The organism is Streptomyces mauvecolor (assembly GCF_039532965.1).
Classification (GTDB): domain Bacteria; phylum Actinomycetota; class Actinomycetes; order Streptomycetales; family Streptomycetaceae; genus Streptomyces; species Streptomyces violascens.
Window position 1 is genome coordinate 55,786 of record NZ_BAAASQ010000056.1, and the last position, 52,800, is coordinate 108,585.

48 protein-coding genes (1 of these 48 only partly in view) are annotated in these 52,800 nt (G+C 70.5%); 20 read left to right on the top strand and 28 right to left on the bottom strand.

The features are described 5' to 3' along the window. The 6 genes from ABD346_RS37705 to ABD346_RS37730 all read right to left on the bottom strand — a co-directional run. On the bottom strand, positions 1-1,979 hold the 5' portion of the coding sequence (locus ABD346_RS37705; protein ID WP_344380828.1) for a transglycosylase domain-containing protein. The gene continues 91 nt to the left of window position 1, outside the view; only the first 1,979 of its 2,070 coding nucleotides appear in the window; the start codon lies at positions 1,977-1,979; its stop codon lies off the left edge, out of view. Between the two features lie 118 nt (positions 1,980-2,097). Beyond that, entirely contained in the window at positions 2,098-2,685 is a 588-nt protein-coding gene (locus tag ABD346_RS37710) for a nitroreductase family protein (protein ID WP_344380829.1), read from the bottom strand. A 119-nt stretch (positions 2,686-2,804) separates the two neighbouring features. Next, positions 2,805-3,881: a Leu/Phe/Val dehydrogenase gene (locus ABD346_RS37715; RefSeq protein WP_344380830.1), complete on the bottom strand. Its 1,077-nt coding sequence runs from the start codon at positions 3,879-3,881 to the stop codon at positions 2,805-2,807. A gap of 83 nt (positions 3,882-3,964) precedes the next feature. Continuing rightward, positions 3,965-4,759 carry a hypothetical protein gene (locus tag ABD346_RS37720; protein ID WP_344380831.1) on the bottom strand — a complete coding sequence of 265 codons (795 nt, stop codon included), beginning with the start codon at positions 4,757-4,759 and terminating at the stop codon, positions 3,965-3,967. Positions 4,760-4,834: 75 nt separating this feature from the next. Next, positions 4,835-5,572 carry a Phenylacetic acid catabolic protein gene (locus ABD346_RS37725; RefSeq protein WP_189966712.1) on the bottom strand — a complete coding sequence of 246 codons (738 nt, stop codon included), beginning with the start codon at positions 5,570-5,572 and terminating at the stop codon, positions 4,835-4,837. A 346-nt stretch (positions 5,573-5,918) separates the two neighbouring features. Next, positions 5,919-6,332 (bottom strand): PaaI family thioesterase, encoded by a 414-nt coding sequence (locus ABD346_RS37730; RefSeq protein ID WP_344380832.1) that lies wholly within the window; start codon positions 6,330-6,332, stop codon positions 5,919-5,921. A gap of 24 nt (positions 6,333-6,356) precedes the next feature. On the opposite strand from ABD346_RS37730, the gene ABD346_RS37735 reads away from it, so the two are divergent. Next, positions 6,357-6,974: a TetR family transcriptional regulator gene (locus tag ABD346_RS37735; RefSeq protein ID WP_344380833.1), complete on the top strand. Its 618-nt coding sequence runs from the start codon at positions 6,357-6,359 to the stop codon at positions 6,972-6,974. Between the two features lie 25 nt (positions 6,975-6,999). Here the strand turns inward: ABD346_RS37735 and ABD346_RS37740 are convergent, their stop codons facing one another. After that, a complete protein-coding gene (locus ABD346_RS37740) occupies positions 7,000-7,638 on the bottom strand; it encodes a LuxR C-terminal-related transcriptional regulator (protein WP_189966714.1) in 639 nt (212 codons plus the stop codon). Positions 7,639-8,197: 559 nt separating this feature from the next. On the opposite strand from ABD346_RS37740, the gene ABD346_RS37745 reads away from it, so the two are divergent. After that, positions 8,198-9,238 carry an alpha/beta hydrolase gene (locus ABD346_RS37745; protein ID WP_344380834.1) on the top strand — a complete coding sequence of 347 codons (1,041 nt, stop codon included), beginning with the start codon at positions 8,198-8,200 and terminating at the stop codon, positions 9,236-9,238. A 40-nt stretch (positions 9,239-9,278) separates the two neighbouring features. Here ABD346_RS37745 and ABD346_RS37750 read toward each other — a convergent pair whose 3' ends face one another. From ABD346_RS37750 to ABD346_RS37760, 3 genes are all read right to left on the bottom strand, one after another. Continuing rightward, positions 9,279-9,689 (bottom strand): hypothetical protein, encoded by a 411-nt coding sequence (locus ABD346_RS37750; RefSeq protein ID WP_344380835.1) that lies wholly within the window; start codon positions 9,687-9,689, stop codon positions 9,279-9,281. Between the two features lie 174 nt (positions 9,690-9,863). Beyond that, positions 9,864-10,034 (bottom strand): hypothetical protein, encoded by a 171-nt coding sequence (locus tag ABD346_RS37755; RefSeq protein WP_344380836.1) that lies wholly within the window; start codon positions 10,032-10,034, stop codon positions 9,864-9,866. A 172-nt stretch (positions 10,035-10,206) separates the two neighbouring features. Then, positions 10,207-10,689, bottom strand: coding sequence for a cupin domain-containing protein (locus tag ABD346_RS37760; RefSeq protein WP_344380837.1), 483 nt, complete (start codon positions 10,687-10,689; stop codon positions 10,207-10,209). A 281-nt stretch (positions 10,690-10,970) separates the two neighbouring features. Here ABD346_RS37760 and ABD346_RS37765 point away from each other — a divergent pair, with 281 nt between their 5' ends. From ABD346_RS37765 to narI, 4 genes are read left to right on the top strand one after another with little or no spacing between them, the layout of a single operon-like run. Then, entirely contained in the window at positions 10,971-14,642 is a 3,672-nt protein-coding gene (locus ABD346_RS37765; protein WP_344380869.1) for a nitrate reductase subunit alpha, read from the top strand. 3 nt (positions 14,643-14,645) lie between these two features. Beyond that, positions 14,646-16,289: a nitrate reductase subunit beta gene (gene narH, locus ABD346_RS37770; protein ID WP_344380838.1), complete on the top strand. Its 1,644-nt coding sequence runs from the start codon at positions 14,646-14,648 to the stop codon at positions 16,287-16,289. After that, on the top strand, positions 16,286-16,912 hold the full coding sequence (gene narJ / locus ABD346_RS37775) for a nitrate reductase molybdenum cofactor assembly chaperone (protein ID WP_344380839.1): 627 nt from the start codon (positions 16,286-16,288) through the stop codon (positions 16,910-16,912). Before narH ends, narJ begins: the two co-directional genes overlap by 4 nt. Next, positions 16,909-17,649, top strand: a complete 741-nt coding sequence (narI, locus tag ABD346_RS37780) for a respiratory nitrate reductase subunit gamma (protein WP_344380840.1) — start codon at positions 16,909-16,911, stop codon at positions 17,647-17,649. Before narJ ends, narI begins: the two co-directional genes overlap by 4 nt. 7 nt (positions 17,650-17,656) lie before the next feature. On the opposite strand, the gene ABD346_RS37785 is transcribed toward narI, so the two are convergent. Next, positions 17,657-18,514, bottom strand: a complete 858-nt coding sequence (locus tag ABD346_RS37785) for an SDR family oxidoreductase (RefSeq protein WP_344380841.1) — start codon at positions 18,512-18,514, stop codon at positions 17,657-17,659. A gap of 29 nt (positions 18,515-18,543) precedes the next feature. After that, positions 18,544-19,011, bottom strand: coding sequence for a MarR family winged helix-turn-helix transcriptional regulator (locus tag ABD346_RS37790; protein WP_344380870.1), 468 nt, complete (start codon positions 19,009-19,011; stop codon positions 18,544-18,546). A gap of 382 nt (positions 19,012-19,393) precedes the next feature. Between ABD346_RS37790 and ABD346_RS37795 the strand changes: the two genes are divergently transcribed. The 4 genes from ABD346_RS37795 to ABD346_RS38745 all read left to right on the top strand — a co-directional run bounded on the left by ABD346_RS37795 (position 19,394) and on the right by ABD346_RS38745 (position 23,072). Beyond that, entirely contained in the window at positions 19,394-19,639 is a 246-nt protein-coding gene (locus ABD346_RS37795) for a hypothetical protein (RefSeq protein ID WP_344380842.1), read from the top strand. A gap of 219 nt (positions 19,640-19,858) precedes the next feature. After that, positions 19,859-21,772, top strand: a complete 1,914-nt coding sequence (locus ABD346_RS37800; RefSeq protein ID WP_344380843.1) for a chloride channel protein — start codon at positions 19,859-19,861, stop codon at positions 21,770-21,772. Between the two features lie 363 nt (positions 21,773-22,135). After that, the gene (locus ABD346_RS37805) at positions 22,136-22,948 is read left to right on the top strand and encodes an SDR family NAD(P)-dependent oxidoreductase (RefSeq protein WP_344380844.1); all 813 of its coding nucleotides are present in this window, start codon (positions 22,136-22,138) and stop codon (positions 22,946-22,948) included. A 49-nt stretch (positions 22,949-22,997) separates the two neighbouring features. Further along, positions 22,998-23,072 (top strand): 50S ribosomal protein bL37, encoded by a 75-nt coding sequence (locus tag ABD346_RS38745; RefSeq protein WP_373300991.1) that lies wholly within the window; start codon positions 22,998-23,000, stop codon positions 23,070-23,072. Positions 23,073-23,183: 111 nt separating this feature from the next. Here the strand turns inward: ABD346_RS38745 and ABD346_RS37810 are convergent, their stop codons facing one another. Continuing rightward, positions 23,184-24,581: a hypothetical protein gene (locus ABD346_RS37810; RefSeq protein ID WP_344380845.1), complete on the bottom strand. Its 1,398-nt coding sequence runs from the start codon at positions 24,579-24,581 to the stop codon at positions 23,184-23,186. Positions 24,582-25,081: 500 nt separating this feature from the next. Here ABD346_RS37810 and ABD346_RS37815 point away from each other — a divergent pair, with 500 nt between their 5' ends. Beyond that, entirely contained in the window at positions 25,082-25,291 is a 210-nt protein-coding gene (locus ABD346_RS37815) for a hypothetical protein (RefSeq protein WP_344380846.1), read from the top strand. Between the two features lie 148 nt (positions 25,292-25,439). Here ABD346_RS37815 and ABD346_RS37820 read toward each other — a convergent pair whose 3' ends face one another. After that, positions 25,440-25,814: a thiol-disulfide oxidoreductase DCC family protein gene (locus tag ABD346_RS37820; RefSeq protein ID WP_344380847.1), complete on the bottom strand. Its 375-nt coding sequence runs from the start codon at positions 25,812-25,814 to the stop codon at positions 25,440-25,442. Positions 25,815-26,044: 230 nt separating this feature from the next. Here ABD346_RS37820 and ABD346_RS37825 point away from each other — a divergent pair, with 230 nt between their 5' ends. Continuing rightward, positions 26,045-26,899, top strand: a complete 855-nt coding sequence (locus tag ABD346_RS37825) for a poly-gamma-glutamate hydrolase family protein (protein ID WP_344380848.1) — start codon at positions 26,045-26,047, stop codon at positions 26,897-26,899. Positions 26,900-26,926: 27 nt separating this feature from the next. Here ABD346_RS37825 and ABD346_RS37830 read toward each other — a convergent pair whose 3' ends face one another. Next, a complete protein-coding gene (locus ABD346_RS37830) occupies positions 26,927-28,123 on the bottom strand; it encodes an MBL fold metallo-hydrolase (RefSeq protein WP_344380849.1) in 1,197 nt (398 codons plus the stop codon). A gap of 88 nt (positions 28,124-28,211) precedes the next feature. Next, entirely contained in the window at positions 28,212-28,661 is a 450-nt protein-coding gene (locus tag ABD346_RS37835; protein WP_344380850.1) for a PPOX class F420-dependent oxidoreductase, read from the bottom strand. Between the two features lie 70 nt (positions 28,662-28,731). Here ABD346_RS37835 and ABD346_RS37840 point away from each other — a divergent pair, with 70 nt between their 5' ends. From ABD346_RS37840 to ABD346_RS37865, 6 genes are all read left to right on the top strand, one after another. Further along, positions 28,732-29,352: a GNAT family N-acetyltransferase gene (locus ABD346_RS37840; RefSeq protein ID WP_344380851.1), complete on the top strand. Its 621-nt coding sequence runs from the start codon at positions 28,732-28,734 to the stop codon at positions 29,350-29,352. Positions 29,353-29,378: 26 nt separating this feature from the next. Then, a complete protein-coding gene (locus tag ABD346_RS37845) occupies positions 29,379-30,557 on the top strand; it encodes a Glu/Leu/Phe/Val dehydrogenase dimerization domain-containing protein (RefSeq protein WP_344380852.1) in 1,179 nt (392 codons plus the stop codon). 186 nt (positions 30,558-30,743) lie between these two features. Next, the gene (locus ABD346_RS37850; protein ID WP_344380853.1) at positions 30,744-31,544 is read left to right on the top strand and encodes a polysaccharide deacetylase family protein; all 801 of its coding nucleotides are present in this window, start codon (positions 30,744-30,746) and stop codon (positions 31,542-31,544) included. Between the two features lie 36 nt (positions 31,545-31,580). Continuing rightward, complete coding sequence (locus ABD346_RS37855) at positions 31,581-32,198, top strand: TetR/AcrR family transcriptional regulator (protein ID WP_344380854.1); 618 nt, start codon at positions 31,581-31,583, stop codon at positions 32,196-32,198. Positions 32,199-32,542: 344 nt separating this feature from the next. Continuing rightward, positions 32,543-33,814: a phosphatase PAP2 family protein gene (locus tag ABD346_RS37860; RefSeq protein ID WP_344380871.1), complete on the top strand. Its 1,272-nt coding sequence runs from the start codon at positions 32,543-32,545 to the stop codon at positions 33,812-33,814. Positions 33,815-34,002: 188 nt separating this feature from the next. After that, positions 34,003-34,980 carry an NAD-dependent epimerase/dehydratase family protein gene (locus tag ABD346_RS37865; protein ID WP_344380872.1) on the top strand — a complete coding sequence of 326 codons (978 nt, stop codon included), beginning with the start codon at positions 34,003-34,005 and terminating at the stop codon, positions 34,978-34,980. Between the two features lie 67 nt (positions 34,981-35,047). Here ABD346_RS37865 and ABD346_RS37870 read toward each other — a convergent pair whose 3' ends face one another. Continuing rightward, a complete protein-coding gene (locus tag ABD346_RS37870; protein ID WP_344380855.1) occupies positions 35,048-35,839 on the bottom strand; it encodes an SGNH/GDSL hydrolase family protein in 792 nt (263 codons plus the stop codon). Between the two features lie 214 nt (positions 35,840-36,053). On the opposite strand from ABD346_RS37870, the gene ABD346_RS37875 reads away from it, so the two are divergent. After that, on the top strand, positions 36,054-37,232 hold the full coding sequence (locus ABD346_RS37875) for an erythromycin esterase family protein (RefSeq protein ID WP_344380856.1): 1,179 nt from the start codon (positions 36,054-36,056) through the stop codon (positions 37,230-37,232). Positions 37,233-37,288: 56 nt separating this feature from the next. Here the strand turns inward: ABD346_RS37875 and ABD346_RS37880 are convergent, their stop codons facing one another. The 7 genes from ABD346_RS37880 to ABD346_RS37910 form a co-directional block, all read right to left on the bottom strand. Beyond that, positions 37,289-38,527, bottom strand: coding sequence for a S53 family peptidase (locus tag ABD346_RS37880; protein WP_344380857.1), 1,239 nt, complete (start codon positions 38,525-38,527; stop codon positions 37,289-37,291). 323 nt (positions 38,528-38,850) lie between these two features. Further along, positions 38,851-39,828 (bottom strand): patatin-like phospholipase family protein, encoded by a 978-nt coding sequence (locus tag ABD346_RS37885; RefSeq protein ID WP_344380858.1) that lies wholly within the window; start codon positions 39,826-39,828, stop codon positions 38,851-38,853. A gap of 13 nt (positions 39,829-39,841) precedes the next feature. After that, a complete protein-coding gene (locus ABD346_RS37890) occupies positions 39,842-41,656 on the bottom strand; it encodes a peroxidase family protein (RefSeq protein ID WP_344380859.1) in 1,815 nt (604 codons plus the stop codon). Next, complete coding sequence (locus ABD346_RS37895) at positions 41,653-43,569, bottom strand: GMC family oxidoreductase (protein WP_344380860.1); 1,917 nt, start codon at positions 43,567-43,569, stop codon at positions 41,653-41,655. The genes ABD346_RS37890 and ABD346_RS37895 overlap by 4 nt, the downstream gene beginning before the upstream one ends. Further along, positions 43,566-43,982: a hypothetical protein gene (locus ABD346_RS37900; RefSeq protein ID WP_344380861.1), complete on the bottom strand. Its 417-nt coding sequence runs from the start codon at positions 43,980-43,982 to the stop codon at positions 43,566-43,568. The genes ABD346_RS37895 and ABD346_RS37900 overlap by 4 nt, the downstream gene beginning before the upstream one ends. Before the next feature lie 63 nt (positions 43,983-44,045). Next, on the bottom strand, positions 44,046-45,074 hold the full coding sequence (locus tag ABD346_RS37905; RefSeq protein WP_344380862.1) for a catalase family protein: 1,029 nt from the start codon (positions 45,072-45,074) through the stop codon (positions 44,046-44,048). A 268-nt stretch (positions 45,075-45,342) separates the two neighbouring features. After that, entirely contained in the window at positions 45,343-47,436 is a 2,094-nt protein-coding gene (locus tag ABD346_RS37910) for an alpha-galactosidase (RefSeq protein WP_344380873.1), read from the bottom strand. Between the two features lie 161 nt (positions 47,437-47,597). Between ABD346_RS37910 and ABD346_RS37915 the strand changes: the two genes are divergently transcribed. After that, on the top strand, positions 47,598-48,413 hold the full coding sequence (locus tag ABD346_RS37915; protein WP_344380863.1) for a tyrosine-protein phosphatase: 816 nt from the start codon (positions 47,598-47,600) through the stop codon (positions 48,411-48,413). Between the two features lie 16 nt (positions 48,414-48,429). Here the strand turns inward: ABD346_RS37915 and ABD346_RS37920 are convergent, their stop codons facing one another. The 4 genes from ABD346_RS37920 to dxs form a co-directional block, all read right to left on the bottom strand. Further along, positions 48,430-48,600 carry a DUF6126 family protein gene (locus tag ABD346_RS37920; RefSeq protein ID WP_189971697.1) on the bottom strand — a complete coding sequence of 57 codons (171 nt, stop codon included), beginning with the start codon at positions 48,598-48,600 and terminating at the stop codon, positions 48,430-48,432. A gap of 15 nt (positions 48,601-48,615) precedes the next feature. Then, positions 48,616-49,215 carry a helix-turn-helix domain-containing protein gene (locus ABD346_RS37925; protein WP_344380864.1) on the bottom strand — a complete coding sequence of 200 codons (600 nt, stop codon included), beginning with the start codon at positions 49,213-49,215 and terminating at the stop codon, positions 48,616-48,618. 76 nt (positions 49,216-49,291) lie between these two features. Then, positions 49,292-50,749 (bottom strand): aspartate aminotransferase family protein, encoded by a 1,458-nt coding sequence (locus tag ABD346_RS37930; protein ID WP_344380865.1) that lies wholly within the window; start codon positions 50,747-50,749, stop codon positions 49,292-49,294. Further along, a complete protein-coding gene (gene dxs, locus ABD346_RS37935) occupies positions 50,746-52,653 on the bottom strand; it encodes a 1-deoxy-D-xylulose-5-phosphate synthase (protein ID WP_344380866.1) in 1,908 nt (635 codons plus the stop codon). Before dxs ends, ABD346_RS37930 begins: the two co-directional genes overlap by 4 nt. Positions 52,654-52,800 lie beyond the last annotated feature (147 nt).

A 52,800-nucleotide genomic window follows, 5' to 3' on the forward strand; every position in this document is an offset into this window, starting at 1 on the left:
CACACAGGTCCCGCGAGGGTGCCGCCGAAGGCCTGGCCGACGGTTTCGCCGCCGATGCTCTGGCCGTCGAGGTCCCGCGGGCTCCTGGTGTCGCTGACGACGGCAGCGCCGGCCAGTTCGGGCGTGTATCCGGCGAACCACACCTGCTTGCTCTCGTCGGTGGTGCCGGTCTTGCCCGCGCTGTCGCGATCGGTGAGCCCGGCGGGCTTGCCGGTGCCGTCCTGGACGACGCCCAGGAGCATGGTGGTGACGGTGTCGGCGGTCTCCGTGGACATCACCTGGTGGCAATTGGCCTGCGGCACCTGGACGTCGGCCCCGTCCGGCTTGGTCACCGAGGTGATGGCGACCGGGGTGCAGTACGTGCCGTGGTTGGCGAAGGTGGCGTACACGTTGGCCATTTCCAGCGGGGTCAGGTCGTTGCTGCCCAGGGTGAGCGAGGGGACCACCTGCAGCTTGGTGCCGCCGGCCTGCTGCGTGATGCCGAGCGCGTTGGCCATCTTCGACACGTCGCACAGCCCGGTGTCGGCCTCCAGCTGGGCGAAGTAGGTGTTGACGGACTGCGCCATGGCGTCCGGCATGGCGAACGGTCCGGTCAGGGACGGGCTGTCGTTGTGGACCTCGCCGTTCTCCGGGTAGGTGTTGCCCGAGCAGTCGGACATGGCGGGCCACGGCATGGAGTACGGCGCCGGGTACGACTGGTCCGGGGTCGTGCCCTTCTCCAGGGCGGCGGCCGCCACGATCGGCTTGAACGTGGAGCCGGTCGGGAAGCCAAGCCCGCCCCCCATGTCCGTACCGACGTTGAGGTTGATCTCCGTCTGGTTCGCGCCGAGGCCGTAGTCGCGGCTCTGCCCCATCGCGACGATCTTGCCGGTGCCGGGCTGGACGAGGCTCATCACGGCGGCCGCGTCGTCGGTGGTGTACGCGTGCGAGGTGACCGACTGCTGCAGGGCCTTCTGCGCCTTGGGTGCCAGCGTCGTATGAATCTGCAGACCGCCCCTGCTCCACAGGGCCTGCCGGTCGGTGGCCGTCTTGCCGAACGCCGGATCGGTGACCACCACGTGGTGTACGTAGTCGCAGAAGAAGCCCTCGCCCTGCTGGGCGGTGATGCAGCCCTGGCGCGGCTTGCTGATCTGGAGCTTGATCGGGGTACTGATCGCCTGCTGGGCCTGGGCGGCGGTGATCGAACCGTACTGGGCCATCTTGGTCAGGACGGTGTCGCGGCGCTGCTTGGCCAGGCGGGTGTTGGTGACCGGGTCGTACATGGACGGCGACTGGACGATTCCGGCAAGCAGGGCGGCCTGGGGCAGCGAGAGGTCCTTGGCATGCACACTGAAGTAGCGCTCGGCGGCGGCCTCGACCCCGTACGCCTGCTCGCCGAAGAACGTGATGTTCAGGTAGTTGGTGAGGATCTGGTCCTTGGGCAGGGTCTGCTCCAGCTCGATCGCGTAGCGCAGCTCCTGGATCTTGCGGCCGAGGGTCTGGCGCTGGGCTTCGAGGACCGCCTTCTGGTCGCTGCCCGCCTGCTCGACGAATACGTTCTTCACATACTGCTGGGTGAGGGTGGAGCCGCCCTGGGCCACGGTGCCGCTGGCCGCGTTCTTGTTCAGGGCGCGCAGTACGCCCTGCAGGTCGACGGCTCCGTGCTGGTAGAACCGGTTGTCCTCGATGTCGACCAGCGCCTTGCGCATGACCGGGGCGATCTGGTCACCGGGTATGACGGTGCGGTCGCGGTCGTAGACGGTGGCGATGAGGCCGCCGTCGGCGTCGTAGATCTGGGACGCCTGGGACAGCGGAGGCGTCTTGAACACGTCGGGCAGACTGTTGAAGCTCTCCGCGGCGTTCTTCGCGCCGAGTCCCAGCAGGCCCACCGCGGGCAACGCGATCCCGGCGGCCATCGCGCCCGCCAGAACACTCACCCCTAGAAACCGAAGGGTGCGGGTGAGCAGGGAGCCGGGCGGGCGGGAGCGCGTGGTGGACATAGGGCGAAACATACGCAGCCGACCTATGAATCACGTCAAATAATCGTCTATGAACGGTAATTCCGGCCGCGTGGGACTGAGGCCGGCCTCAGCGGTGTTCCTCAGGGGCACGATCTGATCATTTCGGCGGGTGGCCGGGCGGCCCCGCCGGTTCTGGCGGGGACGTGAACAGGGAGACCCGGTTGTCGACCGGTACCGGGGAGCGCGGGACGGAACGCCGGGTGGGGTCGGGGCTGCCGATGTAGAGCCAGCCGATGAGCCGCTCGTGGGGTGCGAGCTCCAGCAGGCTCCGGGTGCCGGCGGAGTCGACGGAGGAGCCCGTACGCCACATGCTGCCGAAGCCCCTGTCGTGCAGGAGCAGCATCAACGAGTTGACCATCGCGCTGCTCGCGGCGAGCTGCTCCCAGTCCGGCACGCGATGGTTGCGCCGGGGCGCGAAGACCAGGGTCGCGAGGAGCGGGGCGCGCTGCGGTTTGCGGCCCTCGCGCCGGACGGCCTCCGCGTCGGTGGCGCCGGATGCGAAGGCCTCTCCCAGCGCCGTCCGGCTGTCACCGCGTACGAGGATCCACCGCCAGGGGCGGAGATGGCCGTGATCGGGAGCGGTGGCCGCCCAGCCGAGCAGTTCGGTGAACTCCTTGTCGCTGGGGGCGGGTTCGATCAGCCGGTGCGCACTGCGGCGGGTGCGGATGGCGGCCTCCAACTCCATCGGTGCATGCTCCTCTTCGTAGCCTCGAACCGTGTGGGGCCGCACCATGTGGGATCGACACATGGCGCGGCACAACATGTGCGGGCGCCCCATGGACCCCCGCACCATGTGCTGCCGCCTCATCCACACCGTGGCGGCAGCCAGAACGACCGGACGCCGCGTACTGCAGCGAGGCGGTCGCGGGCCATGCTGGTCGCGGCCGCGGCGGTGCTGATGTTCAGGTGCTTCGCCCGGATGAAGATCTCGACGAGCCGTTCGGGGATGAGCTCGGCGCGCTGCCGCACCCGGTTCATGTCGTGGCCGGCGGGATGCAGCTCGTCGACGACCTGGATCAGACCGAGCGCGTTGATCACGAAGTCCGGCGCGTAGAGGATGCCGCGGGCCGCGAGCCGTTCCGCGATCGTGGGCGCGGCGAGCTGGTTGTTGGCGCCGCCCGCGACGACGCGGCAGCGCAGCTTGTCCACGAGATCGGCGTCGATGACATTGCCGACCGCGTTCGGGCTGAGGACGTCCGTGTCCAGCAGGTAGAGCTTCTCGCGGCTGACGACCTCGGCCCCGCAGGCCTCGGCCACCCGCTCGGCCTTCTCCTGGTCGATGTCCGCCAGGGTCAGCCGTGCGCCGCCTTCGGCGAGGTGGGCCGCGAGCCGCCCGCCCACCTTCCCCACACCGTCGATGGCGATGTGGCGCCCCTCCACACTGTCGCTGCCGTCGAGGTGCTGCAGGCAGGCGCGAATGCCCAGATTCACTCCGTACGCCGTCATCGCGCCGGATTCGCCGGAGCCGCCCTCCTCGACGTCCAGGCCGCGGATCCACCGGGACTCCTTGCTCATGATCCGCAGGTCGGCGGTGGTGATGCCCATGTCGCAGGCCGCGATGAACCGTCCCGACAGACTCTCGACCGCCTGGCCGAAAGCGCGGAGCAGTGTTTCGGACTTCTCCACGCCCGGGCCGCCGAATATGACGGCCTTTCCTCCCCCGATGTCCAGTCCCGCGCAGGCCGCTTTGTATGTCATCGCGCGGGAGAGCCGTAACGCGTCACCGACCGCCTGGTCGTCATCGGCGTACGGAAGGAAACGCACCCCGCCGAGTGCGGGGCCCAGCAGAGTCGAATGGATGGCGATGACACAGCGGAGCCCGCCGGGCCCGGAGCTGAACAGAACCTGCTCGTGACCGTCCATTTCGTTGAACACGCTCATAACCCACCCCAGGATTGTGTCCGGTGACAGCCGGGCCGACGGCCCGCATGAAGGCGCGAACCGTCGGCCCGTCCGGCAGAGAATTATTCGGCCGGCTGCAATCCGGACGAGAGCAGCGCCGCGTCCAGGACGTCCCACAGCGCGCACAGCGATTCGAGGAAGTCCTCGACGCCCTGCTCTATCTGCTCACTGTTCGACGCGTCCATGACGGTGGAGACGGCACGGATCACATTCGCTTCGTGCTGCTGCTCGGCACCGGCGTCACCCCAGTGCTCCGCCATGTAATGCATTTCCGGCTCGTCGAGTTCCGTCTTGTAGTGACCGGAGTCGATCAGCGCGCGCTTCTCGCCGGGGATCAGGGACTGATTGGAGATGATCTCCAGCGCGAGCGCGGTGCCGAGGTTGCGGACGGTGGTCTCGGCATCGGTGGAGAACCGGCGCCGGAACACCCCGATCGCGGCCGTCGCCTGCGCCGTCAGACCGGTCTGGCGGTCGTAGCCGGGGAGGTTTGCGAGCAGCCGGTCCGAGGAGGTCTTCAGCCACGCCTCGACGCGCTCGGTGTCGTAGACGTCGTCGAAGACCTGGGAGCCGGTGCGGTTCACGATGTGGCCGGCCATGGTCGCGAGCTCGGGGCCGTGGCCGGACTCGCTGTCGACGATCTCTTCTATGAGGACGGCCTGCTCGTCCCAGCCGAGGCCGCGCAGCGCGGTCGGGAACTCGCCGCCGGGGCGGGTGGAGGCGCAGAACGACTGCACCTGGTGGAAGAGCGCGCCCGAGACTTCGGCGGACGGGGGCCCCGCGGCCCAGTGGTCGTAGAGCGGGTGCGCGAACACGCGGTGCGTCTTGATCCGGTCGATCAGCATGTCGGTCGTCGTCATCGATTCCTACTCCGGTGAGGTGGCTGGGGGTTCCGAGGGAAGCGGATCGTTCCGGGGAGGGTGGGCCGGTGTCGCTCAGGCGAACTGGAGCTGCGAGGGGTCGACCTTGGGGACGGAGAAGCCGATCTTCTCGATGTGCTGGGCGATCGCGGTCTTGTAGAGCTCGCGCAGTTCGCCGTTGTCGTGCTTGCGCAGGCCCCACCGGACGGCGAGCCGGCCGCGCCGGGAGTCGGGCCGCCCGAACATGTCGAGCGCCATCGGATAGAACCGGTCCAGCGCCCGCTGGGCCCGGTCGCGGGACTGCCCGCCGGCGTCGTACGCCTCCTGCATGAGGCGCTTGCCGTAACCGAAGTGCCGGGCCTCCTCCTTGAGGATCGCGTCGGCCTCGACACGCAGGGGCGCGTACGTGCTCGTGGTCATTTCCTTGATCTGGAAATGCCCTTCGAGCTCGCACAGGAAGCTGAACGCGGCACGCTCTTCCCAGACCGTGAATTGCGTCGTCATGCTCTCGGCGGGGAAGTAACGCCGGTCCGCCACAGCCTGGTTCACCATGTGCGAGGTGTCGATGCCGAGCGGTGTGAGCAGTTTGGCGAAGCGCCGGAAGTGGTCCACTTCCTCCATGCCGAACTTGAGGCACATGTAGCGCTCGTCGGCATTGGGAGCGAGCGGATAGAACGAGTCGACGTAGGTGTCACCGGCGCTCAGCTCGCCCTCGCCATTGGCGAGCATCTGATGGGTCAGCACCTCCCGGTATTCCTCCGGGAGTTCACCGACACTCTCCAGGCTGACATTCTCTGAATAGACAGTCGCCATACGAATCTCCTCCGGTAGCCGAGGAAATTGAGCCTATCCGGCCGGTTCGCGCCGTCGGTAGTCCACGATGGACCCATCCCGTCCCCGAACGATGGGGGTAACCCGGTGGCTCTTTGGGGGTACTTCGGAGGTACCTTCCCGACCCCTTGAGCCACACGCATAACCCCCTGCACCACACGTTGAGCTCATGCGGCGCAGGGGGCTTGGGGGAATCCTGTTGGGGCGCAGGGCCGAGAAATTGTGCGGCTCCGCCGCGATAGGGGTCCCCCGGTTCGAGCGGAACCGAGAACTTGAGGGAACGATCAGCCACGGACAGCCCGCGGCCGATATTCACGACGCGGAAGCGTCAAACCCCGCTCCGCGCCGGAGGCCGGATGTACGTAAGCGTGTGATGGGACACAAGCTTCCCCGCCGTGTCGGTCGTCTCAGCCGTCCCGTACACGATCAACCGCCCCGGCCGGACGATGGTCGACTCGCAGACCAGATCCGTACGGGCCGGCCCGAGAAAGCTGGTCGTCATCTGCTGGGTCACCGAAGGATCGTCCTCGCCGAACAGCGACATGATCGCGATCCAGCAGGTCACGTCGGCGAGCGTCATCGCGCACCCGCCCTGGAGTACGCCGCCCGGGCGGAAGAGTTCGGGGCGCTGCGGGAGCGAGACTCTGGCTCGCCCTTCCTTGACGGCTTCGACCCTGAATCCCCACCAGGGTCCGAAGGGACTGTTATCGAGAACGGCCTGCGCTGCATCGACATCCATCATCGAAGAAACATAGCATCGTTCGGTATGTCGCCACGCAGAACCAACGCGGAACGAACCGAGACCACCCGAGCCCAACTGACACGCTCCGCAAGGGAGTTGTTCAGCGAGTGCGGGTACGCCTCGACGACCATCGCGGAGATCGCGGAGCGCGCCGGGCTCACGACGGGTGCGCTGTACCACCACTGGGCAGGCAAGGAGGCGCTGCTCGTGGATGTCGTGCACGACATCCACCGCGAACTCGCCGTACGCATCCGGTCCCTGGGGAGCATCCAGGACGAACCCGTCACACAACTCCTGCGCTCAGGACGGGAGTTCCTGGCGTTCTGTGCCGATCCGGCCGTCGCCCGGCTGCTCCTGCTGGACGCTCCCGCGGTGCTGGGCTACGAGCGATGGCGGCAGATCGACGAGCAGTGGTGGCTGTCGACGACGATCCGGCTGGTGGAGCGGGCGCGCGCCACGACGGCCGGAACCGGCCTCGGCGTCGAGGGCACCGGCGCGGACGCCGGGAGTTCCCGCCGACTCGCGCTCGCCCTCCTGGGCGCGTTGACGTACCTCGGCCACGAGGTGGCGATGAAGGGCAGCCCGACAGTCGCCGGCGCGGGGCGGACCTATGAGGTGCTGCTCAACTCGCTCTTCGCCTGACCGGACGTGGCCGACGGCACATGACTCACGCCATCGGACCGAGCCGGGAAACCAGCAGCGCCGCTTCCACGCGGCTTGAGGCCGATAACTTGATCATGACGCGGTGGACGTGCTTCTTGACGGTGTTCTCGGCGATATGGAGAGAGGATCCGATCTGTTTGTTCGTCATCCCGTCGGCGAGCAGCCGCAGAACGTCGTTCTCGCGTGAGGTGAGATTCGACATCGCCCCCGACGTCGAAGACATCGGGCACCCTTCACCGATATCGGAAAGCCGTTCTCGCGGAAGCAGATAGGCGGCACAGCCACGGCCGACCAAAGCGATCACGCCTGCGAATTCCTCCTGCAGGATCTCCAGGTCCATGAATCCGGCTACCTTGGCCCGTAACGCGTCCTGAATGGTGACGGCGGAGTCGTGGCACCACAGGACGATGATCGAAACGTGCGCGCCGATCAGCTGGACAAGGTGACGAAGGCTGTCACCCTTTAATTTGCGGAGGTTGAGCAGGACGATGTCGGGCTTTCCGCAGTCGACGGCGGCCAGAACACCGGCCACGTCCTGCGCGACGCCGACCACGTCGAGGCCGGGCGCCTCTCTGCTCATGGCCACGAGACCGGATCGGGTCACGACCTGGTCGTCGGCGATCAGCACCTGGATCTGAGCCATGTACGGCGTCCCTTCCCCCGTGCGACCGCCTGCGGGACCTCTGTGGAGGCCGGGCGTCAGTGCGGCCAAAAGATCGAATAAGGCCTGAATTCCGGGCCGCCATTGAGCCGTATTTGTCACGGCCCCATGGAAAAAATGGTGGTGCGGGCGGATCTCTGTACCAGAAGGCTCAAGTACGGGTTGTCCGACTTGCCGCCCTTACTGAGGTATGGCTTTGTCCGAATCCCGTGACACGGGGTCGCTCCAGCTCCACCGTGACCGGCGGGGAAAATCAGCCATGCGCGCGAACGTCTCCTGCGCACCCAGGGCGTACCCCCTCGGCCCGGTGTCGGGCTCACGGCGAGCGTACCTCACGGTCACTCCCATGGCGAGATCTGAATGAAATCTTCCGGATGAGGCTATGGGCCGCGACCCAACTCACCTGAACCAGCCATTCTTTCCGAAATCAATCAGCCATTCGGGATCCGGGAGAACCCTCCGTCCGCGCACGGGAAATCGGCCATAAACAGAGTTCGGGGCCGCCAAGGGCCGTCACCCGGCGGGTGATTGACTGCACCGTATGGATCTCGCATCAGGGTTCGGAGTGCCGTCGGACCCCCACCTCCCCTCGACGGCTTGGGGCGCGCCCCCGATCGACACCGAACTACGCGCGGCTCTGGGGACGTTGAAGGCTGAGCCCTTCACCCCGGAGAACCTTGTGGCTCGGCAGGAGCGCGATGCGGCGACTCGGCCCCGGCCGGCCCTGAAGGACCTGCGAGCCGACGGCCGCTTCGAAGTGGAGGAACTGCGGGTGCCGTCGGGCGGGCAGGACGTCACGCTGGTGAGCGCCCGGCCCGCCGGGGCCGGCGGCCCGCTGCCGCTGCTCTTCTACCTGCACGGCGGCGGAATGATCATGGGTAACGCCTGGTCCGTACTCCCGCGCCTGCTGCGCGAGTTGGCCCTCCCGCTGGAGTTGGCCGTCATCTCCGTCGAGTACCCGCTGGCCCCGCGGACGCGGCATCCCGGCCCGATCGAGGCCTGCTACTCCGGTTTCGCATGGGCGGCCGCGCACGCGTCGGCACTGGGCATCGACGCGGCCCGCATCATCGTCGCAGGCAAGAGTGCCGGCGGCGGCCTCGCGGCGGCTCTCGCCCTGCTCGCCCGCGACCGGGGCGGACCGGTGCCGCTCGGCCAGCTGCTCCTGTCCCCGATGCTCGACGACCGCAACAACACCTGCTCCAGTCATCAGATGGCGGGCATCGACACCTGGGACCGAACCTCCAACTCCACCGCCTGGCAAGCCCTGTTGGGCGATCGGTACGGGGCCGACGACGTGTCCCCCTACGCTGCGCCCGCCCGCGCCACGGATCTGTCCGGGCTGCCCCCGGCGTACATCGAGGTCGGGTCGGCCGAGACCTTCCGCGACGAGGACGTGGCCTACGCCAACGCGCTCTGGCAGGCCGGCGGCCGGGCCGAACTGCACGTATGGCCGGGCGCCTGCCACGGCTTCGACACCTACGCGCCCCAGGCGACCCTCAGCCGGGATGCCCGGGACGCGCGTACGCGCTGGCTGCGTCGCATCCTCGATCAGTCCGCCGTGAACAATCGCCCTGCCCGATGAACTCTCGTATGCGGCACGTCAGTTGTAGCAACGCGACGCCTCACAACTGCCGAATCACCACAAGCACCACCAGCAGTACGGTCGCCCCCGCGCTCATCCCATGGGCCGCGACCGCCGCGAAAGGGAAGTGGCGCTCGGCCGTCGTGCTGCCCTGGGAGTGGCGGCCGGAGCTGGGCAGCCAGCGCAGCAGCATCGTGAAGCCGAACGCGGCCACGACCAGGACGCCCGCGCACGCCGCCCAGGCCAGGCTTCTCAGGTCGCCCATGAGGTATCCGCTCCAAGCGGCCAGCCCGGCCACGGCGAACACCACATGCCCGCCGATCAGCCACAGCGGGAGGCGTGTCACGCCGGGGGCCCGTTGCCTGAGGCCGCCGTGGCGGATCCATACGGTGCCGAGGTAGCCGCCCAGCGCGGCGGTCAACAGCCATGCGCACAGCACGAAGACGCCCATGCACTCCCCCAATGTCCCGTCACGGCATGTCGTGCCCTTCAAGGACACCGCATGAAGCGGAAGCGGCCCGGACGTCCATTCCCTGATTCACCCGTTGGCGTGAAGAGAAGCGCAAGTCCCGCACGCAGCGCCCGCCTACTGTGCATGGCGCCCGCGCGCACGGCGGCGTGAAACTCAGGTGGACTCCCCGTCGCACGCCGACCGAGGAGGCCGAGCGGCCGGTGCCGCGCCCTCCTCGTTCGTACGCAGTTCCACGCAGCAGGAGCCCGGGCGCGGGTTGAGCACCGCCGTTGCCGTCGTGGCGCCGAGCCCGGTGAGGCAGCCCTCGGCAAAGGCGTGGTTCATCCCGCAGACCAGCGCGGGCGCCCGGGCCGCGACGGGATGGAACGGGCAGTTCCGCGGCCCGGTCGCGGTCGCCGAGCCGGGCTCCACAAGGGTCTGGGAACGATGCGAGCTCGCGGCAGATGGGCGTTGGAACAAACTGAGCCGAAGAGGTGCCCTCAAGGGGCCAAGGGGCTCACGCCTCCAGCGCCGCCCCGCAGCTCCAGCAGCACCGGGCCGCGCGTTCCGTCGCGAGGCGGCCGCATTCCGGGCACACCTGCCCGAGCAGGCAGGCCGCCTCGCCGCCCTCGTCACGAGGCGGGCCCGCGATGGTGAGCCCCGGCCTTCGCGCATGTACGGAGAGGTACCCCATCCCGTCGGCCCCGGCCGCCAGGGAGCGGCGCGATCCCTTGGGCAGCCAGAGCGCACATACCGGGCGCAGATCCTGGGTGCCGGTCTCCGTACGGAGTTCGCCGCCGCCTTCGAGGACGATCAGCAGGACGTCCAGCTGAAGATCCGTGTGCTCGTCGATGGTGCGGCCCGGCGGCAGCCGCAGCAGGTTCGCGTCCAGGCCGCGTGCCCGTTCGGCGAGCCGCCACAGTGCGCCGCCGGTGTCCGGCGACGCCGCCGCGAGCTCCCGGCCGAGGTCGGCCACCACCCGGGCACTTTCCTGTTCCATTACTACGCCACCCTCCCCTACCTGCACGTTTCGTTCCGACCGCGTCACCCGTCACCCATACGCATGCGTATTGCAAGTATTGCAAAGAGCAAGACAAAAAGCGTATAGGTCGCATCAACTCTGCGGAGTTGCTCCGTCACCCATCGCGTCGCGGATGCAGTCTGAAGCTGAAGCGGAACGCCGGTCATGCACGTCAGATCGTAAGGCCGGTGTGCTCTGTGGCAGCCGTGAAAGGAGCGACGGTGTCGGTACGGCGTGGTGCACGCGAGGAAGCGGAACGGGTGGCGGCGAACGCCACGGAGCAGCTTCTGCGGGCCGGGCGGATACTGCGGCGGACCACGACGACACCGGATCTGCGAGCCGTCTACCGCGCGGACCAGACGGTCAACGACGAGCCGTACAGGGAGCGTTGGGCGCACGACAAGGTGGTGCGCTCCACGCACGGGGTGAACTGCACCGGGTCGTGTTCCTGGAAGGTGTACGTCAAGGACGGGCTGATCACCTGGGAGACCCAGGAGACGGACTATCCCTCGGTGGGCCCCGACCGGCCGGAGTACGAGCCCCGCGGCTGCCCCCGAGGGGCGTCCTTCTCCTGGTACACGTACTCGCCGACGCGGGTGCGCCACCCGCTGGCCCGGGGCGTCCTGGTGGAGATGTACCGGGAGGCGAAGGCGCGGCTGGGGGATCCGGTGGCCGCCTGGGCCGAGCTCACCGGGGACCCCGAGCGGCGCCGGCGCTACCAGGCCGCGCGCGGCAAGGGCGGTCTGGTGCGCGTCGGCTGGGACGAGGCGCTGGAGATCGCGGCCGCCGCCCAGGTGCACACCATCAAGGAGTACGGCCCCGACCGGGTCGCCGGGTTCTCGCCGATCCCCGCGATGTCGATGGCCTCGCACGCGGTCGGCGCCCGCTACCACTCGCTCATCGGCGCGCCGATGCTGTCGTTCTACGACTGGTACGCGGACCTTCCGATCGCATCCCCGCAGGTCTTCGGCGACCAGACGGACGTGCCGGAGTCGGGCGACTGGTGGGACGCGGCGTATCTGATGCTGTGGGGCTCCAATGTGCCGGTGACCCGGACGCCCGACGCGCACTGGATGGCCGAGGCCCGCTACCGGGGGCAGAAGGTGGTGGTGGTCTCCCCCGACTACGCGGACGCGACGAAGTTCGCGGACGAGTGGCTGCACCCGCATCCGGGGACCGACGGCGCCCTCGCGATGGCGATGGGGCACGTCATCCTGAGCGAGTTCTTCGTCAAGCGCCAGGTGCCCTATTTCCTGGACTACGTACGGCAGTTCACCGATCTGCCCTTCCTGGTCGAGGTGGCGACGCGCGAGGACGGCAGCTGCGTGGCGGGCAAGTTCGTGACCGCCGCCGACCTCGGGCTCGGGGACGAGTCCGGCGCGGAGGCGGACCGGTTCCGGCCGGTCCTGATCGACGAGGTCTCCGGCCGGCCGGTCGTGCCCAACGGCACCCTCGGCGACCGCTGGTCCAAGGAGGGCGAGGGCCGCTGGAACCTGGACCTCGGCAATGTCGTGCCCGAGCTGACCTTCCACCGGGCGACGGGCCTCCAGAGCGCCGAGATCAGGCTCCCTCGCTTCGACCGGGGCGGCACGGTGCGGCGCTCGGTGCCGGTGCGGGAGGTCGGCGGGCGCCGGGTGACCACGGTCTTCGACCTGCTGCTCGCCCAGTACGGCGTGTGGCGCGAGGGGCTCACGGGAGACTGGCCGGTGGGGTACGAGGACGCCTCGAAGCCGTGCACCCCCGCCTGGCAGGAGACCATCACCTCGGTGCCCGCGGGGGCGGTGGTGCGGGCGGCACGGGAGTTCGCGCACACCGCGGAGAAGACCCGGGGCCGCTGCATGATCGTGATGGGGGCGGGCACGAACCACTGGTTCCACTCCGACACCATCTACCGCTCCTTCCTGTCGCTGTTGTTGCTGACGGGATGTCAGGGAGTCAACGGCGGCGGCTGGGCGCACTACGTCGGTCAGGAGAAGGTCCGCCCGTACGCGGGCTGGCAGCAGCTCCAGTCCGCCGCGGACTGGGTGCGCCCGTCGCGGCAGATGGCGGGCACACCGTTCTGGTATCTGCACACCGACCAGTGGCGTTACGAGCGGTACGGTGCCGACGCGCTGGCCTCGCCGGTCGGGCAGGGCCTGTTCGCCGGGCGGCACACCGCCGACCTGGTGGCCCAGTCCGCCCGCCTGGGCTGGATGCCGTCGTATCCCACCTTCGCGGCCAACCCGCTCGACCTGGGGGCCCGGGTCCGCGCCAGCGGGCACGAACCCGGGGAGTGGACGGCGGCCGAACTCGCCGCGGGGCGGCTCCGGTTCGCGTGCGCCGACCCGGACGCACCGGCCAACTGGCCCCGGGTGCTCACCGTGTGGCGGGCGAATCTCATCGGTTCGTCGGCCAAGGGCAACGAGTTCTTCCTGCGCCATCTGCTCGGCACGAGCGACAACGCGTCCGCCGAGGAGGCCGCTCCCGAAGAGCGGCCCCGCGAGGTCGTCTGGCACGAGGAGGCCCCGCGCGGCAAGCTCGACCTGCTGCTCGCGCTCGACTTCCGGATGACGTCGACGACGCTGATGGCGGACCTGGTCCTGCCCGCCGCCACCTGGTACGAGAAGCACGACCTGTCCAGTACGGACATGCACCCCTATGTGCACGCCTTCTCCCCCGCGATCGACCCGCCGTGGCAGGCCCGTACCGACTTCGAGATCTTCCACGGGCTCGCGGCCAAGCTCAGCGAGCTCGCCGCGAGACACCTGGACACCGCGTACGACCTGGTGGCGACGGCCCTGCACCACGACACCCCGGGCGAAGTGGCCCAGCCCGGCGGCAGCACCCCCGAGTGGCAGGGCGGCCCCTCCCCCGTCCCCGGGTTCAACATGCCGGACCTCACGCTCGTGGAGCGCGACTACACCGCCGTCGCCGACCGCCTCGCGGCGCTCGGTCCGCTGGCCGAGCAGCACGGCATGACGGTGAAGGGCGTCACCGTCCACCCGGGGCCCGAGGCGCGCTGGCTGGCCAGCCGGTGCGGTGTGGCGCCCGAGGGTCCGGCGAGCGGCAGGCCGCTGCTCGACACGGACGTCAAGCTCTGCGAGGCGATCCTCGCCCTGTCCGGCACGACCAACGGCCGCCTGGCCGCCGAGGGATTCGAGCAGCTCGCGCTGCGCTGCGGCCCGGAGAGCCGTCTCGCCTCCCTGTCGGAGACGGTCGCCGAGCGGCGCGTGGTGTTCTCCGACACCCAGCGGGGTCCGGTTCAGGTCGGCGCGAGCTTCGAATGGTCGGGCAAGGAGGCTCCCGACCGCCGGTACTCGCCGTTCACCATCAACACCGAGCACCGCAAGCCCTGGCACACCCTCACCGGCCGCCAGCATTTCTACCTCGACCACGACTGGATGGCCGAGTTCGGCGAGCAACTCCCGCTGTACCGACCGCCGTTGGACCTGGCGGCGCTCGGCGAGTACGCCCGTACCGACGAATCGGGCGCCCGCTCGGTGGCGGTCCGCTATGTCACTCCGCACTCGAAGTGGTCGATCCACTCGGAGTACCAGGAGAACCTGCTGATGCAGACCCTGGCGCGCGGCGGGCCCGTCATCTGGATGAGCGTCGAGGACGCCGAGGCCATCGAGGTCGCCGACAACGACTGGATCGAGGCGGTCAACGCCAACGGCGTGGTCGTCGCCCGCGCCATCGTCTCGCACCGCATGCCGGCCGGCACCGTCTTCATGTACCACGTGCAGGAGCGCCTGGTGAACGTCCCCAAGTCCGAGACCACCGGGCGGCGCGGCGGCGTCCACAACGCGCTCACCAAGGTCCTCATCAAGCCGACCCATCTCATCGGCGGATACGGCCAGTTGTCGTTCGCGCCCAACTACTACGGGCCCACCGGCAACCAGCGCGACGCCGTCACCGTGATCCGCCGCCGTGCGCAGAACGTGGAGTACTGAACCATGCCCCGTCGTCAAGCGACCATCGGACGTGTCATGGCGCAGGTCGCCATGGTCATGAACCTCGACAAGTGCATCGGCTGTCACACCTGCTCGGTCACCTGCAAGCAGACGTGGACCAACCGCACCGGAACCGAGTACGCCTGGTTCAACAACGTCGAGACCCGCCCCGGCCAGGGCTACCCCCGCGGCTACGAGGACCAGGAGAGGTGGAAGGGCGGCTGGCGGCTCAGGAGCGGCCGCCTCGTGCCGCGCAGCGGGGGCCGGGCACGTCGCCTGGCGACCCTGTTCGCCAACCCCGAACTCCCCTCCCTCGCCCACTACTACGAACCCTGGACGTACGACTACGAGACGCTCACCAGCGCGCCGCTCGGCGACGACGTCCCCACCGCCCGGCCCCGCTCCCTGATCGACGGCCGGCCGGCCGAGGTGACCTGGGGGCCGAACTGGGACGACGACCTGGGCGGCGGCCCCGCTCACCTCGCGGGGGACCCGGTCCTGCGGCAGATGAACGAGTCGGTGCGCCTGGAGTACGAGCAGGCGTTCATGTTCTACCTGCCGCGCATCTGCGAGCACTGCCTCAACCCGTCGTGCGTCGCGGTGTGCCCCTCGGGGGCGCTGTACAAGCGCATCGAGGACGGCATCGTCCTGGTCGACCAGGACCGCTGCCGGGGCTGGCGGATGTGCGTGTCGGGCTGCCCCTACAAGAAGATCTACTTCAACCACCAGAGCGGCAAGGCCGAGAAGTGCACGTTCTGCTATCCGCGCATCGAAGCGGGTGAGCCCACCGTCTGCTCGGAGACGTGTGTCGGCCGGCTGCGCTACCTCGGCGTGATGCTGTACGACGCCGACAAGGTCGGCGAGGCGGCCTCGGTCACCGACGAGAAGGACCTGTACGAGGCCCAGCTGGGCTGTTTCCTCGACCCGGACGATCCCCGAGTCGCCCGCGCCGCCGAGGAGTCGGGCATCCCGCACGACTGGATCACGGCAGCGCGCCGCTCCCCCGTCCGCAAGCTGATCACCGACTACCGGGTGGCGCTGCCGCTGCATCCGGAGTACCGCACCATGCCGATGGTCTGGTACGTGCCGCCGCTCTCCCCGGTCGTGGACTCGCTGACCCGCAGCGGCCACGACGGGGAGGATCCGGCCCAGCTCTTCGGCGCCATTGACTCGTTGCGCATTCCGCTGGAATACCTGGCCGGTCTCTTCACGGCCGGGGACACCGGGCCGGTGGAGGCCGCGCTGTGCCGCCTGGCCGCGATGCGCGCCCACATGCGGCGCATCAACCTCGGCGAGGAGCGCGACCCGGCGATCGCCCGCGGCGTCGGTCTGGACGAGCGGCGCATCGAGGAGATGTACCGCCTGCTCGCCGTGGCCAAGTACGAGGACCGCTACGTCATCCCCACCAGCTACACCGGCTCCGTTCCGAGCGATCCGGGTGACGGCGGGTGCAGCCTGGACGGCGACGGCGGGCCGGGCATGTACGAGGCCGGGCTGCCCGGCATGGAGGCCTTCCACGCGCCGCCCGTACCCGCCGGTGTCTCCGCGAGCACGGGGCTGCGAGGCCGGGTCAACCTCCTCAACTGGGACGGCCGCGGCACTCCCGGCGGCCTCTTCCCGCGCCGCGGGAAGGAGGAGGACCGATGAGCCCGCTGAGCCGTCCCGCAGTTCACCAGGCAGCGTCACTGCTCCTCACCTACCCGGACTCCGGCTGGCCCACCCACCTGCACATCGTCCGCACGGTGGTGGCCCAACTGCCGTTGTCCGACAGCCAGTTGCTGCTGCGTCGGTTCTGTGACGCCGTTGCAGACGTGGCCCCGCTGGAGCTCGCCGCCCGCTACGTGGCCACCTTCGACCGCAGCAGGCGCCGCGCCCTGCACCTGACGTACTACACGGACGGCGACACCCGGCGCCGGGGCGCGTCGCTGGCCCGGCTCAAGGGGCTCTTCCGCAAGCACGGCTGGGAGCTGGACGACGGGGAGCTGCCCGACTTCCTGCCCGCCGTCCTGGAGTTCGCCGCCCGGTGCCCGGAACCCGGCCTGAGCGTGCTCGTCGAGCACCGGGCCGCCCTGGAACTGCTCGGCCACGCGCTGGAGAAGTACCGCAGCCCGTACGCCGATGTCGTACGCGCGGTGTGCCGGACGCTGCCGGGACCCGCGCCCGCCGATCACGCGGCCGCCCTCCGGCTCGCCCGCAACGGCCCGCCCACCGAGACCGTCGGACTGGCCCCCTTCCCGCCTTCCCGGCCCACCGAAGGAGCCCGCCGGTGACGCACCTGGACATCGCCCTGTGGGGCGTCCTGCCCTACCTCGCCCTCACCGTCCTCATCGCCGGCACCGCCTGGCGCTACCGCTACGACCGGTTCGGCTTCACGACCCGCTCCAGCCAGCTCCACGAGTCCCGACTGCTGCGGGTGGGCGGCCCGCTCTTCCACTACGCGCTGCTCCTCGTCATCGGCGGGCACGTGACCGGCCTGCTCGTCCCCGAGGCACTCACCCAGCGCCTGCACGTGAGCGAGGAGATGTACCACGCGTCGGCCCTGGCCATGGGCGGCGCGGCGGGCGTCGCGGCCGCCGTCGGCCTGGGCATCCTGCTCGTGCGGCGGCTTCGCACCCCGGCCGTACGCCGGGCCACCAGCCGCAGCGACCGGGCCGTCTATCCTCTGCTGGTCCTGGTGCTGCTCGCCGGGCTCACCGCCACCGCGACCAGCGCCACCAACCCGTACGACTACCGCCTCGGTGTGTCCGTCTGGTTCCGCAGCCTGTTCGCTCTGGACCCCGACGTGGCCGCCATGGCCGACGCGCCCCTCGTGTACCGGCTGCACGCGCTGCTCGCGATGACCCTGTTCGCCGCCTGGCCGTTCAGCCGCCTCATCCACGCGTTCACCGCGCCGGTGGGCTATCTGGTCCGCCCGTACGTCGTCTACCGCTCGCGGGCCCGCTCCACCCCGTATCGCCATCCGGCGGCAGGAGTTCGCCCCGCGGAGAAGAGGCCCGTCTCGCGTTGACCCGCGTTCAGTCGTCCGTCGCCGCCTCGCGGAAGTGGTCCGCGAGGCGGCGGCGGCCGATGGCGGGGGCGATGACGTCCTGGGTGAGGACGGTCAGCGGGAACTCGACCACCCCGTGGACCCGCAGCGGGGTGACCCGCCGCAGTACCGCCAGCGACACCCTGAGCACCCGGACGGGAATGCGCGTGATGCGCGCCGGTCGGCCCACGGCCCGGAAGGCCTCGCGTGCGATGTGTTCGTGGGTGAGCACGTCGGGCCCGCCGAGGTCGATCTCCTCGGCGCTCCCGGCCCCGGTGACGGCATCGGCCGCCGCGCTCGCCACATCGGCCCCGTCGACGGGGTTGATGCGGAACCGCCCCGTGCCGAAGACGACGGCACGCCCTTTGCGCGCCATCGCCAGGTACTCGTCCATGTCGGAGAAGAACCCGTTCGGGTACAGGACGGCGTAGGCGAGTCCGGAAGCCCTCAGCTCCGCCTCGAACGCCCGCTTGGCGCGGACGAGCTGGACGTGTTCCAGGCCGGGCGAGCGCACCACCGAGACGTAGACGAACTTGCCGACCCCGGCCCGCCGCGCTTCCGCCAGGAGCCGGCGGTTCGCACCGTAGTCCACGTCCCAGCACGTGAGCCGACCGTGCTTCCCGACGAGCCCGACGGAACTCACCACGGCGTCGACGCCGTCGCAACATCCCTTCAGCGCAAGGGAGTTGACGGCATCGGCGATGTGTACCTCGTCCACCCACTCACGGATCGGCGCCAGCTTGTCGGGGGTGCGGGCGAGCGCCCGCACCCCGTGGCCGCGCAGCGCGAGTTCACGCACGACCCGACTGCCCAAGTAGCCGGTCGCGCCGGCCACCAACACCTTCATCTCGCCCACCCTTCCTAGGCGGCCGCGGTCTACCGGCCGGGGGCGAGCGGGTCGGCGACGAGGCCGCCGGTGCGGCGCACCTCGTCGAACGGGTCGACGGCCAGTTCGCCCGCGGCCCGGGTCAGGGCGCGCAGGGCCGGCACCAGGCCGGCCCGCTCCTCGGCGGGCAGCCGGGCGACGAGCGCGCCGACCTCGGCCTGCCGGTGCGCCATCACCCGGCCGACCAGGTCACGGCCCGCGTCCGTCAGGTTCAGGACGACCTCGCGCCGGCTGGCGGGGTTGGTCCTGCGGTCCACCAGACCCACGGCCTCCAGGCGGTCGACCATCCGCATGGCGGTGGACGGATTCACGCCGAGCGTCGCCGCCATGGCAGCCAGCTTCAGCGGCTCACAGCTTTCGAGCACCACCAGGGCGCGCAGCTGCGGGAGCGTCATGGAGTCGTCGATCGACGAGAGCGCGCGGGCGGAGATCGCGACGAGGAGCCGTGAGGCCGCCATGACGGCCACGGCCACTTCCTCGGCCTCATGGTCGAGCGTCGGCCGACCGGAGGCCCGCCGGTCACGGGCCTGCCGACCAGGGGCCTGCCGATCGGGGCCCTGCTGCTCGGCGGGGGCCCCTCTGTCTCGCCCGGCTCCTTCGGCAGCACGGCCGGAAGGTTTCCGCGGCTTGCGCGACGCGGCTTCGCCGTTCGCCAGGTCGTGCGCCGAGTCATGCGCCATGTCGTGCGTCATGGAGATCGATACACCCCAATTATTCAAGGCTGTCCCAAGACGGGCAGGCGGCCCTTGTAATCATTGCAGTCTGCAATGTTAGCCTGTGTTCGGATCGACCGGACCTGCGCGGGCGCGACGGGGACCGGTCAGCAAGGAGTGATTGACGATGACGGTGGAGCCGATACGCGAAGCCTATTCGTTCGTGTGTCTGCACTGCGGGCACGCCTGGGAAGGCTCGTACGAGATTCAGCACGCGATCGACGCGAACGGCACCCCGCGCACGGACTACTACGTCCGCGGCGTCAAGCAGCCCTCTCCGCTGACCCAGAACACCTGCCGGATCTGCCACAGAACGACGATCCGCATCCTGCGCCCCGGCCGCGTCGCCTCGGCCCGCCCGGTCCTCGACTGACCGGGCCGTACCCGGGGGCGCGGCGTTCGACGAAGCACGCCGCGCCTCCGGGTACCTGCCGGACCTCACCCCTGCTCTTCCCCTCCTGACGGGCAGCGCCGCCCGTTCCCTCCCCGCTGCCCCATGCGTGCGTGCGCGTCACCGTGCCGGGGCCGGCGACCCCTGCCCGCTCCTTCCAGCCCCCGCCTGCCCGCTCCTGCCCGGATACGGAGACCTGCCATGCCCTTCTCCCGCGCCGCCCACCCCCATCCACCCGCGCAGAAGCACGGCGTGAAGATCCCGCACCTCGGGGACTTCCACGTGCCGCCGCGTGTCGCCGCCATCACCGCGCTCGCCATCCCGATCGGGGCCGCGGCCGCGCTGGTCGCGGTCGCGCTGCTCAAACTGATCGCGCTGTTCACCAACCTGTGCTTCTACGGCAGGTTCGCCTTCTCGACGACGGCGCCGCACGGCACCCCGCACCACTGGCTCCTGGTGGTCATGCCCGTTGTGGGCGGCCTGGTCATCGGCGTCATGGCGCGCTACGGCTCGGAGAAGATCCGAGGTCACGGCATGCCGGAGGCCATCGAGTCGATCCTGATCGGCGGCAGCCGCGTCCAGCCCCGCGTCGCCGCGCTCAAGCCCCTGTCGGCGGCGATATCCATAGGCACCGGCGGGCCCTTCGGCGCCGAAGGCCCGATCATCATGACCGGCGGCGCGGTCGGCTCGCTCATCTCGCAGCACCTGCGCGTCACCACCGACGAACGCAAGGCCCTGCTCGTCGCGGGCTCGGCGGCCGGCATGGCCGCCACGTTCAACGCGCCGCTGGCCGCGATCCTGCTGGCCGTGGAGCTGCTGCTCTTCGAGTGGCGCCCGCGCTCCTACCTTCCGGTCGCCGCGGCCGCCGCCACCGCCACCCTCGTACGCGGCCCCCTGCTCGGCACCGAGCCCCTCTTCGGCGGCGCCCACGTCCCCGCGCACCTCCCGACGTCCGCGTACGGGCTGTGCGTCGTCGCGGGCGTGACCGCCGGACTGCTCGCCCTCGGCGCGACCTGGCTCGTCTACTTCTCCGAGGACCTCTTCGCGAAGCTGCCCTTCCACTGGATGTGGTGGCCCGCGATCGGCGGCGCGATCATCGGCGTCGGCGGCCTCTTCGAGCCCCGCGCGCTCGGTGTCGGCTACGACGTCATCGACCAGCTGCTCACCGGCCGCGCCACCACCGGCCTGATCATCGGCATCCTCGTCGTCAAGACCCTCATCTGGGGCCTGTCGCTCGGCTCGGGCACCTCGGGCGGTGTGCTCGCCCCCATGTTCATGATCGGCGGGGCGCTCGGCGCTGCCGAAGGGCTCATCTTCCCGCAGGTCAGCCCCGGCTTCTGGGCACTGGTCTCACTCGCGGGCGTGCTCGGCGGCGTCATGCGCTCGCCGCTCACCGGCATCGTCTTCTGCCTGGAACTGACCCATGAGATGAACGCCCTCATCCCCATGGTCATCACCGCCTCGGCCGCGTACCTGCTGTCGGTCATCGTCCTCAAGCGTTCGGTGCTCACGGAGAAGCTCGCCCGGCGCGGCATGCACCTGACCCGCGAGTACTCGGTCGACCCGCTGGAGGTCCATCTCGTACGGCAGCTGGAGACTCCCGTCCGGCTCACCCTGCGCGCCGGGCAGACGACGGCCGAGGCGGCCGAGGTGCTGCGTGCGGCGTACGAGGCGGGCGACCCGGACCGGCTGCTGGCCCAGCGCCTCTACCCCGTCCTCGACGGCGAGACCCTGACCGGTGTCGTGACCCGCCACCAGCTGGTCCACGGCACGCCCGACGACACCCCCCTGTCGCGCCTCGCCGTCCCCGCCGTGACTGCCCACGACGACGAGACCCTGCGCACCCTGGCCAACCGCATGGCCGAGCACGACATCACTCGCATCCTCATCGTCAGCCGCGACGAACACCCGCGCCTGGAGGGCCTGGTGACGCTGCGTCAGCTCCTGCACGCCCGCCGCGTCGACCTGCACGAGGAGCAGCACGTGGAGCGCCACCTGACTCTGCGGCCCCGCCGCAAGCCCTCGCTCGTGGTGGCGTCGGGCACGGGGGCCCGGCCGACTGCGCCCCGGTCCGCCGAGGAGGAGGGGGAGCCCGAGGCGGTCTCCGTCATCTGACCGGAACTGCTGGGTTGCGACAGCCACGCCCGGGCCACCCGTCGACGTACGGATCTCCATGGTCCCCGGGAGGAACCGAGCCGCATCAGAACCTCGTTAGGGACGGGCAAGTCCTCTTGAGCCACCGCCCGGGGGCCAGTTGGATGGAGGGCATGAACAGCGGTCTGCGTCACGACGACCGGCCACCGAATCCGGTGTAGCCCGGTACTGCGCGCTGTTCCCATGCCGGCTCTGCGAGCCGTGCTTCCCTGACGCCGTACGCCGTCGCCGGTCCCACGCCGCGACGGCGTACGCGCGCTCTCGTTCCCGCATGTCCGGCTGCCCCTGGGGCAGCCGTGTCATGCCTTCACCCGGGATTTCATCTTGCCTTCCACATCGCTTTCCGGCAGCACCGTCCTCGTCACCGGAGCCACCGCGGGGATCGGTTTCGAGACCGCCCGCACGCTCGCCCAGCAGGGTGCGACGGTCCTCGTCCACGGCCGCACCGCCGAAGAGGCCCAGGCCGCGGTCGACGCGCTCATCGCCACCACCACCGACATCACAACGGCCCAACTCTGCGCGCTGTACGCCGACTTCACCCACCTCGACGAGGTCGAGGCCATGGCCCACCGGGTCGTCGAGACCCACCCGCACCTCGACGTCCTCGTCAACAACGCCGGCATGGCCGCCCCCGAACGGCACACCATCACCGCCGACGGCAACGAGGTCGCCTTCCAGGTCAACTTCCTCGCCCACTACCTGCTCACCTGCCTCCTGGAACCGGCGCTGACCAGCGATCCTGGTGGCCGCGTCGTCAACGTGTCGTCATCGCTGCACCGCACCGGCAACATCCAGTGGAGCGACCCCAACCGCGTCCGCCGCTACTCCCGCCTCGCCGCCTACGCCCAGTCCCAGCTCGCGCTGACCGTGTTCGCCGCCGACCCGCGCGTCACCGCCGTCTCCATCCACCCCGGCATCTGCGACACCGCCCTCCTCCCGCTGTACTCGCACGAGGGCGCCGTCCCCGCCGAAGGCGCCGCCTACGTGGCACGCCTGTGCGACCCGGCCGTCGAGATCGTCAACGGCGCCTACTACGACCGCGACCAGCGCGTCGACCCGGCACCCGCAGCCGCCGAGCACCGCTCCGTGCAGCGCCTCAACAAGCTCGCCGCCCAGCTCACCGGCCACACCGCCTGAAGAACAGCACCACCTGCCACAACAACAGCATCTGAAGGAGCACCGCCGTATGTCGAAGCGCGCCCGCAAGAAGAGGGACCGCCGCAAGAAGAAGGCCAACCACGGCAGCAAGGCTTCCTGCTAGTTGAACCGAATGCCCTGAAGGGGCGGACGGCCCCGGCGGCCGGTCCGCCCCTTCAGGACATCGAGTGGGAGTACGTCAACTATGGCAGCACACAAGGTGGTTGATGCTGCCTCAGCGGAACTCCGCGAGCCTCGGCCGCAGGCCCAGCACAAGGAGCAGGGCCGCCAGGAGGAGGGCGCCGACGGCGATGGGGGTCTGGACGCGGATGGTGTGCCGGCCGGTGGTGATGGCCTGGTCGTGGTGGGTGGCGTTGATGGCGGTCACCTGGTCGAGGGCCTTCACCCACTGCCCGAAGTGGGCGTTGGAGGTGTCTGAGCCCCAGCCGATGCAGAAGACCGTGGCCTCCTGGAGCTTGCCCTGGGCGATGAGCTGCCGGAAGGTGCGGTCGTCCTTCTGGTAGACGGCGTATGCCTCGACGGTCTTCTCGGCGGCCTCGCGCTCGCCGGGGAAGGTGATGTTGTCGAGCTCGCGCCGGTACTCGCCGGTGAACTGCTCGTCGCCGTGGTCGTGTTCGTACGCAGCCCAGGTCTCGGCCAGCTGGGTGTCATAGGTGGACAGGCTCGCGCCCGCGATCCCGTACAGCTCCTGCGACTTGTCGAGGAAGGACTTCTCGTACGTGTCCCGGCGCGTCTCGTCCAGGAGGAACCGGCTCTCGTCGGCGTTGGCGTCGTAGCCGATCGCCTTGGAGCGGGACAGCGCCACCACCGAGTCGAACGAGTCGTGCCGGGCGATCGTCAACTGGTCGCCGGAGGCGGTCAGGAGCTGTCCCCCGCAGGCCACGGCCACCAGCGCGCACAGGGTGGCCGCGAGCAGCGCCGGGTTGACGATGCGGCCGAAGCGGCGGGTGAGGTGGATGTGCAGCGCGATGAGGACGGCGAGCAGCAGGCCGCCGAGCACCGCTTCGGCGGTGAGCTGGATGGTGAGGTCCGAGCGGGCAGAGGCGTACTCGCTCTCGTACACGGCGTTGTTGGCGCCGACCAGGGTGCGGGCCTGGGGCAGGAGACGCTGGGAGAGCAGGTCGGTGGCGCGGCGGTAGTCGGCGCGAGCCGCTTCCTTGCCGCCGGGGTGCTCGTCGTTCTCCAGCGCGCGGCCGACGAGTTCCTGGTACTGGGCGAAGTCGTCGGTGAGCGCGACGACGGTGTCCTCGGTGGCCCTGTCGCCCTCGGCCGCCGCGCCCAGGGTGCGCAGGGAGCTGCTGATGGTTTCCTGCGCGTCTTGGTACATGTGGTTGGCGTTGATGTACGACTCGTCGAGACGCCCCTTGCCGGTGCCCGAATCGCCGCTGGAGAGAAGGATGTTGGCGGCCTGCGCGTCCATGTCGTTGAGCGCCAGGTTCAGCTGGGTGGCGGCCACCGTGCGGGGCGCGTCGCGATGCTGGACCGCATCCCAGGTGCTGGACAGGCAGGCGGCGGTGACCACAAGGACCGCGAGCAGTCCGGCGCCCAGCAGCAGGCACACCGTGCGGGCCAGCCGGAGCCGGCCGGGCGTGGTGTCCCAGTGGCGCTCCATGGCGTGCCGCAGCAGGCGGACGAGCCGGGCGACGGCGACGGGTGGCCGTCGCCTCGGCCGTCCTTGTCCCGGACCCCCTCTGGCCTGGGACGACGGGATCCCCCCGTGACGAACGGCCGACGCGGGGTCTGGTTCGGCAGTCGTTGTCGGGGCCCCCGCTCCCTGACGCTGCCCGGCACCGGCGGTAATCGCCACTCGCCCTCCAACCTCACGCCACGGGCCGCTCGTACGAACCCGTGCGGAGATCAGCATGGAGGGCAGAAGTTCGACCGATCGCCTGCGTTGACAGTCCCCTGACGTCCAACAGCCCCTCATTGACGCACTCTTGACGGCGGCGACTTCCAGCCGCGCCGAGAGGGGCTCAACTCTCCTTGCCCGCGCCCGTTCCCACGTCCGCCCGGCGCCGCACCCACCTGGTCGGCCAAGGTCACAGCCACTGGACTGGCTTGCAGGGGTACGACAGCGGTGGGCACCGGCCGCAGCATGAACCGGCCGTAGTAGTGCCCGTTGCCGAACACGCGCGGCTCGGTCTCGCCCTGCGGCCGGCCGCGCCGCTCCAGGCTCCAGCCCCCGCGCGCCAAGGTCACCTCGCCGTCGTGCCCGAGCCGCGGCGGATGGCCCAGGAGCGAGCCGTACGCGAAACGGCAGCCGCCCAGCCCGAGCAGCTCGGTGAGCTCACCGCGGACGTGGTCGACGACGGCGTCGGCTGACCCCGCGCGCCGGTGCCCGCCCGCGGCCACCGCCACCACGCCCACCACGAGGGCCAGCGCGAGATTGGTGTGATCGCGGGACGAGGGCGGGAAGAGGCGACGGGACGCACGGCATCGACACCTTCCTGCCCAGGCCCGGCGCGGGGATTCAACGGCGGGGCAGGGCGCAGGCGGGGGTGCCGCCCGGCATGCGTTCGCGGTTGTCGGCGACGAGCCGGTAGACGCCGTGGGCGGCCCAGCGCAGGGGAGGCAGGGTGAGCAGCGCCCCGAGGACGCGCCATCCGCCGCCCGCGCTCATCAGCAGTTTGGCGACGGCTTGCGCGCCCCCGCGTACGGTGCCGCTCGGGAGGACCCACAACAGCTCGTACTCGGCCCGCTGTTGAGTGACGCCCAGGGAGTCCAGGTCCGCGAACTGCCACGGCATGGTCTCGCAGCGGGGCGCGAGGCGCCGTTCGGCGAAGGACACGGAGGAAGTGCAGAACGCGCAGTCTCCGTCGTAGACGAGCACAGATCGGGTTCGCATGCCCCCATCATGCCGCGCCGCCCGGCCGGGGCCCCGGGGGGGCACCGGGACCCCACGCGCCGCCATCTGGCCGCGACTGCAGGCGAGTTGGACCCGCGAACCCGTACGTGCAGGTCGTCCGGATGCATGCCGGTTATGATCCCGGGCGTTGATGCCGCGGCCGGGGGGTGCGTCTCTGCTCCCGGAATCCCGGACGCCAAGGTCCTCGCCTCCAACGAAGGGAAGCCGCCGTGGAAACTCCGTACGCCAGCAGACGCAGCGTGCTGTCCGTCCTCGCCGCCGCCTCGGCCGCGCCGCTGCTCTCCGCCTCCTGGGGCGCCGGAGTGGCCCATGCCACTGCGAGCGGCGACACCTACAGCTCCAGCACCGACCTCTACACCCGGCTGCCGGGCGGCGAGGGCACCGACTACGCCCGTCGGTACAAGCGGCATGCGATGGCCGACAACAGCGCGGCGCAGAAGTACCCCTACAACCGCACGATGATCATGGCCATGCACGGCGGCGGCATTGAAGTGGGAACGTCCGAGCTGTGTCTGGGCGTCGCCGGTTACCACCCCGCCACCCTGGCCGCCACACCGGCCGACGGGCCCGCCTACGACTACTGGATGTTCGAGGCCATCCGGTCGTCGGACAACGCCGAACTGCACGTCACGGCGGAGCACTGCGACGACCATGTCGCCCTGTCCATGGCCGCCGGCAGCTTCAACGTCCTGAGCCTGCACGGCTGTACGGCCGCCACCGCCGGCGCCCCCGCCTCCCGGCCCGAGGCGGTCGTGATCGGCGGGCGCAACGAAACCTTCAAGCGGTACCTCACCGAGGAGTTGAAGGGCGCGGGCTTCCAGACCATCGACGGAGCGTCCAACCCGGAGCTCGACGGTGACAGCCCCGACAACATCTGCAACCGCACCATGCTCGGCAAGGGCGGCCAGCTGGAGCTGACGACGGAGCTGCGCAGGAGCATGTTCGGGACCTTCACCCGGACCGGGTGCGCCGCCAGCACCAATCAGACGTTCTGGTCGTTCACCGCGGCCTGCCGCGCGGCGACCGCCAGGCTGGAGGCCGGGCCGGACCAGGTCATCCTGTAGCGCGTCGGACGCCCGGGGGCCCGCCTCTCACCGCTCGCCCGCCAGATCCAGCTCCCCCACGGAAACCGGCGCGACAGCCGGGGACTCGGGGGTGCGCCACGGGTGGGCGAGGGGCGCGGACAGCGGCTGCCACCAAGGCCTTACGGGCAGCCTCCCCGCCGGCTCGAACGGCTCGCCCGGGCGGGGGAACGCGGCCGGCTGCTCGGCCTCCTCGGCGGCGTCCTTCGTCCACTCGCCGGGCTCGGCCCAGGCGTGCGGCGCCAGGTTGAAGGTGCCCCAGTGGATCGGCATGATCACGCCGTGCGGACTGCCGCCCTGGAGGTCGAGGTGGGCGCGCAGGCCTTCGGCGGGGGTCATGTGAATGTCAGGCCAGAACTCCGAGTACGCCCCGATCTGGATCATCGTCGCGTCGAACGGGCCGTGCTCCGCTCCGATGTCCTTGAAGCCGCCGAAGTAGCCCGTGTCGCCGCTGTGGTAGATCCGGTGCTCGGGTCCGGTCACCACCCAGGACGCCCAGAGGGTGTGCTGCTGGTTGCGCAGGCCCCGGCCGCAGAAGTGGCGTGCCGGGGTCGCCGTGAGGGTGAGTCCCGCGACCTTGACGGACTCGTTCCAGTCCAGCTCGTGGATCCGGTCGGCGGGCACGCCCCAGTGCTCCAGGTGGGCGCCGACGCCGAGCGGCACCGCGAACACCGTGCCGGTTCCGGCGAGGGAGCGGATGGTGGGCAGGTCGAGGTGGTCGTAATGGTCGTGGGAGATGACGACGACGTCGACCGGGCCGAGCGAGGCCAGCGGCAGCGGGACGGGGTGCAGCCGCTTGGGCCCGGCGAAGGCGAAGGGGGAGCAGCGCTCGCCCCACACCGGGTCGAACAGGACCCGGCGCCCGTCGATCTCGGCGAGGACGCTCGAATGCCCCATCCAGGTGAGCCGCAGCCCGGTGGCGGGCGGCTTCGCGATGTCGGCGAGGGTCGTCGGGTGGACCGGGACGGTGCCGGTGGGTGCGCGGCGTACGCGCTGCTCCTTGGCGAAGAACTGCTTCGCGAACTCCAGGGTCGAGCCCGACGGCCGGGTCCGCGCGCCCTCGGGGTTCTGGAACACGCCGTCCGCGAAGTTCGGCGAGCGGCGGATGCGGGCCATCCGCTCCCCCGACGGATCGGCCCCGAACGCGTCGGGCCGCAGTTCGCGGAGTCTGGAGCGGAGTGGAAGCAGAGAACCAGCGCCGGTCACGGCACCTCCTGGGGCTCGGGGTAATTACATTATGTGCGTCCGTTGCCGTCGCACCGTGCTGGGACCGTCGCGACGACGGGCGGCCCGGTCAGGCCCCGCCCTGGCGCGGCTGGCCGTACGCCCGCTCCACGCGCAGCCGCAGCACCAGGCGCCGGTCGCGGACCATGACCTTGCGGTACTCGTCCCAGTCGGGGTGCTCGCCGCGTACGTCCCGGTAGAGGGCGACCAGCTCCTCGACCGTCTTGTCGTACGGGTCGGCGGCGACCGGGGTGAGGTCGGCGGTCCCCTCGGCCACCGTCCACGCCCAGCGGTCGTCGCTGGTCACGTGGTAGCCGGCGCGGGGGTCGCGGCGCAGGTTCTTCGTCTTGGCCCGGTCGTCGGTGAGCGACACCTTGATGACGTGCTCGTCCGGGTAGTAGGCGTGGTTCACATTGGAAAGCTGGGGCCGCCCGTCCCGCTTGAGAGTGACCAGGACGCCGCCGTCCTGCTCGGCGACCAGTTTCAGCAGCGCTTCCTGAGGTGCCTCGAATGCCGTCATGGCTGTGCAACGCGCATCCGGGCGGCCGGATTCCCCGGAGCCGCCCGGCGGCGCCTGCCATGATGCGGGGATGATCACTCCGATACCTCCCGTGGTGCCCGCCGGCCGGATGGCCCGGCAGCAGCAGCCCTCGTTCGTCCTGCCCGGCGGGCGTGAGCTGCGCCCCTGGCGGGAGTCCGACGCGAACGTCCTGGTGGCCTCGTGCCTGGATCCGGACATCGTTCAGTGGAACCGCCCCGAGGCGCTGACGCCGGACACCGCCCGCGCCAAGATCGCCCGCTGGGGGCAGCGCTGGACCGAGGAGGCCTCGGCGATCTGGGCGATATCGCGGCGCGAGGACGACCAGGCGGTGGGCCTGATCGGGCTCGGCGATCTCGATCTGCGGGGCGGCAGCGCGGAGTTCCTGTACTGGCTGCTTCCGTCCGGGCGCGGCGGGGGCGCCGTGCTCGACGCCACGTTGCGGGTCAGCCGGTGGGCCCTTGAGGAACTCGGGCTGCACCGGCTGCGGATCTCGCACTCGGTGGGCAACCCGGCCTCGTGCCGGGTGGCGCAGCGCGCCGGGTTCGCCCTGGAGGGCACGATGCGCAGCGCGCTGCTGCACGCCGACGGGTGGCACGACGAGCATCTGCACGCCCGGGTGGCGGGCGACCCCTGGCCGGACGGGGCCGACCTCAACGGGCTCCCGTACTGACTCATGGTTCAGTTAGGGTGCGCCGCATGACTCCTCCTCTCATCGCGCTCTCCTGGACCGATCACGTCACCGGCCGCCGCGGCCACCTGGTCATCGACCGGCTGGTTCGAGGCGTGTCCAGCGGCGGGCTGCGCATGCGGCCGGGGTGCACCCAGGAGGAGGTCGCCGGGCTCGCGCGCGGGATGACGATGAAGGAGGCCCTGCACTACGACCCGCAAGCCCGCTACATCCCGCTCGGCGGCGCGAAGGGCGGCATCGACTGCGATCCGCGGGACCCGGAGGCGTACGGCGTGCTTGTCCGCTACCTGCGCGCCATGCGGCCGTACGTCGAGAGCTTCTGGACGACGGGCGAGGATCTCGGGCTCAGCCAGGACCTCGTCGACCGGGCGGCCGCGGAGGCGGGCCTGATCTCCACCGTTCAGGCGGTTTATCCGCTGCTCGACGACGAAGCGGCAGCGAGGCGACGTCTCTCCGAAGCCTTCGCCGTGGAAGTCGACGGGATCGGCCTTGACGAACTGGTCGGCGGCTGCGGGGTGGCCGAGTCGGTCCTGACCGCCCTGGACCGTGCAGGCACAGCGTACGAGGGGACGCGCGTCGCGGTGCAGGGGTTCGGCACCATGGGCGGCGCCACCGCCCGCTTCCTGTCCCGGGCCGGGCTGAAGGTCGTCGCGGTCGCCGACATCAAGGGCACGGTCGCCAACCCCGAGGGCCTCGACGTGGAAGCGCTGCTCGCCGCGCGCGACGCGCACGGGGCCGTCGACCGCTCGGTCCTGCGGCCCTCGGACCGTGAACTGCCCGGCGAGGAATGGCTGGCCGCCGAGGCGGAGGTCCTCGTCCCGGCCGCGGTCTCGTACGCGATCGACGGGGTCAACCAGGCCCGGATCACGGCCCGTTGGGTCGTCGAGGCGGCGAACATGCCGGTGCTCGCCGAGGCCGAGCGGCTGCTCGCCGGGCGCGGCGTCACCGTGCTGCCGGACGTCGTGGTCAACTCCGCCACCAACGCCTGGTGGTGGTGGACGCTGTTCGGCGACCTGGGCGCGGACGCGGACGAGGCCTTCGCACACACCCGGCGCGCCCTGCGGGGCCTCGTCGAGCGGATGCTGACGCGCGCCGGGGCCGACGGGACGACTCCGCGCGCGGCCGCCCATGCCCTCGCGGCCGAGACGCTTCCCGTGATCACCGAGCGCTTCGGCACGTATCGCTGACCGGAACCGCCCCGGCAGCGCCTTCCGCGCATCCCCGCAGAGACCCCACCAACAAGCCACCCACCCCATTGGGGCCACCCCGTGGTCCACTATGCACTCGATGTATACACCTCGCGTATAGTCACGCCGGAGATCCTCGCCCGAGGGTCGTCAAGGGGACATCTCACCGCCGGGGAGAGCACCGCCATGCTCGGAAACAGCTCACGTTCCAAACGGTCCCGGGCCGCCGCATGCCTGGTCACGGCCACCGCACTGGCCTTGACCCTGGCCGGCTGCGGCCAGGACTCCACCTCTCCCGAGGATGCGCGCGAGCAGGCCGGCGCCAACGCCTCCGACGCCAAGGCCCGCCTCGATGCGGCCGAACCCTCGGATTCCGTGGACTGCGCCAAGGCCAAGTGCATCGCCCTGACCTTCGACGCCGGGCCGGGCCCGCACACGCCCCGGCTCCTCGACATCCTCCAGGAGAAGAAGGTGCACGCCACCTTCTTCCTGCTCGGCAGGAACCACGTGGACACCTACCCGGACACCGTGCGCAGGACCGCCGCCGAGGGCCACGAGATCGCCAACCACACATGGACGCACCGCCGCCTGGATCAGCTGAAGCCCGCCGAGATCCGTTCCGAACTCGGCCGCACCCAGCAGGCGATCAAGGCGCTGACCGGCCGCGAACCGACGCTGATGCGCCCGCCACAGGGCCGCACCGACAGCGAGGTCAAGGACGTCACCAAGGAACTCGGCCTCGCGCAGGTGCTGTGGAGCGCGACCGCCAAGGACTACGCGACCACCGACAGCGCCCTCATCCAGCAGCGGATACTCGACCAGGCGGGCCGCGACGGCATCGTCCTGCTGCACGACATCTACGGCGGCACGGTGCCCGCCGTCCCCGGCATCATCGACGAGCTCAGGAAGCGCGGCTACACCTTCGTGACCGTCCCGCAGCTGCTCGCGCCGGGCACCGCACAGCCGGGCACGGTCTACCGGCCGTGACCATCGGCCGCATACGCCCGTGTGTAGGGTCGGCCCATGGCCAGAGTGCGGTTGGGCGTGGCGGAACGGCGCGAGGAACTGCTGCGGGCCGCGGTCGGGCAGATCGAGTCGCGCGGTGTCGCAGCGGTACGGATCGCCGACGTCGCCGCTTCGCTCGGCGTCAGCAACGCGCTTGTCCTGTACCACTTCTCGACGAAGGAGAAGTTGGTCGCGGCGGCCTTCGCCCATGCCGCCGAGGACGATCTGGCCCAGCTGCACAAGATTCTCGGGCGCCGCACCAGCGCGCTGCGCAGGCTGCGGGCGGCCGTGCGCTGGTACGCGCCGACCGGGCCGGCCAAGGGCTGGCGGCTGTGGATCGAGGGCTGGGCGGCTGCGCTCCGCGAGCCCGCGCTGCGCGAGGTGACGCACGGCCTCGACCAGCGATGGAAGGCCGCGCTGAGCGAGGTGATCGCACAGGGAGCGGCGGCCGGGGAGTTCGGCTGCGCGGACCCGGTGGGCGCGGCCTGGCGGCTCACCGCCCTGCTCGACGGACTGGCCGTGCAGATGATCTCGTACCCGGGCTCACTGTCCCGGGCGGCCATGCTGGAGTGGGCGGACGACGCGCTGGCCCGCGAACTGGGCGTGGACCGCGCGGCGTTGGTCACGACCCGGTGAGGGCCGGGCTCCCGAAGACCGGCCCCCGAAGACCGACTTCCGCCTCCGGATACCCCCTCGCCCGTCACGCGGCGGCGCTGTGTCCTGCGGCGATGCGGCGCGGAATCACCCGGGCCGGCACTCCGCTCATGACCGGCGAAAACCACCCACACCGACTCCGATAACATGATCCGACCCAGATGATCGCCCATAGCGTTCCACCCTTCACGGAAACCATGCAATCGACCACGAAGAGTGACTCGCTTAATCAACGTCTCACACATCGGCGTCTAAACAAAACGGCCAAACAATTGATATCGCGAATAAATAGCAGAATTACAGTTGCATGGCGTCAACCCCGGGTGATGCTGTGGGCCGCCGCAGGTGTGGTGACCCTCGGATTCCTCATCGCGTTGGAGATTGCCGCCCATCATTATGGCCTGCCCGGGCCGATGATCAACCAGGCGAAAGAGGTGATACTCGCACCCAAGTCGGGGCCGCTGTTGTACGCCAGTATGGCGTTGATGATGGTGGTGCTCACCTGGCGGGAGCGCTTTATCGCGATCGGTGCCGCCATCGGCATCGACGTCGTCTTCTTTCTGGTGCGGTGGGCAGTCGACGCCAAGATGATGTTCGGGAACGGCGCACTGTGGGTGATGCTGGCCTGCGCGGTCATCGCGATCACGCGTCGCACCGGCCAGGAACGCATGCTGCTCCTGAAGGGCGTCGGCCTCGGCCTCCTGCTGGTGGCCGGCCGCAAGACCGGCGACACCTGGCTGCTCATCACGTCGAAGACGCGCCCGACGGTCCTCGACCAGTACCTGGCGACGGCCGATCACGCGCTGGGCGACCCGTCCTGGGTGGCGGGCCGGATCGTCAACGCCACGGGCTCGATCGGCGCGCACGTCCTCGACTACGTCTACATCCAGCTCGCCGTGATGGCGGTCGTCGTCGCGCTCTACCAGCTGCGCAACGTGGCGGCCGAGCGCCGCTTCCCGGCCCATCACCTGGTGCGCACCTTCCTGGTGATCGGCCTGCTCGGACCCGCCATCTACATGATCTTCCCGGTGGTCGGACCGATCTTCGCGTACGGCGCCGACGGCGGGCACTTCGCGGTGGCCGACGTGTGGCCGAACACCCCGCCCGGCGGTGGCGCTCCGCATCACATGGGGTTCAACGAATTCACTCCGCGCAACTGCATGCCCAGCCTGCATACGGCGTGGGCCACCACCATCTTCATCCATTCCCGCAAGGGTCCGCTGGCCCTGCGCATAGCGGGTGCTTTCTGGCTGATCGCCACGCTCGGCGCGACACTGGGATTCGGTTATCACTACGGCACCGACATCATCGCAGGCGTGGTGTTCGCGCTCACGATCGAGGCGGCTCTGCGCGCGCTCGCCCGCGGCTGGGACCGGTCCGGAATCCAGCTCGTCGCCTACGGCACCGCCGTCTTCGCCGCGCTCCTGGTGGCTTATCGCTATCTCCCGGTACAGATGGCCGATCATCCGTGGGTGTTCGGCCCCCTTCTCGTACTGGCGATGGTCTCGGTGATCTACAGCTTCGTCCGGACGACCCGGCTGTGGGAGCCGCGGGTCGCACCGGCCCGGCAACCGGAACTGCAACCCGAACTCGTCTGAGTCATCCTGGAGCGGGCGGTGGGCCGAGCGCTTACCGCCAGGGGACGGGAAGCTGAACGTGTGCGGGCGAAGACCTTCACCGTGCCGGGCGCACGGTGAAGGTTCCCGCCCGACAGGATTACGCCGAGAGCAAGCAACCGTTCCCCGCCCCTCCCCCAGCGGGCAGAGTGGCGATCATGAGACTGCTGATGCTGGGTGGAACGGAATTCGTCGGCCGGGCCGTCACCGAGGCGGCCCTCGCCCGCGGGCACGAGGTGACGGTCTTCCACCGGGGGCGGCACGAACCACCCGCCGGGGTGGTCTCGCTGCACGGCGACCGCACCTCCCCCGAAGGCCTCGCGGCGCTCGCGGACGGCGAGTGGGACGTGGTGGTCGACACCTGGTCGCACGCCCCGGCCGCCGTCCGCGACGCGGCCCGGCTGCTCGCCGGACGGGCCGGCCACTATGTGTACGTGTCGAGCCGTTCGGTGTACGCCGAGACGGCCTCGCTCGACACCGGCGAGGACGCGCCGCTGGTGGACGGTTCCGCCGACGAGGCGGGCGAGGCGGCCTATCCGCAGGCCAAGCGCGGCGGCGAACTGGCCGCGATCCGTGAATTCGGCGCGGGACGGACCCTGTTGGTGCGGGCGGGCCTGATCCTCGGCCCGTGGGAGAACATCGGCCGGCTGCCGTGGTGGCTGAACCGCGCCGCGCGCGGCGGCGACGTGCTCGCGCCGGGCCCGCGCGATCTGGGCATCCAGTACATCGACTGCCGCGACCTCGCCGAGTGGACCCTGGACGCGGCCGAGGCCGGCCTCAGCGGCCCGTACAACGTCGTGAGCCCGCCGGGGCACGCGACGATGGGCTCGCTCCTCGAAGCCTGTGTGCGGGTCACCGGCGACCGGGCCGTCCTGCGGTGGACCGGCCCCGAGCCGATCCTCGCCGCCGGGATCGAGCCGTGGGTGCACCTGCCGGTCTGGCTTCCGCCGGGCGCAATGCGCGACAAGATCCACAACTCGGCGGTGGCGAAGGCGGCCGCGGCCGGGCTGCGCTGCCGCCCCGTCGAGGAGACGGCCGCCGACACCTGGGCCTGGCTCCGCTCGATCGGCGGGACCGCGCCCCAGCGCCCGGACCGGCCCCAGGTCGGCCTCGCCCCGGAAACCGAGGCGAAGGTGCTGGGCGGCTGACCGGCCCGTCCGGACCATCGGGCCCGACGGCACCGCATGGTGACGCTCCGTCAGGCCTGATGGGTCGTCAAAGGGGCAGCAGATCGGGGCGCTTGGCCGAGACCTCGTCGCCCGACGACTCGCCGCGCAGCCGTCGGCCGATCCACGGCACCAGGTACTCGCGCGCCCAGTGGATGTCGTCGCGCCGCACTTCGAGCGTGCCCCGCGGCGGCAGTGGGGGCCACGGCTGGTCCGGGTCGGCCGGGACGTCGAGGCCGAGCACCTGGGCGGCGCGCAGCGCGACCCGGGTGTGCCCCTCGGCGGAGAGGTGCAGCCGGTCGTCGTCCCAGGCTCGCCGGTCCTGGACGGACTTGAGCGACCAGAGGTCGAGCACCGGGCAGTCGTAGCGGTCCGCGATGGCCCGCACATGCCCGTTGTACGTCGCGATCTTGCCCCGCAGATGGCGGAGCAGCGTGACGCCCCGGGTGTCGAAGCCCGTGGTCACCATGACGGTGCCCACGGCCGACTTCAGGTCGGCGAGGGCCCGCTCGAAGCGTTCGGCCACCTCGTCGGGGTCCGTGCCGGGCCGGATGATGTCGTTGCCGCCCGCGCAGAAGCTCACCAGGTCGGGGGCGAGTTCCTTGGCCCTGGGCACCTGGTCCTCGACGATCTGGTCGAGGAGCTTGCCCCGGACCGCGAGGTTGGCGTAGCGGAAGGACCCCTCCGGCCGCTGGTCTGCGAGCAGCACTGCGAACCGGTCCGCCCAGCCGACGAACGTCCCGTCCGGGCCGGGGTCGCCGACGCCTTCCGTGAAGCTGTCGCCGATCGCCGTGTACGACCCGAACGTGCCGCTGCTGAATGATCTCGAATCGTCTGCCACGAGTGCTTATCCTTCACCCACGCAAGTGACCTACGCCACCGTAGGGAGGGGTTGACGGTGGGTGATATAGACCACCCGGTCAGTTTCCCAGGTCCGGGAATAGGCCGGAGGCACATCCACAACTGCCCATCGCCGCTCGGACGTTCACGCCGTACGAGGCCCCGGACAGAAGGTCCTTGACCTCAAGCGGGCTTCAGGTTGAAGACTGGGCGACATGATCAACAACAGCGCGGTTTCCGAGTCCTCCCCCCTTTCCCTTCCCCTCTCCGACGGCTCGCTCGACGAACTGGCCGGCAGGCTCGCCGGTGACGCGGCTGTCGTCGGCATCGGGGAGTCCACGCGGTTCTCCCGGGAGACCTACGGCATACGGGACCAGCTCTTCCGCAGACTTGTCCGGCACCACGGCTTCCGGGCGCTCGCCGTGCAGGACAGTGCCGCCGTCGGCGCCGAGCTCGACCGCTACGTACGCGGCGGCGACGGCTCGGCCGCGGCCGCGCTCGACCATGCCTGGCGTCCCCAGCGCACCGTCGAGCTCGCCGCATCACTCGACTGGATCCGGGAGTTCAACCGGGAGCACCCCCACGACCCCGTGCGGGTCTTCGGTGTGAAGCCCGCGCAGGCGGGGCCGGAGGATTACGACGCCGTCCTGGACCACGTCCGGAAGTCGGCCCCCGAGCGGCTCGCGGAGCTCGCGTCCCATCTGGACCCGATCCGGACCGCGCATCAGATCGACGAGCACGTCCAGCGCGCGCGGGGCATCCACCCGGGGCGCCCCTTCGCCGAGCACGCCCGTGACGCGCTCGCGCTGCTCCGGTCGCTGCCCGGCGCCGGAAGGCACGACGACATCCTGGCGCGGATGCGGCTGATCGTGGACTTCCACGAACACAGCGTCGCCGGGCGGGGCAACTACGCGGGCGAGGCCGGGGAATGGGCCGAGGTCGTCGGTGGCTTCCAGCGCCGGACCGGGCTGCGCACGGTCTACTGGGACGGCATCGCGCACACGTCGGCGGCCGAGACCGTCCTGGGCATGGCACCGGAGCGCGGCCCGCAGGCCACGGTCGGCAGCGTGTTGCGCAAGCACTACGGCGACCGGTACGTGTCCGTGGCGATCGGCTTCCACCACGGGGACCTCGGTTCCGTCACCGTCCCGGAACCGGCCGGCGACCTGATCGACGCGCGGCTCGGCGCGGTGGATCTGCCCGCGCACTGGCTGGACCTGCGCCTCGACGACGTCCGCGGTCAGTGGGACGGTCCGGCGAAGGCCCGTGTCATCAGCGGCGTGTACGACCCGGCCCGCGACGCCACCGGGTACCTCGCGGTCGATTCGCTGGCCGACGCCTTCGACGTGCTCGTTCACGTGCGCCAGGTGTCGCCCCTCCGGTGGCTGCCGTGAGACCGGGGACGGGAGAAGGGGCCGCCGCGATGCGACGGCCCCCCTCACTGGACGAGTCAGCCGGTGAAGGCCGCCGTGCCGTTCGGGGTGCCGAGGCCGGTCGGGCCGTCGTATCCCGTACCCGCCTTGCACAGGTAGTTGCCGCAGCTGCCGTTGGCGCCGGAGGTGACGTCGTTCAGCGAGCCGGTGTGGGCGTAGGGGAAGGACGAGGGAGTCGAGCTCGCGGCGGGTGCGCCGGCCAGGGCGTACACGCTCGCGATGATCGGCGACGAGGCGCTGGTGCCGCCGTACACGTTCCAGCCGCTCGCCTGGTACGTGTCGTACACCGCGAGTCCGGTGGCCGGGTCGGCGACCGCGGCGACGTCCGCGACGGCCCGCTTGGCGCAGGCGGTGTCCTTCTGCCAGGACGGCTTCGGGTCGTACGCCGAGCAGCCGGAACCGGCGCCGTCGCCGCCGGAGCCGGAGCCCCAGACCGACTCGGACCAGCCGCGCGTGCTGCTGTCCTTCTTCAGCGAGGTGCCACCGACGGCGGTGACGTACTGGGAGGCGGCCGGGTACTCGACGCCGTAGCCGCTGTCACCGGAGGAGACGGTGATGGCGACGCCGGGGTGGTTGAAGTACTTGCTGTCGGCGGTGGTGTCGGAGGCGTCCTCGCTGCCGCCGTAGCTGTTGGAGACGAACTTGGCGCCCAGGGTGACCGCGCGGTTCACCGCGGCACCCAGGTCGTCCATGTTCGCGGACTTGGCCTCGACGAGCAGGATGTGGCACTGCGGGCAGGCAGCGCTGACCATGTCGACGTCGAGCGAGATTTCACCGGCCCAACCGGCGTCCGCCGTCGGGTAGTTGGAGCCGCCGTCCTGGTCGACCTTCTTGAAGCAGCCGTTGGCGGTGGTGCAGGCGGGGAGCCCGTACTGCGAGCGGTAGGCGGCCAGGTCCGACTCGGCGTTCGGGTCGTCCTGCGCGTCGACGATGGCCACCGTCTGGCCGGAACCCCCGCTCGCCGGGAGGTTGTAGGCCTTCTGGAGGTCGGCGGGGCCGAGACCGGAGGGGGCGGCGTCGGCGGTGATACCTCTGTGCTGCTTGACGTCCGTACGTTCGAGGGCGAGGCAGTGCATCTGGCCCGGCTTGGCCGTCGCGCACAGCTGCTTGACGTTGGACGCGGGGTCGCCGGCCTGCTGGGCGGCGGCTGTGGGGGCCGCGGCGAGCAGGCCGCCGGTGACGAGCGCGACCAGGGAGAGGAGCGCCGGGGCGCCGCCGGCTCGTTGTCCGAACCTGGAGGTTCGTATGTGTTGCACGGTTCTTCCTCCATGGGGGGATCGCCCCGCCCTGGGACGGACGGGACGCGAAGAAACGTCGAGTGCATGACAAAGTGACGTTCGGAGACTGCCACCACGGAAAGTGGGGGCAGTCATGAACGTACCTACGGACAACACCAGTTGACAGGCACCCCAAGGCAAAGGCTGTCTATTGCCTATGTGCGCAAGTGTGCTCAGCGTGAGGGAGGAGTGAAGAGATCAGGTCCGGCGGTCACACCGTGTCCCGCTCATGGACGAACCCCCCATCTCTTTACGGGAGATGAGGGGTCGCTTCCCACTATGGCACTCAAATCGGGCTCGCGTCAGCCTTTCCAGCGCCCCAGGAATTCCCCGGCCGCTTTTCGCCCCTGTTCGACGACCGAGTCCCGGGCCTCCGCGTCGATGCGGAAGTCGGTGATGCCGACGCCGGCGCAGTCGACCGTGATGGTGCGGTCGCGAACGCCGGGCCGCTCGAGGGACGTCTGGTCGCGGCCGACCAGGGCCGTCGTGACGACCTGTTCGAGCAGCGTCAGCGGCGGCCACATGACGCGCGCGGCGAGCGGCGCGAGGTTGGCGATCCCGGCCGGCAGATCGGGGATGATCCGCACCCCGAAGGTCGGCCAGCGCGACTTCTTGCCATCGGTGCGGTTGAAGATGTCGACCGCGAAGTTGGACAGGATGCCGCCGTCCACGATCACCGAGGTCTCCCGGGTAACCGGATTGGTCAGGGCGCACGGCCGGAAGTAGAACGGGATCGACAGCGAGCAGCGGACGGCGTCCGCGACCTTCTGCTCCTCGGCCTTCAGCCCGAACAGGTGGTAGTCCCAGGGCAGTCGGAGCAGCCGGCCGCGTGTGACGTCGGTGGCGAGCACCACCAGCTTGTACTTCTGGTCGTCGGCCAGGTCGGCGTCGGCGCCCGGGTCGTCGGTGCGCAGATCGGCGAAGGTGGAGACGCCGAGCTCGGCGAGCTCCTCCTCGATCCACTCCCTGATCCAGTCCCCGCGGTAGGCGCCCCGCGTGCCGAACAGGCCCACGCCCTCGCTCACCAACGGCACCCCGGGCGGCTGACGGTCCGGGATGCGGCTCAGGTCGAGCCGGTCCATGATGCCGCGCAGCTCCTTGGCGCCCACCCCGGCCGCGACCAGGGCCGCCGCGATGGCGCCGACCGAGGTGCCGGCCGCGCGCGGGAAGGTGTAACCGTCCTCCAGGAGGCGGATGACGGCGCCCGCCGAGCCCAGGCCCCGTACGCCGCCGCCTTCGAGGACGACGTCGGCCTTGCGTTCACCGTTGCCGTTGGTCATCGCGGCGCCCCCTTCACTCCTGACCGGCGACGTTCCACGGCGCGAACGCGTTCTTGAGGCCGGCCAGCGCGGTACGCAGTTCGGGGTGGTGACGCAGCAGCACGCTCATCATGCTGTTGTCGTCGATCCACTGCAGGCCCGCCTTCGAGTACACCTCGGGGGTGTAGTACTCGGTGAAGAAGCGGTCGCTGTTGAGGCGCCGGGACGCCATCAGGATGAAGATGCGGAACGCCGTGTCGCTGAAGGCGAATCCCTTGGGGAGCTTCTCGGCGAACATGCCGACCGACAGGTCGACCTTCTCGATGTCGCCCTCGTACACCTTCATGATCTGTTTCGCCCACTGCGGGTTGTCCGTCAGGTCGTCGAAGCGCTCGGCGGGCTTCAGGCGAAGGAGCCGGCGGAACTCGTTGTAGCGGGGGACGCCGAGTTCGCGGGAGCGCAGGATGTCGGTGGCGGCGAGGTCCTGGAGGTGGCCGTCGGGGCGCTCGTATTCCTGGAGGAACTTCGGGAAGTTGTGCAGGGTGACGAGGCCCGGGTGGAGCGTGCCGAAGCTGTAGAGGAGGTCGGTGGTGGAGATGGAGCCGAGGACCTTGAGGGCTTCGGGGCCCGCGATGTCGCGGAACGAGGCGTTGCGCAGGGTGGTGTTGTCGTTGGCGGCGCGCAGTTCCCAGTCGTCGCGGATCAGCGGGTGCATCCGGTAGACCGCGACGAACTCCTCGGTGAGCGCGTACGGCACGCCGTAGTGGTCCGTCTCGCCGCCCGGGATGCCGCTGACGACCTCGGACTTGCTGATCCGGCCGAACAGGTCGTGGACGCGTTCCCCGGCCAGGCCCCACCAGTTGGTGTGCAGCGCGGTGACGGTGGTCGGGTGGCTGATGACGGCCGGCGTCCACTCCACGGTGTGGATCTTGGCGAGGAGGGCGGCGTTGATCAGCCGGCCCCGCTCGAAGAGCTCCTCGTCGTCCCACTCGGGGTAGGCGGCGTGCAGGTGGTCGCAGATCGCGTTGTGCTCGCGGGTGAACAGGCCCTGCATCAGGGCCAGTCCGAGCCAGAAGCCGGGCACGCGGGAGGGGTCCTTGGCGGGGTCGGACGGGAAGGGCATGCGCTCGTCGTCCCACAGGTGGAGCTTGCCGAGCTCGCCGGTGCGCATGGCGCGCTGCTCGTCCTCGGTACTGCCGTAGATCTGGGAGGCGTCCCACCAGTGCGAGAAGACGTTGACGCGGGTGTCGGGGGTGCCGGCCGGGGCGTGCGGGTCGCGGGTGGGGTCGTCCGGGGTGCGCATGATCTGCATGGGCTGCTCGGGCCACGGGTCGTCGTCCATGAGCGGCACGGTCCACGGCCGGTCGGTGGGGCTCGGGCCGTGGCTGAACCAGTCGCGGACCATGAACTGGAGCCAGGCGGCGACCAGCGAGTTGACCGAGTCGGCCGAGATGAACGTGTCGCGGGTGAGCAGTTCGCGACTGACCTTGCGCGGGTTGGGTTCGGAGAGGACCTCGGCGGGGGTCGCCGAGGCGATCTTGTCGAGCGGGATGTTGCGGCCGAAGCGGGTGCCCGCCATGCCCATCCGGGGCTGACCGAGGTCGTTGTAGCTGCCGTCGGCGGTGCGGTTGACCTTGAACGAGTCCTTCGGCGGCACCGGTTCCGGCACGTTGACCGCGGGGATCTTGTTGGTGTCGTGCAGGTTCTCCTGGCGGTAGCGGACGCGCAGTCCCAGGAGGGTGCCGAGGCCGAGCGGCAGCGGCAGCTTGTCCCAGCCGATCCTGGCGTCCAGGTAGTCCGCGATGCCTACGACGATCCGCCACGGCAACGAGGTGCGGTACGAGCTCATCGGATCCCCCCTTGGGGCTGTCCTTGGGGCAGTGGTGGTGGCGCGTCGGCGAGGATCACGTCGCTCGCCTTCTCGCTGATCATGTAGATCGGGGTGGCGATGAAGAAGCCGGGGATGCGCGGGAAGACGGAGGCGTCCACGATGCGCAGCCGGTTGACGCCGCGCACCCGGAACCGGCTGTCGACGACGGCCGCGGGGTCGCCGTCCGCGCCCATCGGGCAGCTGCACGAGGCATGGTGCCCCCATGCCTCGTCCTGCACCCAACTCCGCACCTGTTCACGGGAGTCGACGTCCTTGCCGGGCCAGAGTTCCTCGCTGATGGCGTCGCCGGCGCGGCGGTTCATGCCGCGCACGAACTCCACGGCGTCCGTCATCGCCTCCAGGTCGACGCCGTCCTTGTCGGTTCCTTCGGCGAAGTAGTGGAAGTTCACCGCGGGGGTGTCGCGCGGATCGGCCGAGCGAAGCCGCACCGCTCCCCCGCTGTTGTGGGTGTGCGCCTTGAGGATCGCCCAGGTGAACCGGTCCTTGTGGCGCAGGTTCTCCTGCGAGTAACCGGGGTAGTAGCCGCGGAAGTCGGCGGGGAACCCGAACAGGAACAGGTCGGGCGCGTCCAGACCGGGCCGGGACTTGCGGGTGATTCCGACGACCGAGCCGTTGGTGGTGTAGAGCCCCTCGCCGCGCTGCCAGGCGCGGTAGCAGCGGTCGGGGGTCGCGCCGGGCTCGGGTGCGTGGAAGGAGCAGTCCTTGACGATCGGGAATTCCTTCGCCATGCGGCTGACGACGCCGACCTCGTAGCGGTCCTGGAGGTTGCCGCCGACGCCCTGGAGGTCGAGGCGTACGGGGATGCCGTGCCGCTCCAGCTCCTGGCGCGGCCCGATGCCGGAGAGCATGAGCAGCTGCGGAGTGTTGAAGGCGCCCGCGCACAGGATCACCTCGCGGCGGGCCGCCAGCCTTACCAGGGGCGGGAGTTGGGGTTCGTACGAGGCCGTGGGGTCGGCGCGGTAGGCGCGGGCGGCGTCGATGAACTCCACTCCGGCGGCCGCTCCCGCGTCGTCGAGGAGCACGCGGGTGACGAGGACGTCGGTGCGGACGGTCAGGTTGTCGGGGTGGGTGGTGCGAGCCGCCCGGATGCGGTCGCGGGCCGCGCTGCGCCGGCCCCGGTCGGTCGACAGCGGGATCTGCCACAGCCCTTCGAGCCCGAGGGTCTGCACCCGCCAGTCGTTGGGGTCGACGACCGCGCCCAGGCCTTCGAGGGGCGAGAGGGGGCGGCCCAGGAAGTCGGCGAGCTCACCCTCGGCGGCGGTGAGGATGACCTTGAGGAGCTGCTTGTCCTGGATGATCAGGGCGGGGTCGGCGAGATGGGTGGGCAGCCAGCCGTCGAAGCCGTGCCGGGAACGGTTCAGATAGCGGTCGGAGACGAACGGGAGCGCCTTGAGGACGGCGGCCAGGAGCGGGTTGGCGGGCAGGCGCTTGGGCCTCGGGCGGTAGCCGCAGCGCTCGATGCGCTCGAAGTAGCCGCGCATGGCATCGGCCCGCCAGGACTGGTCGCCGGTCGCCTCCGCGATGGCGTCCCAGTCCCGGTTGTAGGGATAGACCGTGATCATCGCGTGGTGCGCGGTGCAGCCGCCGACGGATCCGGCCCGCGGATAGAGGATGCCCTTTCCCGCGACGACCTTGGTGTCGCGCTGCTGCTGCTCCTCGTTCGCGTAGTGGCGCACGAAGTAGTTCCAGCACTGGACGGGGTCCTCGGAGGCGTCCCCGTGGAAGGCGGGCACCAGGTAGTTGTCGTTCTCGTGCTCGCCGCCCGCGTCGATGAGCAGCACCTTCATGCCGGCCTCGGCAAGGTTCGCGGCGAGCGGGCCGCCGCCCGCGCCCGCGCCGACCACGATGTAGTCGTAGTCCGCGCCCGTCACTTCTTCCCCTTGGCCCCGTTGCCGAGCGCGCTCACCGCGAGCGCGGTGTTGGTCGCGGAGATCAGCGTGGTCATCGCCGCGGTGCGGGGCGGCAGCAGGCCCTTGATGCCGAGCATGGCGGCGGTCAGGGTGTCCGAGGCGTGGATGAGGACGCCCTCGCGGAGGTCCTGTTCCAGGCGTTCGCCGCGGTTGGTGAGCAGGTCGAGACCGAGCAGGATGGTGCGGATCCCGAAGAGCCGGAAGGCGTAGACGGCCGCGGGGTTGGGTTCGGATGCGCGGTCGAGCCGGTCGATGAGCAGGGCCGGCGCGACGAGGCCGGCCACCCCGTTCAGGAGTCGGATCCCGGCGAGGCCGTACAGGGCCGCGGGCCGGGGGGTGCTGGTCGCTGCGGCCGATGCGCGTTTCTTCGGCATGGTCCACTCCCATCGGGACGGTACGGGTCGTTGGCGGGGCGGCCCGGCGGCGGGCCGCGGCTCCTACTCCTGGCCGAGCCTGCGGGCGCTGCTCGCCCCGTAGGCGGCGTCGCGCGAGCGGTTGAGGTTGCCGAGCGGCCGGAAGGCGTCCGTGGTGCGCCACGGCGTGAAGACGAGCTGCTCGATGCGGCGCGTGACGGCCACCGCCTCGTTGGAGTCGAGGTCCTGGCGCGGAATGGTGAGCGTGGCGACGGGCACGGGCGGAGCCACGTCCTCGGGCCACTCCACGGAGGCGTTCTCGACCGGGGTGGTGGCCTCGTCCGCGAAGCGCTGCAGGCACAGCTCGTACACGACGTCCCGTTCGCGCAGCCGGGCCGCGAGTTCGGTGCGCAGCCGGTCCCGGTCGGCGCGGTCGGGCTTGGGAGCCGGGAGCCCGCCGGGGCTTGGCCGGAGCTGGTACTGGACGGGTCCGGCGTCGCCCCACAGGATCGGGGCCTGGCTCCAGTACCGCTCCTGGGAGAGGCTGCCGATCTTGCGCGCGACGGCCTTCTGGAGGGTCTTGCGCATGCGGGTCGCGGCCGGCCTGCCCACCGCGCGCGGCAGCTTCACCAGGAAGCGGTAGGCGACCTGCGCGGTGCCGCTCGCGCCCGCCATGACCTCGGCGAACTCGACGAACTCGCGGGCGTTGGCGGCGTGCGAGGCAGGAAGGTTGAGCATGAGGAGGTCGTGCCGTTCGTCGTCGCCGACGACGATGCGCACGGCGATGCCCCGCAGGTCCTGCGCGGAGTCGGCGGCGGGGACCCCGGCCGCGTTGGAGTACCGCACGAGGGCCGGGTATTCGGCGCCCGGCTGGACGAAGCCCTCACGCAGGCTCAGGGGAAGATCGGTGTGGAAGCGCACCCGGGCGTTGTCGACCGCGATGGTCGTCTTGGCGTGGAACGCCCGGTCGGGGCCGGGTAGTTGCCCGGTCTCCTGGTTGATGCGCTGGATCCGTACGATGCGCTGGGCGAGTTCCTCGAAGACCTTGCGCTCGGCCTCCGGGCTCCCTCCCTCGTACTGTTCGTACTTCTCGTGCTGCCGGGGATCGGACATGGTCCGGCTCCTCCCAACCGTGGGCGGGGAGCAGCGACGCTACTCGGCACCGGGTGGGCGGGGTATGCCGGTTTCGGGCCTGTTGTTCGATCTCCGGCGGCCATGTGGACCGGCGTACAACAACCGGGACCGGTGCTGGCGGCCGGGGCCCGATGGGCTCCGGCGGCGCCGCCGGGCCGCCGGGCGCCGTGCCTCCATGCCTCAACTGCCCCACAGATACAGGCTGTTCATGGCCGAGTCCGGTCATACGGGGCGTACGAGAGCGCTCTCATGTCCTGCGCAGCCGGAACACGGCCGCGTCCAGGTCCCCGCGAAGCCCGGTGACGAGCCCCCGGTGGTGCAGCACGGCCCCGCTGTATACGGTCCCGGTGTCCGGGCACGCATAGGAGGCGGCGGGATCGAGCCCGTGCAGCCGGACGGCGGGCGGCGGCTCCCCGTAGTGCTGAGCCTGGAGCCAGGCCAGGACGACGGTGTCGTCGCCCCGGGTGTACTGGACGGCGCCGAGCCCGCCGTCGGGCGGCCGCAGCCGGTACTGGGCGCCGAGCTGCACGACCGGTCTGATCTCCTTGTACAGCGCCACCCAGTCGCGGGCCTCGGCGAGTTCGGCCGGGCTCCAGCGGGTCAGGTCGCCGCCCACGCCGAGCACCCCGGCCATCGCGCTCACGAAGCGGAAGCGCAGGCTGCTGACCCGCCCGTTGAGCTGGGTATTGGGGCTGTCGGTCACCCAGGCGGCCATGACCCGGGCGGGGTGCAGCTGGCTGAAGCCGTGCTGGATGGCGAGCCGGTCCAGGGGGTCGGTGTTGTCGGAGGTCCACACCTGGTCGGTGCGCGAGAGCACCCCGAGGTCGATGCGCCCGCCGCCGCCCGAACAGGATTCGAAGGCGACGTGGGGGTGGGCGGCGCGCAGGCGGTCCACGAGGGCGTAGAACGCGTGCACATGCTCGACCCACAGCTTCTGCGGATACGGCTCCCCGGGCCATCCGGCGTCGGTGAAGCAGCGGTTGAAGTCCCACTTGACGTAGTCGACGGGCGCGCTGGAGAGCAGCCCGTCCAGCTGCTCCCACAGGTACTCCTGTACGTCCTTGCGGGCGAGGTTCAGGACGAGCTGGTTGCGGAACTCGGTGCGGGTGCGGCCGGGCTGGAACTGCACCCAGTCGGGGTGGGCGCGGTAGAGGTCGCTGTCGGGGTTGACCATCTCGGGCTCGACCCAGATCCCGAACTGCATGCCCAGGGCGTGCACCTCGTCGGCCAGCGGCTTCAACCCACCGGGAAAGCGGGTGGGGTTGGGGGTCCAGTCGCCGAGCCCGGCGGCGTCGTGGGTGCGGGCGCCGAACCAGCCGTCGTCGACCACGAACAGTTCGACCCCCATGTCGGCCGCCCGCTGGGCGAGGGCGCGCTGCTGGTCCTCCGAGATGTCGAAGAGGGTGGCCTCCCAGGAGTTGTAGAGCACCGGACGGGGCTTCCCGGCGCGCGGGATCACATGGGCCAGCTGCCAGGCGTGCCACTGCCGGCTCGCTCCCCCGAACCCTGCGCCGCTCCACAGCCCGGCGAACACGGGCGAGGTGTACGACTCGCCGGGCGCGAGCCGCATCAGGCCCGAATCGTCGTACCCCGCACCGCCGTTGATCTGCACCCGGCCATCGGGCAGGTGGTGGACGGCGATGCGCCAGGACCCCGACCAGCCGAGCGCGCAGCCGTACACCTCGCCGCTCTCCTCGGTGGCTTCCGCGCCGGCGTCGAGGGCGACCCAGGGCAGGTGCTGGTGGCCGGTGTGCCCGCGGCGGCTGCCGAGCACCTTCTCGCCGGGGGTGAGTGCGGAGCGTACGAGACGGGATTCGGCGGCCCAGCGGCCGTGCAGCTGGGAGAGGCGCCAGCCGTCGCGCTCGGGCAGCGTCCAGGTGGCGGCGTCAGCGCGCAGCAACTCCAGTGACCCGTCGGCCAGTTGACTGGATACGGTAACCCAGCGTTCGACCACGTCGAAGTCGTCCCGCATCCGGTAGTGCAGGGTGAGAGCGAGCCCGATCGCAGGGTCGGTGAAGCGCAGCTTCAGTTCGTCGCCTTCGACGTCCGAGCCCGTGAAGTCCCAGGCGGTGCCGCGCGCCTCACCTGCCCGTACGGACAGCGCGGGGCGCACGAAGCGGGGGCCGCCCTCCACCGGGTACTCCTCCAGTCCGTCCGTGCGGGACTCGAAGGGCCAGTGGGGTGCGAGCGGCTCCCGGGCCAGCGCTGCCGCGGCCTCCAGCGAGATGCGCGGGCCCCAGTGGAGGTGCAGCAGCTCGTCCTGGTCCGTGAGGTGCAGCGCGTAACTGCTGGTCCGCCCGGCGAGCACCCAAAGGCGTCCGTTGTCACCGATCTCCATCATCTTGACCCCCAGATCCGCACACGTACGCACAGGATCGGGGTGGCAGGGCTCCCAGGGCAACGCCTGTGCGGCAGGCAGGGAGATGGTTGCCCCAGGAACGCATGTCGTATCGTCGACAGACGCGCAGGACGCGCCACCCAGGATCGACGTCAGGAGTCCCCGTGACCCAGCAGATTCCGCAGGTCCCCGCGACAGAGCCCGAGCTTTCGGGGGTGCGCAACTTCCGTGACGTGGGCGGGTTGCCGACCGTGGACGGGCTGCGGGTGCGCGACGGGCGGCTCTTCCGCAGCGGGCACCTGGCGCACGCCACCGAGGCGGACGCGGCCTACCTGGCCACGCTCGGCCTGCACACGGTCTTCGACTTCCGCAACGCCGGGGACCAGAAGCTGGAGGGGCCCGACGTCGCGCTGCCGGGCGTGCGCAATGTCAACATCCCGATGACGGATCCGGCCGACGGGGCGGAGTTCTGGAAGATGGTCCGCGACGGCGGCCTCGACGAGCTGCGCTCCGCCCTCTCGGGGACCCAGGGCGCGGACCGGATGATCTCCGTGTACCGCGAGGTCATCACCGAGCGCACCGCCGAGCACAGCCGGGTGCTGCACGCGCTCGCCGAGGACAGCGTGCCCGCGCTGCTGCACTGCGCCGCGGGCAAGGACCGGGCAGGTCTGGCCATCGCGGTCGCGCTGCTCGCGGTCGGCGTGGAGCGGGACGCCATCGAGGCCGACTACCTCAAGTCCAACGACCCGCACCGCCGCTACAAGGTGCGCCGCTCCAGCACGTCCGCGGACGCGATGTCCCCCGAAGTGATGGAACTCCTGAGCCCCCTCTTCGACGCCCGGGTGAGCTATCTGCACGCGGCCTTCGACACCATCGAGGAGACCTGGGGCTCCACCGACCGCTACTTCTCCGAGGGCCTGAAGCTGGCCCCGGAGACCCGCGAGCGGCTGCGCGAACAGCTCCTGGACGGCGCGGTCTGAGCCGCCGGGCCGGGCGCTACTTCCCGCCCACCTCGAAGAGCAGATAGAGGAAGCCCGCGAAGATGTGGCCCGCGATGAGGTAGGCGAAGAGCCGCACGACCAGGCCCCGGGGGAACTTGGTCTCCGCGGTCTCCTCGATGTTCTTGCGGGGCGCCGCCGCGGCGGGCGCGCTCTCGTGCTCGGACATGGCTGGTCCGTCCTCTCAGCTGTGCGGGTGGTACGGATGCGGATCGGGGCTCTGCAGCAGGGTGTGCACGAAGAGGAACTCGGCTCCGCCGTGCGAGGCGGCGGAGATCCGGTGCGGGGTGAGCGAGTCGAAGTGCGCGCTGTCGCCCGGGTCGAGTTCGTGGGTGGCGTCCCCGAGGCTGAGCCTCAGCCGCCCGGTCAGGACGTAGAGCCACTCCTCGCCGGGGTGCACCCGGACGAGCTCGCGCTGGGTGCCGTACGGGACCTCGACGCGCAGCGCCTGCATGGCGCGGCCCGGCCCGCCGGTCTCGTGGTACGTCCAGCCGTCGGCCTCGCGGGGTGCGGCCCGGCCGGCCCGGATGACGGGCTCGCGCTCCGGCGGCATCTCGCCGAGCAGCTCGGAGACCGTCGTACCGTAGATGCGGGCGAGCCCGAGCAGCATCGGCAGCGAGGGCTGGCGGGCGCCCGTCTCCAGCCGGGAGAGGTGCGCGGGCGAGAGGCCGGCCCGCTGGGCGGCGGCCTCCAGGGTGAGACCGCGGCGGCGGCGCAGTTCGCGCAGCCGGGTGGCGACGCCCGGGAGCGGGAGCGCCGCGACATCGTCGGCAGGAGTGCTCATGCACTCCATTCAGGCAGGTCATTGCCTCAGAGGCAAACTTTTTGCCTCTGAGGCAAAACCATCGAAAACTCAGCTCCTACCGGTTGGCGACCGCCTGCTTCACCAACGTCCGGCCGAAGTCCCACATGAGCCCGCCCCCGCCGTGGGCGTCGTCCATGACGGCGGTGAACGCCTCGACGAACCGGTCGACCTCGCGTTCCGTGATGGTCAGCGGCGGGATCAGCTTGATCACTTCCAGGTGGTCGCCGGAGACCTGGGTGAGGATCCGGTGCTTCTGGAGCAGCGGCACGACGACCATCTGCGCGAAGAGGCCCTTGCGGGCGGCCTGGAGCATGGTCCAACGGCCGCGCAGCTTCAGCGAATTGGGCCTTCCGAACTCGATGCCGACCATGAGCCCGCGGCCGCGTACGTCCGCGAGGAGCTCGTAGCGGCCGGTCAGGGCGGCGAGGCGGGTGCGCAGGAGATCGCCGACGGTGCGCGCGTTCTCGACGACCCCCTCGTCCTCCATGACGGACAGGACCGCGAGCCCGGCGGCCATCGCCTGGGCGTTGGAACCGAAGCTGGCCGAGTGGACCAGGACCCGGTCCATCGACGAGTAGACCTTTTTGAAGATCCACTCCTTGCCGAGGGTGGCGCCGACCGGCACATAACCGCCCGAGAGCGCCTTCGCGACGCACACGAGGTCCGGTTCGACGCCCTCCTCGTGCTGGTAGGCGTAGAAGTCGCCGGTGCGGCCGAGGCCCGTCTGCACCTCGTCGGCGATGAGGAGCGCCTTGTGGCGGTGCAGGAGTTCCTGCGCGGCGAGCAGATAGCCGGGCGGCGCCTCGTGGACGCCCTTGCCCTGGATGGGCTCGACGATGAGGGCGGCCACATCTCCGCGCTTCAACTCCCTTTCCAGGGCCGCCAGATCGCCGAGCGGCAGCGCCGTGTCGGGCAGCAGCGGCGCGAAGCCGTCGCGGAAGCCGGACTCGCCGTTGACGGACAGCGATCCTGTCGTGAGGCCGTGGAAGGCGTGCGAGCAGTACAGGACGCGGGGCTTTCCGGTGGCGTACCGGGCGAATTTGAGCGCGGTCTCGACGGCCTCGGTGCCGCTGTTGCCGAAGAACACCCGGTCCAGATGGGGGCTGTGCGCGAGGAGCTTCTCGGCGAGCAGGCCGGGCAGCGGCTGGCAGTCGAAGCGGGTCAGGTCCGCGAGCGAGGCGTCGAGCACGTCGTGCAGGGCCTTGCGGACGACGGGGTGGTGGCGGCCGAGGCCCATCACGCCGAAGCCCGCGAGCATGTCGAGGTAGTCGTTGCCCTCGGAGTCCCAGAAGTAGGCGCCCTCGGCCCGCTCGTAGACCTTGTCGAAGCCGATGGTGTGCAGCATCCGCGGCAGCTGGTGGTTGAGGTACTTGGTGTGCAGTTCGTAGCGTTCGGCCCCGCGCTCGGCGAGGAGCCGCGTCAGGTCGAAGCCCTTGCCCTGAGGGGTCGGTACCGCGAAGCCGTCGGCCTCGGGATCGGGTACTGCGAAGCCCTTCGGCTCGCCGTCGGTCATGCCTCGTTCTCCTTCTCGGCCGCCGCGGCGGCTTCCTCCGTGGCCGCGAGGGCGGCGCCGATCCTTCCCGCCACCTCGACCGGGGTGAGCCCGATGTCGGCGAGCACCTCGGCGCGCCTGGCATGCGCGAGGAACTGTTCGGGGATGCCGAAGCCGCGCAGCGGCACATCCACTCCGGCGTCCCGCAGAGCCTGCCCCACGGCCCAACCGACACCGCCCGTACGGATGTTGTCCTCCACGACGGCGACCAGGCGGTGCCGCGCGGCCAGCGGGGCGAGCTGTTCGTCGACGGGTTTGACCCAGCGCGGGTCGAGGACCGTGCAGCGGATGCCGCGCCCGGCGAGCAGCTCGGCGGCCTGGAGGCAGACGGGCGCGAGCACCCCGACCGCGACGAGCAGCACATCGGCGTCATCGTCCTGACGCAGCACATCCATGCCGCCGATCCGGGCCACGGCCGGGATGTCGGGCCCGACGGACTCCTTGGGGAAACGCAGCACCGTCGGCGCGTCGTCGACGTCCACGGCCTCGCGCAGCTGGGCCCGCAACTGGCCCGCGTCGCGCGGCGCGGCGATCCTGAGCCCCGGCACGACCTGGAGCACCGACAGGTCCCACATCCCGTTGTGGGAGGGCCCGTCGACGCCGGTCACCCCCGCCCGGTCGAGGACGAACGTCACCCCGCACCTGTGCAGCGCGACGTCCATCAGGACCTGGTCGAAGGCCCGGTTGAGGAAGGTCGCGTACACGGCGACGACCGGGTGCAGGCCGCCCGTGGCGAGCCCGGCCGCGGAGACCGCCGCGTGCTGCTCGGCGATGCCGACGTCCCACACCCGGTCCGGGAAGCGCTCGGCGAACCCGCTGAGGCCCGTCGGGTGGAGCATGGCGGCGGTGATGGCGACGATGTCCGGCCGCTCGGCGCCCAGTCGGACGAGCTCGTCCCCGAACACGGCGGTCCAGGAGGGCCCGTTGGAGGGAGTCAGCGGCTCGCAGGTCAACGGGTCCATCGCGTTGACCGTGTGGAACCGGTCCGCCTCGTCGTCGAGGGCGGGCTGATAGCCGCGGCCCTTCTCGGTCAGGCAGTGCACGAGCACCGGCCCGTGGAAGCGCTTGGCCCGCCGCAGCGCCGATTCGACGGCCTCGGTGCTGTGCCCGTCGATCGGGCCGACGTACTTCAGACCGAGGTCCTCGAACATGCCCTGCGGGGCGAACGCGTCCTTGAAGCCCTTCTTCGCGCCGTGCAGCGACTCGTACAGGGGCTGCCCCACGACGGGGGTGTGCTGGAGCACGTCCTTGCCCCAGGCCAGGATCCGCTCGTAGCCGTCGGTGGTGCGCAAGGTGGCCAGATGGTTGGCGAGCCCGCCGATGGTCGGCCCGTACGAGCGCTCGTTGTCGTTGACGACGATGATCAGCGGGCGGTCCCGGGCGGCCGCGATGTTGTTGAGCGCCTCCCAGGCCATGCCGCCGGTGAGCGCGCCGTCCCCGATGACGGCGACGACATGGCCGTCCCGGCCGAGCACCTCATTGGCCTTGGCCAGCCCGTCGGCCCAGCCGAGGACTGTGGAGGCGTGGCTGTTCTCTATGACGTCGTGCTCGGACTCGGCACGCGAGGGATATCCGGAAAGGCCGCCCTTGGTGCGCAGCTTCGAGAAGTCCTGCCGGCCGGTGAGCAGTTTGTGTACGTAGCTCTGGTGCCCGGTGTCCCACAGGATGCGGTCGACCGGCGATTCAAAGGCCCGGTGCAGGGCGATGGACAGCTCGACCACCCCCAGATTGGGTCCGAGATGACCTCCGGTGCGCGCCACCGCCTGGATCAGGAACTCCCTTATCTCCTGGGCGAGTTCATCGAGTTCGGCCTGGTCCAACGTTTGCAGGTCTTGCGGCCCCCGGATGTTTTCCAAGATCGTCACGCTCGGGCCCCCTCTTTCGGATCCTGTTCAGCCCACCAGTACGCTCATGTTCACCGCACGGCGACATCGGGCCGCCCCGAGGTCACGCCGTCCTTCTCCATCTGCTCCGCGATCTTCATCGCCTCGTCGATCAGCGTCTCCACGATC

Excerpts from the sequence above, each read along its gene's own strand:
- ABD346_RS37710 (WP_344380829.1), bottom strand. The coding sequence starts at position 2,685 with ATGGAGTTGGAGGCCGCCATCCGCACCCGCCGCAGTGCGCACCGGCTG.
- ABD346_RS37715 (WP_344380830.1), bottom strand. The coding sequence starts at position 3,881 with ATGAGCGTGTTCAACGAAATGGACGGTCACGAGCAGGTTCTGTTCAGC.
- ABD346_RS37720 (WP_344380831.1), bottom strand. The coding sequence starts at position 4,759 with ATGACGACGACCGACATGCTGATCGACCGGATCAAGACGCACCGCGTG.
- ABD346_RS37725 (WP_189966712.1), bottom strand. The coding sequence starts at position 5,572 with ATGGCGACTGTCTATTCAGAGAATGTCAGCCTGGAGAGTGTCGGTGAA.
- ABD346_RS37730 (WP_344380832.1), bottom strand. The coding sequence starts at position 6,332 with ATGATGGATGTCGATGCAGCGCAGGCCGTTCTCGATAACAGTCCCTTC.
- ABD346_RS37735 (WP_344380833.1), top strand. The coding sequence starts at position 6,357 with ATGTCGCCACGCAGAACCAACGCGGAACGAACCGAGACCACCCGAGCC.
- ABD346_RS37740 (WP_189966714.1), bottom strand. The coding sequence starts at position 7,638 with ATGGCTCAGATCCAGGTGCTGATCGCCGACGACCAGGTCGTGACCCGA.
- ABD346_RS37745 (WP_344380834.1), top strand. The coding sequence starts at position 8,198 with ATGGATCTCGCATCAGGGTTCGGAGTGCCGTCGGACCCCCACCTCCCC.
- ABD346_RS37750 (WP_344380835.1), bottom strand. The coding sequence starts at position 9,689 with ATGGGCGTCTTCGTGCTGTGCGCATGGCTGTTGACCGCCGCGCTGGGC.
- ABD346_RS37755 (WP_344380836.1), bottom strand. The coding sequence starts at position 10,034 with ATGAACCACGCCTTTGCCGAGGGCTGCCTCACCGGGCTCGGCGCCACG.
- ABD346_RS37760 (WP_344380837.1), bottom strand. The coding sequence starts at position 10,689 with ATGGAACAGGAAAGTGCCCGGGTGGTGGCCGACCTCGGCCGGGAGCTC.
- narH (WP_344380838.1), top strand. The coding sequence starts at position 14,646 with ATGCCCCGTCGTCAAGCGACCATCGGACGTGTCATGGCGCAGGTCGCC.
- narJ (WP_344380839.1), top strand. The coding sequence starts at position 16,286 with ATGAGCCCGCTGAGCCGTCCCGCAGTTCACCAGGCAGCGTCACTGCTC.
- ABD346_RS37785 (WP_344380841.1), bottom strand. The coding sequence starts at position 18,514 with ATGAAGGTGTTGGTGGCCGGCGCGACCGGCTACTTGGGCAGTCGGGTC.
- ABD346_RS37790 (WP_344380870.1), bottom strand. The coding sequence starts at position 19,011 with ATGGCGGCCTCACGGCTCCTCGTCGCGATCTCCGCCCGCGCGCTCTCG.
- ABD346_RS37795 (WP_344380842.1), top strand. The coding sequence starts at position 19,394 with ATGACGGTGGAGCCGATACGCGAAGCCTATTCGTTCGTGTGTCTGCAC.
- ABD346_RS37800 (WP_344380843.1), top strand. The coding sequence starts at position 19,859 with ATGCCCTTCTCCCGCGCCGCCCACCCCCATCCACCCGCGCAGAAGCAC.
- ABD346_RS37810 (WP_344380845.1), bottom strand. The coding sequence starts at position 24,581 with ATGGAGCGCCACTGGGACACCACGCCCGGCCGGCTCCGGCTGGCCCGC.
- ABD346_RS37820 (WP_344380847.1), bottom strand. The coding sequence starts at position 25,814 with ATGCGAACCCGATCTGTGCTCGTCTACGACGGAGACTGCGCGTTCTGC.
- ABD346_RS37835 (WP_344380850.1), bottom strand. The coding sequence starts at position 28,661 with ATGACGGCATTCGAGGCACCTCAGGAAGCGCTGCTGAAACTGGTCGCC.
- ABD346_RS37840 (WP_344380851.1), top strand. The coding sequence starts at position 28,732 with ATGATCACTCCGATACCTCCCGTGGTGCCCGCCGGCCGGATGGCCCGG.
- ABD346_RS37845 (WP_344380852.1), top strand. The coding sequence starts at position 29,379 with ATGACTCCTCCTCTCATCGCGCTCTCCTGGACCGATCACGTCACCGGC.
- ABD346_RS37850 (WP_344380853.1), top strand. The coding sequence starts at position 30,744 with ATGCTCGGAAACAGCTCACGTTCCAAACGGTCCCGGGCCGCCGCATGC.
- ABD346_RS37855 (WP_344380854.1), top strand. The coding sequence starts at position 31,581 with ATGGCCAGAGTGCGGTTGGGCGTGGCGGAACGGCGCGAGGAACTGCTG.
- ABD346_RS37860 (WP_344380871.1), top strand. The coding sequence starts at position 32,543 with ATGCTGTGGGCCGCCGCAGGTGTGGTGACCCTCGGATTCCTCATCGCG.
- ABD346_RS37865 (WP_344380872.1), top strand. The coding sequence starts at position 34,003 with ATGCTGGGTGGAACGGAATTCGTCGGCCGGGCCGTCACCGAGGCGGCC.
- ABD346_RS37875 (WP_344380856.1), top strand. The coding sequence starts at position 36,054 with ATGATCAACAACAGCGCGGTTTCCGAGTCCTCCCCCCTTTCCCTTCCC.
- ABD346_RS37885 (WP_344380858.1), bottom strand. The coding sequence starts at position 39,828 with ATGACCAACGGCAACGGTGAACGCAAGGCCGACGTCGTCCTCGAAGGC.
- ABD346_RS37890 (WP_344380859.1), bottom strand. The coding sequence starts at position 41,656 with ATGAGCTCGTACCGCACCTCGTTGCCGTGGCGGATCGTCGTAGGCATC.
- ABD346_RS37900 (WP_344380861.1), bottom strand. The coding sequence starts at position 43,982 with ATGCCGAAGAAACGCGCATCGGCCGCAGCGACCAGCACCCCCCGGCCC.
- ABD346_RS37905 (WP_344380862.1), bottom strand. The coding sequence starts at position 45,074 with ATGTCCGATCCCCGGCAGCACGAGAAGTACGAACAGTACGAGGGAGGG.
- ABD346_RS37910 (WP_344380873.1), bottom strand. The coding sequence starts at position 47,436 with ATGATGGAGATCGGTGACAACGGACGCCTTTGGGTGCTCGCCGGGCGG.
- ABD346_RS37920 (WP_189971697.1), bottom strand. The coding sequence starts at position 48,600 with ATGTCCGAGCACGAGAGCGCGCCCGCCGCGGCGGCGCCCCGCAAGAAC.
- ABD346_RS37925 (WP_344380864.1), bottom strand. The coding sequence starts at position 49,215 with ATGAGCACTCCTGCCGACGATGTCGCGGCGCTCCCGCTCCCGGGCGTC.
- ABD346_RS37930 (WP_344380865.1), bottom strand. The coding sequence starts at position 50,749 with ATGACCGACGGCGAGCCGAAGGGCTTCGCAGTACCCGATCCCGAGGCC.